Source organism: Lysinibacillus sp. UBA5994 (genome assembly GCF_002429725.1).
GTDB lineage: Bacteria > Bacillota > Bacilli > Bacillales_A > Planococcaceae > Lysinibacillus > Lysinibacillus capsici.
In genome coordinates this window covers 1-57671 of sequence record NZ_DJAU01000050.1, presented here as the reverse complement: position 1 = coordinate 57671, position 57671 = coordinate 1, and the positions used below count along the sequence as shown (strand labels likewise).

Annotated in this window: 47 protein-coding genes and 1 pseudogene (1 of these 48 running past the window's edge); 1 reads left to right on the top strand and 47 read right to left on the bottom strand. The window is 36.5% G+C overall.

The features are described 5' to 3' along the window. The 10 genes and pseudogenes from miaA to B3D98_RS15210 all read right to left on the bottom strand — a co-directional run. On the bottom strand, nucleotides 1-665 hold the 5' portion of the coding sequence (miaA, locus tag B3D98_RS15255) for a tRNA (adenosine(37)-N6)-dimethylallyltransferase MiaA (RefSeq protein ID WP_288584028.1). 238 nt of this gene lie to the left of the window's left edge; 665 of the gene's 903 nt are visible here — the first part of the coding sequence; it begins with the start codon at nucleotides 663-665; its stop codon lies beyond the left edge, outside the window. After that, a complete protein-coding gene (locus B3D98_RS15250) occupies nucleotides 652-1569 on the bottom strand; it encodes an alpha/beta fold hydrolase (protein WP_288584026.1) in 918 nt (305 codons plus the stop codon). The genes miaA and B3D98_RS15250 overlap by 14 nt, the downstream gene beginning before the upstream one ends. Nucleotides 1570-1572: 3 nt before the next feature. Further along, nucleotides 1573-3219, bottom strand: coding sequence for a glycerol-3-phosphate dehydrogenase/oxidase (locus B3D98_RS15245; RefSeq protein WP_288584024.1), 1647 nt, complete (start codon nucleotides 3217-3219; stop codon nucleotides 1573-1575). Nucleotides 3220-3237: 18 nt separating this feature from the next. After that, on the bottom strand, nucleotides 3238-4731 hold the full coding sequence (glpK, locus tag B3D98_RS15240) for a glycerol kinase GlpK (RefSeq protein ID WP_054550562.1): 1494 nt from the start codon (nucleotides 4729-4731) through the stop codon (nucleotides 3238-3240). Nucleotides 4732-4749: 18 nt separating this feature from the next. Next, on the bottom strand, nucleotides 4750-6612 hold the full coding sequence (mutL, locus tag B3D98_RS15235) for a DNA mismatch repair endonuclease MutL (RefSeq protein ID WP_288584022.1): 1863 nt from the start codon (nucleotides 6610-6612) through the stop codon (nucleotides 4750-4752). A gap of 15 nt (nucleotides 6613-6627) precedes the next feature. Further along, nucleotides 6628-9198 (bottom strand): DNA mismatch repair protein MutS, encoded by a 2571-nt coding sequence (mutS, locus tag B3D98_RS15230; protein ID WP_288584019.1) that lies wholly within the window; start codon nucleotides 9196-9198, stop codon nucleotides 6628-6630. 128 nt (nucleotides 9199-9326) lie between these two features. After that, nucleotides 9327-9980: an outer spore coat protein CotE gene (gene cotE, locus B3D98_RS15225; protein ID WP_175400709.1), complete on the bottom strand. Its 654-nt coding sequence runs from the start codon at nucleotides 9978-9980 to the stop codon at nucleotides 9327-9329. A 133-nt stretch (nucleotides 9981-10113) separates the two neighbouring features. After that, complete coding sequence (locus tag B3D98_RS15220; RefSeq protein WP_004225842.1) at nucleotides 10114-10551, bottom strand: RicAFT regulatory complex protein RicA family protein; 438 nt, start codon at nucleotides 10549-10551, stop codon at nucleotides 10114-10116. After that, nucleotides 10552-12105 carry a tRNA (N6-isopentenyl adenosine(37)-C2)-methylthiotransferase MiaB gene (gene miaB / locus B3D98_RS15215; protein ID WP_004225844.1) on the bottom strand — a complete coding sequence of 518 codons (1554 nt, stop codon included), beginning with the start codon at nucleotides 12103-12105 and terminating at the stop codon, nucleotides 10552-10554. A 782-nt stretch (nucleotides 12106-12887) separates the two neighbouring features. Continuing rightward, nucleotides 12888-14097 (bottom strand): annotated as a pseudogene (locus tag B3D98_RS15210) (IS3 family transposase); the annotation flags it as partial. Between the two features lie 349 nt (nucleotides 14098-14446). Here B3D98_RS15210 and B3D98_RS15205 point away from each other — a divergent pair. Then, nucleotides 14447-15175: a hypothetical protein gene (locus B3D98_RS15205; protein WP_233732487.1), complete on the top strand. Its 729-nt coding sequence runs from the start codon at nucleotides 14447-14449 to the stop codon at nucleotides 15173-15175. A gap of 1652 nt (nucleotides 15176-16827) precedes the next feature. On the opposite strand, the gene B3D98_RS15200 is transcribed toward B3D98_RS15205, so the two are convergent. The 37 genes from B3D98_RS15200 to B3D98_RS15020 all read right to left on the bottom strand — a co-directional run bounded on the left by B3D98_RS15200 (nucleotide 16828) and on the right by B3D98_RS15020 (nucleotide 57473). Beyond that, on the bottom strand, nucleotides 16828-18096 hold the full coding sequence (locus B3D98_RS15200) for an ATP-grasp domain-containing protein (RefSeq protein ID WP_288584014.1): 1269 nt from the start codon (nucleotides 18094-18096) through the stop codon (nucleotides 16828-16830). 115 nt (nucleotides 18097-18211) lie between these two features. Continuing rightward, entirely contained in the window at nucleotides 18212-19222 is a 1011-nt protein-coding gene (locus B3D98_RS15195) for a histidinol phosphate phosphatase domain-containing protein (protein ID WP_288584012.1), read from the bottom strand. Further along, nucleotides 19219-20004: a DeoR/GlpR family DNA-binding transcription regulator gene (locus B3D98_RS15190; RefSeq protein WP_288584009.1), complete on the bottom strand. Its 786-nt coding sequence runs from the start codon at nucleotides 20002-20004 to the stop codon at nucleotides 19219-19221. Before B3D98_RS15190 ends, B3D98_RS15195 begins: the two co-directional genes overlap by 4 nt. After that, nucleotides 20001-21002: an ABC transporter ATP-binding protein gene (locus tag B3D98_RS15185; protein ID WP_288584007.1), complete on the bottom strand. Its 1002-nt coding sequence runs from the start codon at nucleotides 21000-21002 to the stop codon at nucleotides 20001-20003. The genes B3D98_RS15190 and B3D98_RS15185 overlap by 4 nt, the downstream gene beginning before the upstream one ends. Next, nucleotides 20999-21784 (bottom strand): ABC transporter permease, encoded by a 786-nt coding sequence (locus B3D98_RS15180; protein ID WP_048391486.1) that lies wholly within the window; start codon nucleotides 21782-21784, stop codon nucleotides 20999-21001. Before B3D98_RS15180 ends, B3D98_RS15185 begins: the two co-directional genes overlap by 4 nt. Beyond that, nucleotides 21781-22626: an ABC transporter permease gene (locus B3D98_RS15175; protein WP_196333061.1), complete on the bottom strand. Its 846-nt coding sequence runs from the start codon at nucleotides 22624-22626 to the stop codon at nucleotides 21781-21783. Before B3D98_RS15175 ends, B3D98_RS15180 begins: the two co-directional genes overlap by 4 nt. 71 nt (nucleotides 22627-22697) lie before the next feature. Then, entirely contained in the window at nucleotides 22698-23534 is an 837-nt protein-coding gene (locus tag B3D98_RS15170) for an alkaline phosphatase family protein (protein WP_066036562.1), read from the bottom strand. Further along, on the bottom strand, nucleotides 23524-24612 hold the full coding sequence (locus B3D98_RS15165) for an ABC transporter substrate-binding protein (RefSeq protein ID WP_269898905.1): 1089 nt from the start codon (nucleotides 24610-24612) through the stop codon (nucleotides 23524-23526). The genes B3D98_RS15170 and B3D98_RS15165 overlap by 11 nt, the downstream gene beginning before the upstream one ends. A gap of 234 nt (nucleotides 24613-24846) precedes the next feature. Continuing rightward, nucleotides 24847-25224, bottom strand: coding sequence for a 2-oxoglutarate ferredoxin oxidoreductase subunit beta (locus B3D98_RS15160; protein WP_288584002.1), 378 nt, complete (start codon nucleotides 25222-25224; stop codon nucleotides 24847-24849). A gap of 72 nt (nucleotides 25225-25296) precedes the next feature. After that, a complete protein-coding gene (locus B3D98_RS15155) occupies nucleotides 25297-25815 on the bottom strand; it encodes a hypothetical protein (protein ID WP_288583999.1) in 519 nt (172 codons plus the stop codon). Between the two features lie 12 nt (nucleotides 25816-25827). Beyond that, nucleotides 25828-27045: an aminopeptidase gene (locus B3D98_RS15150; protein WP_054550552.1), complete on the bottom strand. Its 1218-nt coding sequence runs from the start codon at nucleotides 27043-27045 to the stop codon at nucleotides 25828-25830. 28 nt (nucleotides 27046-27073) lie between these two features. Then, nucleotides 27074-27826: an ABC transporter permease gene (locus B3D98_RS15145; RefSeq protein WP_288583995.1), complete on the bottom strand. Its 753-nt coding sequence runs from the start codon at nucleotides 27824-27826 to the stop codon at nucleotides 27074-27076. Between the two features lie 3 nt (nucleotides 27827-27829). Beyond that, nucleotides 27830-28768 carry an ABC transporter ATP-binding protein gene (locus B3D98_RS15140; protein ID WP_004225877.1) on the bottom strand — a complete coding sequence of 313 codons (939 nt, stop codon included), beginning with the start codon at nucleotides 28766-28768 and terminating at the stop codon, nucleotides 27830-27832. 506 nt (nucleotides 28769-29274) lie between these two features. Continuing rightward, on the bottom strand, nucleotides 29275-29772 hold the full coding sequence (locus tag B3D98_RS15135; RefSeq protein WP_279494258.1) for an S-layer homology domain-containing protein: 498 nt from the start codon (nucleotides 29770-29772) through the stop codon (nucleotides 29275-29277). Nucleotides 29773-29783: 11 nt separating this feature from the next. Next, nucleotides 29784-30020, bottom strand: coding sequence for an InlB B-repeat-containing protein (locus tag B3D98_RS15130; RefSeq protein ID WP_004225880.1), 237 nt, complete (start codon nucleotides 30018-30020; stop codon nucleotides 29784-29786). Between the two features lie 213 nt (nucleotides 30021-30233). After that, nucleotides 30234-33161 carry a cadherin-like beta sandwich domain-containing protein gene (locus B3D98_RS15125; protein ID WP_279494255.1) on the bottom strand — a complete coding sequence of 976 codons (2928 nt, stop codon included), beginning with the start codon at nucleotides 33159-33161 and terminating at the stop codon, nucleotides 30234-30236. Nucleotides 33162-33321: 160 nt separating this feature from the next. Beyond that, nucleotides 33322-37149 (bottom strand): InlB B-repeat-containing protein, encoded by a 3828-nt coding sequence (locus B3D98_RS15120; protein ID WP_279494254.1) that lies wholly within the window; start codon nucleotides 37147-37149, stop codon nucleotides 33322-33324. Nucleotides 37150-37757: 608 nt separating this feature from the next. Next, nucleotides 37758-37895, bottom strand: coding sequence for a hypothetical protein (locus B3D98_RS15115; protein ID WP_004224881.1), 138 nt, complete (start codon nucleotides 37893-37895; stop codon nucleotides 37758-37760). 287 nt (nucleotides 37896-38182) lie between these two features. Further along, nucleotides 38183-38788 (bottom strand): TetR/AcrR family transcriptional regulator, encoded by a 606-nt coding sequence (locus B3D98_RS15110; RefSeq protein WP_004224884.1) that lies wholly within the window; start codon nucleotides 38786-38788, stop codon nucleotides 38183-38185. A gap of 188 nt (nucleotides 38789-38976) precedes the next feature. Then, nucleotides 38977-40359 (bottom strand): sensor histidine kinase, encoded by a 1383-nt coding sequence (locus tag B3D98_RS15105; RefSeq protein WP_279494252.1) that lies wholly within the window; start codon nucleotides 40357-40359, stop codon nucleotides 38977-38979. Then, a complete protein-coding gene (locus tag B3D98_RS15100; protein ID WP_004224888.1) occupies nucleotides 40347-41009 on the bottom strand; it encodes a response regulator transcription factor in 663 nt (220 codons plus the stop codon). Before B3D98_RS15100 ends, B3D98_RS15105 begins: the two co-directional genes overlap by 13 nt. 26 nt (nucleotides 41010-41035) lie before the next feature. After that, complete coding sequence (locus tag B3D98_RS15095; RefSeq protein ID WP_202341638.1) at nucleotides 41036-41788, bottom strand: lantibiotic immunity ABC transporter MutG family permease subunit; 753 nt, start codon at nucleotides 41786-41788, stop codon at nucleotides 41036-41038. Between the two features lie 3 nt (nucleotides 41789-41791). After that, nucleotides 41792-42520 carry a lantibiotic immunity ABC transporter MutE/EpiE family permease subunit gene (locus B3D98_RS15090; protein ID WP_288583984.1) on the bottom strand — a complete coding sequence of 243 codons (729 nt, stop codon included), beginning with the start codon at nucleotides 42518-42520 and terminating at the stop codon, nucleotides 41792-41794. Between the two features lies 1 nt (nucleotide 42521). After that, entirely contained in the window at nucleotides 42522-43229 is a 708-nt protein-coding gene (locus B3D98_RS15085) for a lantibiotic protection ABC transporter ATP-binding protein (protein ID WP_279494250.1), read from the bottom strand. A gap of 154 nt (nucleotides 43230-43383) precedes the next feature. Continuing rightward, the gene (locus B3D98_RS15080; protein ID WP_004224896.1) at nucleotides 43384-44250 is read right to left on the bottom strand and encodes a 2-oxoacid:ferredoxin oxidoreductase subunit beta; all 867 of its coding nucleotides are present in this window, start codon (nucleotides 44248-44250) and stop codon (nucleotides 43384-43386) included. Continuing rightward, the gene (locus B3D98_RS15075) at nucleotides 44250-45989 is read right to left on the bottom strand and encodes a 2-oxoacid:acceptor oxidoreductase subunit alpha (protein ID WP_288583958.1); all 1740 of its coding nucleotides are present in this window, start codon (nucleotides 45987-45989) and stop codon (nucleotides 44250-44252) included. Before B3D98_RS15075 ends, B3D98_RS15080 begins: the two co-directional genes overlap by 1 nt. A 263-nt stretch (nucleotides 45990-46252) precedes the next feature. Next, complete coding sequence (locus B3D98_RS15070; RefSeq protein WP_004224903.1) at nucleotides 46253-46519, bottom strand: stage V sporulation protein S; 267 nt, start codon at nucleotides 46517-46519, stop codon at nucleotides 46253-46255. Between the two features lie 177 nt (nucleotides 46520-46696). After that, nucleotides 46697-47494, bottom strand: coding sequence for a TIGR00282 family metallophosphoesterase (locus B3D98_RS15065; protein WP_048391507.1), 798 nt, complete (start codon nucleotides 47492-47494; stop codon nucleotides 46697-46699). 114 nt (nucleotides 47495-47608) lie between these two features. Beyond that, nucleotides 47609-48718 (bottom strand): acyltransferase family protein, encoded by a 1110-nt coding sequence (locus B3D98_RS15060; RefSeq protein WP_066036556.1) that lies wholly within the window; start codon nucleotides 48716-48718, stop codon nucleotides 47609-47611. Between the two features lie 77 nt (nucleotides 48719-48795). Further along, nucleotides 48796-50307 (bottom strand): lipopolysaccharide biosynthesis protein, encoded by a 1512-nt coding sequence (locus B3D98_RS15055; RefSeq protein WP_269898911.1) that lies wholly within the window; start codon nucleotides 50305-50307, stop codon nucleotides 48796-48798. Further along, a complete protein-coding gene (locus tag B3D98_RS15050) occupies nucleotides 50297-51388 on the bottom strand; it encodes a glycosyltransferase (protein WP_054550542.1) in 1092 nt (363 codons plus the stop codon). Before B3D98_RS15050 ends, B3D98_RS15055 begins: the two co-directional genes overlap by 11 nt. Before the next feature lie 5 nt (nucleotides 51389-51393). Continuing rightward, a complete protein-coding gene (locus B3D98_RS15045) occupies nucleotides 51394-52737 on the bottom strand; it encodes a hypothetical protein (protein ID WP_269898912.1) in 1344 nt (447 codons plus the stop codon). Further along, on the bottom strand, nucleotides 52724-53914 hold the full coding sequence (locus B3D98_RS15040; RefSeq protein ID WP_279494240.1) for a glycosyltransferase: 1191 nt from the start codon (nucleotides 53912-53914) through the stop codon (nucleotides 52724-52726). Before B3D98_RS15040 ends, B3D98_RS15045 begins: the two co-directional genes overlap by 14 nt. 119 nt (nucleotides 53915-54033) lie before the next feature. Further along, a complete protein-coding gene (locus B3D98_RS15035) occupies nucleotides 54034-55152 on the bottom strand; it encodes a glycosyltransferase family 4 protein (RefSeq protein WP_054550539.1) in 1119 nt (372 codons plus the stop codon). Between the two features lie 95 nt (nucleotides 55153-55247). Further along, a complete protein-coding gene (locus tag B3D98_RS15030) occupies nucleotides 55248-56003 on the bottom strand; it encodes a tyrosine-protein phosphatase (protein ID WP_288584079.1) in 756 nt (251 codons plus the stop codon). Nucleotides 56004-56043: 40 nt separating this feature from the next. After that, nucleotides 56044-56745, bottom strand: a complete 702-nt coding sequence (locus B3D98_RS15025) for a CpsD/CapB family tyrosine-protein kinase (RefSeq protein WP_288583945.1) — start codon at nucleotides 56743-56745, stop codon at nucleotides 56044-56046. Further along, nucleotides 56745-57473 carry a YveK family protein gene (locus B3D98_RS15020; RefSeq protein WP_115673176.1) on the bottom strand — a complete coding sequence of 243 codons (729 nt, stop codon included), beginning with the start codon at nucleotides 57471-57473 and terminating at the stop codon, nucleotides 56745-56747. Before B3D98_RS15020 ends, B3D98_RS15025 begins: the two co-directional genes overlap by 1 nt. Nucleotides 57474-57671: the final 198 nt, after the last annotated feature.

Sequence of the window (57671 nt, the reverse complement as noted above, 5' to 3'; positions counted from 1 at the left end):
ATTAAATCAACACGACGATTAATACGGTCATATAGCACGTCACGGGACATGTTTTGACCTAGCCCTAAAATAACATGGTCGTAAAGGGGTACTTCCCCTCGATTTTGCGCTTCCGCTGCTTTTGATACACCGCTTAATTCCAGCATTTCTAATGCACGAATAACACGACGTGCATTGTTTGGATGGATTGTCTCCGCTGTTTGAGGGTCTAGTTGTTTTAGTTTGTCATGCATTGCCTCAGGGCCAAGCTTTGCTAATTCCTCATAGTAGGCTTTTCGTGCTTCTTCATCTACTTTTTCATCAGTAAATTGGAAATCATAGAGGACAGCTTGTACATATAAGCCAGAGCCTCCTACTATTATAGGTAATTTTTGACGAGTTTGTATTTCCGCGATCTTCGCACGTACTAATTTTTGATAATCTGCTACCGAAAAAGATTCTGTAGGCTCTAAAAAGCTAAGTAAATGATGAGGAACGCCCTCCATCTCTTCTTCGGTAATTTTAGCTGTCCCAATATCGAGCCCTTTATAAACTTGCATGGAATCACCATTAATGACTTCACCGTTATATTTTTTTGCCAGTTCAATGCTTAATGCCGTTTTACCTGAGGCAGTCGGTCCCACTATTGCTACGACCTCTGCCTGCTGCAATTTAGTTTCTATCATATTTTTCTAACCACCGTAATAAAACTTGAAAGACCGCTTCTTGATTGTCTTCATTTAAAATTTCATGTCGTTTATCCTCGAATAAATAAACCGTTACATCCTCTACACCCACCGCTGCTAACTGTTCAGCAACTTTGTAAACGCCTAGCCCCTGTTCACCAACCGGATCTTTACTGCCACTAATCAAGAGAATAGGGAGGTCTTTTCTTACTTTTGCTAATTCTCTTTTACGATTTAGTGTGGCAAAGCCAGTTGTCAAATCCACGAAAAATTGATTCGTTGGAATAAAGCCACAATAGGGATCATTCATATACTTTTCCACCTCTTGTTGTACTGAACATAACCAATCATAGGCAGTCTTCGGATTAGGAAATTGCTTATTAAAGCTACCAAAGCTCAATTGATTTAACAGCTTACTTTCAGTTTCTTTTCCTAGTCCCTTTGCTAAAGCCTTGGCTACTAGATTTCCTACAGCATGCAAGGCTGTCACATTTCCAGTGCCACAGAGAATAACATTATCTACTTGCTCTCCGTATAATTGAATATAGCGTCTAGTAATGAAAGAACCCATACTATGGCCAAAGAGAATTAATGGTACATTAGCGTATGGTACGTGAAGTTGTGTAATCACTTCATGAGCATCTTTTACAACACGCTCAAAGCCGTTTTCTTCAGCAAAAAAGCCCAATGTCCCATTATATGCTGCCGTTTCACCATGCCCACGGTGATCGTGCATCGTCACAACATAGCCTGCTGCGTTGAGTGTTTTCGCAAATGTTAAATAGCGACCGCTGTGCTCTGCCATGCCATGCAAAATGTGAATATGTCCAATACATGGCGTTGAAGGCTCCAATGTTCGCGTGAAGACAAATTGTTCATCCGACATTTGAATATAACGCTCCATCCCTTACTCCCCTTCTTTCACAAAATTTGTTGCATCGTTAATGGCTTGTTCTAATTCAGCAATATATCTATTTTTTTGCTCCTCTGTATAATTTAAGCGTTGTTGCATCACCTGAATCACTTGCTGTTTATAAAGTTTTACTGCTTCAATATCGAAGTATAATAAACCAGTCCGACGGATAAAGAAGTCGCTTGGTGTATAGACCATTTCGGCTTCAATGCCATACAGTAGCATCGCATGTAAGGCAAGAGGCATTGTACTACCATGTTCATGTAAAAATTTCACCCGATCAAATAAGGCATCTACATTCGTGCCATACTTTTGTACGAGATGCTTGGCTTCATCATAATTTAAGCCATATTGTACGCCTTCACGAGCTTTATAGGCAATATAGTCAGGGAAATTAATAGCGTTAATTCCCTTTGCACCAGAAAGTGCTAGCTCACGTGTTAAACAGGCACTTGCATGCTTGTAGCGACGGGACTTCACAATTTTATCCACAATCGTTTCAGCCATTTGGCGATAGCCCGTAAGCTTGCCACCCGCAATCGTCATTAAACCACTTGGCGCTGTCCAAATTTCATCTTTCCTTGAAATTTCTGATGGATCCTTACCTTTTTCATAAATCAGAGGTCGGACGCCTGCCCAAGAGGATTCAATTGTGTCTCTTGTGATAGTAGCAGTTGGAAAGACCTTTTTAGCAGCCTCAATTAGATAATCCACATCTTGCTGTGTTGCCACTGGATGTACAGGATTACCTTCATAGACAGTATCCGTAGTCCCTACATAGGTTTTGCCATCTCGTGGAATGGCAAAGGCCATACGACCATCAGCAATATCAAAATAAACAGCTTGCTTTAGCGGGAAATCCTTTTGTTTGAGGACAATATGAACGCCCTTTGTTAGACGTAATTGCTTGTTATCTGCTACTTTATCTTTTTGTCGTACGTCATCAACCCAAGGACCCGTTGCATTCACAATTTGGGCGGCATGGACATTGAGCATTTTCCCCGTCACATGATCCCTCACTTTAATGCCAACAAGCTTTTTCTTTTCATAAATAAATTCCGTCATTTCAGCATAGTTGAGGCAAAGCGCTCCATATTCTACAGCCTTTTTTAATACTTCAATTGTTAGACGGGCATCATCTGTACGGTATTCTACATAATAGCCACCGCCGACTAAGCCCTCTTGATTGAGTAAAGGCTCTAATGCCAGGGTTTCCTGAGCATTTAACATCGTTCTACGTTCATGTTTTTTGACGCCTGCCAAGCGGTCATAGACCTTTAATGCCATAGATGTTGTGAAGGGACCGAGTGAACCCTTTTTATATAAAGGTAATAGCATTTTTTCAGGCGTTGTGACATGTACAGCATTATCATAAACAATTTCACGCTCTCGCCCTACCTCGGCTACAACTCCTACATCAAATTGCTTTAAATAACGTAGACCACCGTGAATCAATTTGGTTGAACGGCTCGACGTACCAGCTGAAAAATCTTGCATATCAATTAATGCGACAGAAAGGCCTCTTGATGCGGCATCTAATGCAATTCCTGCACCTGTAATACCACCACCAATGACTAATACGTCAAAGCTATAGTGCTCTAGATAATATAAAATTTTTGGTCGCTGCTCAAATGAAAACATACCTTTCTCCCCCAATAGCTATGATTTAAAAATTCGTGTTGCCTCTACAGCCTTCTGCCATCCTGTATACAGAGCTGTGGCTTGTTCTTCATCCATGTGAGGTTGATAGGTTTCCCCACTCACCCATAATGCAGATAAAGCCTCTTGGTTTGGCCAGAAGCTTGTCGCCAGCCCCGCTAAATAGGCTGCACCGAGTGCTGTTGACTCATTCAGTTTTGCTAGCTCTACTTGTAGCTGTAAAACATCACTTTGGAACTGCATTAAAAATTGATTTTTGACAGCTCCACCATCTACACGGAGTACTTCAATCGGAGTACCTGCTGCTTCTTCCATTGCATCTAGTACATCTTTCGTTTGATAGGCTAATGATTCTAGTGTTGCTCGAATAAAATGTTCTTTGGATGTTCCACGTGTTAACCCAAAAATGGCGCCACGTGCATCTGTATCCCAGTAAGGTGTACCGAGTCCAACAAAGGCAGGGACAACATAAACCCCATCGGTATGATCTACTTTTCTAGCATAGGATTCAGAATCCTCTGCTGTACGAATCATCCTAAGTCCATCGCGTAGCCATTGAATAGCTGATCCTGCTACAAATACACTACCTTCCAATGCATAGGTCACTGTCCCATCAATTCCCCACGCAATGGTTGTCAATAAACCATTTTCCGATGTCACTGCCTGCTCTCCTGTATTTAATAGCATAAAGCAGCCAGTGCCATACGTGTTTTTAGCCATTCCTTTGGTAAAACAAGTTTGTCCAAAAAGTGCGGCTTGCTGATCACCCGCAATTCCAGCTATCGGAATTTTTTCTCCAAAAAATATACTTGGAGCCGTTTCTGTATATATTTCTGATGAATTTCTCACTTCTGGAAGCATGGACATTGGGATAGCTAAAAGCTCACAAAGTTCCTCATCCCACTTCAATTCATGAATATTGTAGAGCATTGTTCGAGCTGCATTTGAGTAATCGGTCACATGAGCCTTTCCCTTTGATAATCGCCAAACAAGCCATGTATCAATCGTCCCAAATAATAAATCCCCATTGTCTGCCTTTTCACGAGCGCCTTCAACATTATCTAAGATCCATTTAATTTTTGTCGCTGAAAAATAAGCATCTAAGCGAAGCCCTGTCTTTTGCTGAAAATGTTCTTCCTGTCCTTGTTCTTTTAAGGTATTCACAATGTCCTGTGTTTGGCGTGATTGCCAGACAATCGCATTGTAAATCGGCTGACCTGTGTGTTTATCCCACACCACTGTTGTTTCGCGCTGATTGGTAATGCCGATCGCATGAACCTCACTTGCTTCATGGCCACTTTCGGTTAATACCGCCGCAATAACGGACAAGATAGAACCCCATATTTCATTGGCATTATGCTCTACCCAGCCAGCCTTTGGAAAAATTTGTTGAAATTCTTTTTGTGCTACATGAACAATTTGACCTTTTTTATCAAATAAAATGGCTCTTGAACTTGTCGTTCCTTGATCAATCGCTAAAATAAATTCACCCATCCATTTTCCCCCTCTCCCTTACATAACCCGTTTAAACATTTTTTCCACTTCATATGATGTAAAGTGAATAAGCACTGGACGTCCGTGTGGGCATGTAAATGGATTATCTGCATTGCGTAAATCTCGTAGCAATGTTTCCATTTGCTCTTTTGTTAAATAATGATTGGCTTTGATTGACTTTTTACAGCTCATCATAATTGCAGCTGCCTCACGTAGTTTTTTGATATCAGCCTTTTTAGTTGTCAACACCTGTTCAATCAAATCCTCAATGATTTCCTGTTCCTCCCCTTGTGGAAACCAACTCGGATGCTCACGTACAACAAAAGATGACTGTCCAAATTCCTCTAAAAATACGCCTACAGCTTCTAATTCATGCCTGTGTTCTCGTAAGATCAGTGCTTCATCTGCTGCATAATGGAATGTTAGTGGTAACAATAATGCCTGACGTTCATGAGGATTAACTTGACCGACTTTTTCATGGAAGAATTCGTATTTAATACGTTCCTGAGCAGCATGCTGATCAATTAAATAAAAACCATCCTCCATTTGTGCAACAATGTATGTGCCATGGATTTGTCCCACTACTTCGAGTTCAGGAAAGGGTTCCTTCGTAGGCATCTCTTCTAATATTTCCGACTGTACGGCTATTGTTACTTCATCAATTGTTTCAGCCTCTATTTGTGATGTAGGCTGCCAACTTGTCTCTCGAACCGTAGAAATAGGCTTAGGCTCATCTATTGGTTCAGGATTGTTTTCTTGAATGGTTTGGACATCATATAATTTTTCCACGATGGCATTCATTTTCTCTACATCGATCTTCGGAGCAGGCTTCCAAATGTTTAATTGCTCAGTAGCTGGTTTAACTATTTTTTCTTTCTTTTCCATTTGTGGGACTCGAATAATGTTGCGTATTGTTTCACGAATGGTTTCCTCTATTAACTTTAAAAGCTCAGCCTCTTTACTTAAACGAATTTGATGTTTTGCAGGATGCACATTCACGTCTGTTAAGTAAGGATCACCCTCTATATATAGAACAACTATTGGGAAGCGCTCGATAGGTAAATACGTATGGTAAGCATCCACAATGGCCTTTTGTACTAAATAATGCTTGACCCAACGACCATTAACAAATAGAGACATATAATTTTTAGAAGCACGTGTTACCTCTGGTAAGGATACAAAGCCAGAAATTCGATAATCATGTGACTCGCCTTGGAATGACACCATTTTCTTCGCATTATGTATTCCATAAATAGCTGCTAGCACTTGTTGTACATCTCCTCGGCCATTTGTTTGCAGTAGTTGTTGACCATTATGCAATAATCTGAATGCTATTTGTGGATTACCAAGTGCGAGGCGATTCATCAGGTCTATTGTATGCCCTAGTTCGGTTTGAATGGTTTTCATATATTTTAAACGGGCAGGTGTATTAAAGAATAGCTGGGAGACTGTTAAATCAGTCCCTTTACGTAACGGACCAGGTTTATGAGTGAGGATATGTCCACCTTCAAGTTCTAAATGTGTTCCAGATTCACCATTTGATGTAATCAATGTCATTTTAGAAACAGAGGCTATGGATGCTAACGCCTCACCACGGAAGCCAAGTGTTCTAATACGAAATAAATCATGTTCCTGATGAATTTTACTAGTAGCATGACGAGAGAATGACATTAGTGCATCCTCTTCATCCATACCGCTACCATTATCTATTACTTGAATAGAAGTGAGACCTGCTTCTAGTAAAAAAACATCAATGGACGTACTCCCAGCATCAATAGCATTTTCCACTAGCTCTTTGACAACAGAAGCTGGCCTTTCTACTACCTCTCCTGCTGCGATTTTATTGGATAGCCATTCGTCCATAATTTGTATGTTTCCCACTAACGTATCACTCCTTTATTTTTTAGCGTTCACTAGCTCTTGCTGTAGCTCATATAAAATATTCATTGCCTGCATCGGTGAAGTACCTAGAATATTTACCTTTTCTAATTTCTTTAGCACCTTTGTCTCGGCTGGGGAAATCGGTTCGTCCTCTGTAAATAAAGACATCTGTATTGGTTGTTCAGCTATCACCTGTGTTTCGGCAACTACTTCTTTCCCTGCCTCAAAGTTCTCAAGTAATACACGTGCTCTAGCTAAAATTTCCTCAGGTAATTGAGCAAGCTGTGCCACATGTATACCATAGGATTTATCAGCCGCTCCTTTTTTCACCTTATGCAGGAAAACGACCGTACCATTTTTTTCAGTGGCTGAAACATGCACATTTTGTAAGCGTGGCAAATCCTTTTCAAGTGCTGTCAATTCATGATAGTGCGTAGAAAATAACGTATTGGCTCCTATTTTGTCATGAATATATTCCATCATCGATTGTGCCAAGCTCATACCATCATAGGTCGATGTTCCACGTCCAATTTCATCAAATAGCATTAAGCTATTTTTTGTTGCATGCATAATAGCATGTTGCGATTCAAGCATCTCCACCATAAATGTAGATTGTCCTGCCGCTAAATCATCAGCCGCCCCAATCCGAGTAAAAATTTGATCGGTAATTGGTAGCTTCGCTTTTTCAGCAGGTACATAGCAGCCCATTTGAGCCATAACAACAATTAATGCTACTTGACGCATATAAGTACTTTTACCAGACATATTCGGCCCTGTAATAAGCATCATATTGTTCTGCTCTTCTAGCACACAATCGTTTGGTACATACATTTGCTTGTTCAGCATTTTTTCAACGACAGGATGGCGTCCTTCTATAATTTTAAGGGCACGTCCACCATGAAATTCTGGTTTCGTAAATCGATATTTTTCTGAGACGCTTGCAAAGCTTAATAAGACATCCAATTCACTAATGTTTGCTGCTAGTGCTTGGACACGCGGAATATAAGTTTTTAATACATCACGAATTTCTACAAACAGGTTGTACTCTAATGTTAAGCTTTCTTCTTCAGCATTTAAAATCAATGCTTCTTTTTCTTTTAGTTCCTGTGTAATATAGCGTTCCGCATTCGCCAGTGTTTGTTTTCGCTCATAGCGTGTTAAATCTGCTAAATGAATATTTGATTTTGTAATTTCTATATAGTAACCAAAAATGCGATTATAGCCTATTTTTAAATTTTTAATACCCGTTTTCACACGCTCTTCTTGTTCAAGTTGGGCAATCCAATCCTTACCATTACGAGCGGCATAGCGAAGTTCGTCTAAGCGTTCATTATAGCCGTCACGGATAACATCCCCTTCTTTAATGGTAATAGGGGGATTATCTGTAATCGCTTTTGCTAATAATGCCTCGACATCTGAGCATGTATCAAGTTCCGCACCTAATTGCTGTAATGTTTCTTTATTTGACCCCACCAACTGCTGTTGAATAGTTGGCACTTGGCGTAAAGAATCACGCAATTGGGCTAAATCTCGTCCACCCACATTGCCAAAAGCAACACGACCAGCCAAACGCTCTAAATCATATACTTGTTTTAAGGATGCTTGAAGCTCTGTTCGTACAAAATATTCTTCCAATAAATCCGTAACAATCGCTAGTCTAGCCTCTATTGCTGAACGTGTGGCAAGCGGTTGGTGTAGCCATTGCTTTAATTTCCGTCCACCCATCGCTGTCACCGTGTCATCTAATAGCCATAAGAGTGTACCTTTTTGATCTCCACCACGAATCGATTGAATCAGCTCTAAATTGCGCTTTGAGCTAGAATCAATGCGTAAATAATTTTTAATTTCATTAAACGTGAATGCCTGAATATGTGATAAAGATCTCATTTGTGTTTGGTCAATATAAGCTAACAATCGAAGACACGCAATTTGTAACGGTTTTGGTACAGCTTCTAGATAACTTGCTGCTTTGTCCATTGGCATTTCATTCACTTCAATTGAAAGTACGATCCCAGCATTGACGGCATGCTCTGCTAATAATAGCTGCAAACTATCCGTTACAATCAGTTCTCGAATTCCGTAAGCCTGCATTTGCATTAATAAGGCTTTTCCATCGCCTTCAATAGAAGACGCTACGGCTTCACCTGTGGATAAATCTAAATAAGCATAGCCAAATGTTGTGTCATCTAATTGCTCTGCCGCTCCAATAAAATGATTAGATTTACCATCAAGAGCCTTTCCTTCCATAATTGTTCCTGGTGTGATAAGCTGAACAACTTCACGTTTGACCACACCTTTTGCTTGCTTTGGATCTTCTGTTTGTTCACAAATAGCCACTTTATAGCCTTTTTGCACAAGTGTTTCAATATAATTTTTAGCCGAATGATGCGGCACACCGCACATTGGTATTCGCTCTTTTGCGCCTGCATCTCGGCTTGTTAATGTAATTTCTAAAATTTGTGAGGCATTGATTGCGTCCTCAAAAAACATTTCATAAAAGTCACCTAATCTAAAAAATAAAAAGGCATCTTTGTAATCTTCCTTTACCTGTAGATACTGTTGCATCATTGGTGTATATGTTGTCATATCACTATTTACCTCGCTCTTGCCTTATAGATATATTTATTATAACAAAAGATACATGCGAAACGCTTTATTCACCTTTTTTAAGATGCTAGCATTTCGCATGTATCAAAAAATGATGTTTTTTAGACTTATCTTGGTCGTTCATCAGGAAACGATGAAGACTCTAACACATACCTGCCTTCTCCTTCAGGACTTGAAGAGGAGCTAGAACTAGAGCTTGATGAGGATGAAGATGAACTTTCATCATTAAGGCTCCAATCTTCTTCATAGTCTAGTGGATGGACACTAATACAAATTGTTGTTTCACCCATTACCTCAACAACTACTTCACGTTCCACTACAATTTCAAACTTTGTACCACATGGAGAGATAATCGCTTCAATACAATTTGGTTCTTGTATCACACGTACACGAACATCATCACCAACGCTAATTTCACCGTCTCGATAGTGAAGCTTCACTTTGTCTTTATAGTGAATCGTTTCAGAAAACACAGCTGTTTTCGAATGATTACTATAGGCATACCATACATTGACATCAAATTTCCCTGTTACTTCTACAAATTTCCCGACTCTTTTTGCAGAGCAAGTGTGATTGATTACCCAGCACCCTAAAATACTTGTCGGTTTATTTGTTGGTGATAATGTTACACGTTCTTCCGTTCTCTTCTTCCCTTTGGCAACTACTGCTTTCGTCACGATTTGTCGTAAACGTTTCAGCGCAATTCCTCCTTCGACTCTTTTCACTCCATCATATGCAGGTAGCGCCCATTGGGTGAACATATATTTTTAGAGAATGAAATGGATCATTTAAAACTTTTCGATGAGAGGTCTATTATAGCAGCTGAATGCTTCAATAGAAGAAGACGTAAAAAAGCTCGAATGACAGCATTCGAGCTTTGATTTCTATAATCTGTTAAGAGCAGCTACCTGGTTGAGTATTTTCTACGTATGAACCCGTTTCACCACGAAGAACATCGCCACCAGTTGAGCGAATAATTTCATTTGTAACATTATTTGCGATCGTATTTGAAACAAGTTGCAATAAATCATTCACATCGCCTTGTGATTCTTTAAATTGTTGCACAACTGGGATGGCATTAATTTCTTCCTCGATTTTAGCAATTTTATCTTCAATCATTTTTAATGCTTTTTCTTTCCCTAGGTGTTGGAAATTAACCGCTTGTTTTTGTAAGCTTTTTAAGCTTGCAATACGTTCACGTACTTGTTGATTTTCGTTAATTTGCGCTTCTGCCTTTTTGAAAAATTCAACCTCTGGCGTATTTGCAATCATATGTGCAATTTCATGTGATTTTTTAATTAAATCTTCTTTTGTATATAAGACTTGTGTCATTTATGCTTCCACCTTTTCATTTTTTACGACTTCCACAAATTCACCAGTAAGTGAATAGGATGTAGTCTCTGTTATTTTTACTTTCACTAATTGACCAATTACTTCTGCTGGTGCTTTGAAGTTAACTAAACGATTTTTCCTCGTATAGCCCGCTAACACATCGTCGCGTCGTTTACTTGTGCCTTCAACTAATACTTCGACAACCTGACCATTTAAACGCTCTAATGCTTTGCGAGAGTATTCACCCACCACTTCATTTAAACGTTGAAGACGCTCTTTTTTCACCTCTTCAGGTACATTGTCAATCATTTTTGCAGCTGGTGTACCTTCACGCGGCGAATAAATATACGTAAAGGCTGCGTCAAAGCCAACTTCACGGTATAAGGACAATGTTTCCTCAAACTGTTCCTCTGTTTCATTCGGATAGCCAACGATAATATCTGTTGTTAAGGTTACTTCAGGTATTGCCGCTTTAATTCTATCCACTAAACCAAGGAAATGCTCGCGTGTGTATTTACGCGCCATAATTTTTAGCACGTCATTCGAGCCCGATTGTACTGGTAAATGGATATGCTCCACTAAGTTGCCACGCTTTGCAAGAACTTCGATTAAATGGTCATCAAAGTCACGTGGATGACTCGTTGTAAATCGAATCCGCGGAATATCGATCTTTCTTAATTCATCCATTAAATCGCCAAGACGATAATCAATATCCTCAAAATCTTTACCGTAAGCGTTGACATTTTGCCCCAATAACATAATCTCTTTGTAGCCCGCTGCCGCTAGCTCACGAACTTCAGCAATGATTTCCTCTGGTCGGCGACTGCGCTCTTTACCACGTGTATATGGAACGATACAATACGTACAGAATTTATCGCAACCATACATAATATTAACCCAAGCCTTAATGGAGCCAAGACGTTTCTTCGGCAGATTTTCAATGACATCGCCTTCTTTAGACCAAACCTCTATGACCATTTCTTTCGACATATAGGCTTCTTTTAAAATGTTTGGCAGACGGTGAATATTGTGTGTACCAAATACCATATCGACATGTGGATAGCTTCTTAAAATTTTATTAACCACAGATTCCTCTTGCGACATACAGCCACAAACCCCGATTAGCATCTCAGGGTTTTTTCGTTTATATTTCAGCAGGAAACCAAGTTCTCCAAATACTTTGTTTTCTGCATTTTCACGAATAGCACATGTATTTAGCAAGACAACGTCAGCCTCTTCAATCACCTCTGTTGGTGTGTAGCCTAGCTGCATAAAAATCCCGGCCATTACTTCTGTGTCATGCTCATTCATTTGGCAGCCATAAGTCATGATATGATAACTTTTTCCCTCGCCTATTCCACGGAAACCGTTTTCTAAAGCATATTGAATATGTTCAGCTACTGTTTTACGTTTTTTTCCATCGATCATTGATGGCCCTTGAAAATATGTTGAATAATCTTTTTCTGATTCTTTATTTTTATTTTTCGGTAATGTTTTTAGTTGTTCTTGCTCTAATTCAAAAACACTCTTACCTGTTCTCATTTCTTCACTCACTAAACGGACGCTCCTTCCTCACAAATGAATTATACAATTATTTTTATGTTTTATCATTAATAAGCAAAAAGTAATTGTTACAAAACTAAAACGTCACATTTCCTGTCCATACAAATAATTTTTACTAATCCTTTATAATAGATGAAACTTCACCTTTCTCAATAGTTATAACAATAATTAGAATAGTTTATAAATAATTCCAAACCTTTGTTATTATTGATTTATATAAAACAAAGGAGTTTAGGCGTTATAGGCTTTACTGTTGTAGCTGACAAATCAGTGGAATTACAAACGATCTTGAAGGAAAACCCGACATAAGTAATTTTGAGTACAAACCAGGGTATTTTTGAGTAGATAATGATATTACTTCAATTTATGACTTACATTCAACTGCAAAAGATGAATTGTTAGTTGTAAATGGAGGCACAGCTTTGGACAGATTGCATTATTATCAAAGGTTACAAGTGAAGAATTTAAACCTCTTTTTGCTAAAGAAGGTGGCGGTTCAAAATATATAATGGCTTTAGCTCAAACTGTTATTGTTGATGGTAAAACTGTGTCGAACAATTTGTCTTCAGATTATTTGTTCTACAATCAAAACAGGCTATACTAATATTATTTTGGAAGCAACACCCTCAAAGTTATAAAACTAAAGCTAATGAATACGAAAATGTACGAACATTGAAAGATGGAGATATTATTGATCAATAATAAATAACAAAAGACACCAGAGTAATGAACTGCTCCCTGTCAAGTAGACAGTGGAAATAATAAAAAATGTATTAAGCGGCTTGAGTCCTGAATTCTAACGGACTCAAGCCGCTTAACGTTTCTGATAACGATAGTAATTATAAAAATGAATATAATCATCAATCGCTAGTTTTAACTCTTCATATGAATTGTACTTATGTAAATAATACTTCTCACACTTCAATGTGCCCCAAAATGATTCAATTGGTCCGTTATCAATACATCGACCAATACGGGACATACTCTGTGTCATATTGGCAGTTTCCACAATTCGCTTAAATTCCTTCGATGTATATTGAAAACCTCGATCACTATGTATTAATGGCTGTTCGCCTGATTGTAATGATTGAATAGCTGATTTTATTGTTTTGAAAACAAGGGAATTATTATTCGAATGACCGAACACATAACTCACAATTGAACCATCATATAAATCGATAATTGCACTTAAATAAGGTTTTTTCCCGTTTCTATACTTAAACTCTGTGACATCTGTACACCATTTTTCATTTGGCTTTTCCGAGGTAAATGCCCGATTAATACGTTCTCCGCCACATGATGCGCTGGAGATTTACGATAAGGCTTTCTCTTTCGCCTAATAACGGACTTCAATCCACTCACCTGCATTAAACGATAAATACGCTTCTCGTTAACCGTCGCTTGATTATTCTCTATTCGTTGACGATTAATTGTCAACGTCATACGTCATACGACAATAGCCGTAAATGCCATCTACTTGGTGGTAAAGGAGATCAATATCCTTTGAAATGGCTTCATTTTCAACTTCTCTGTTAGATGGCTTGCGACTTAGCAACTTATAGTAAGCAGCGCGCGAAACACCCACGATTTCACATAATAAAAGAATCTCAAGTTTCTCCTCTTGGTGTAATTCTTGAATTGCTAAATAGCGTTGTTGTAAGCGAATTTGGCTTAGCGACGCCTCATTTCGATTTCCTCTAACTTTTTTAAAAATAGATTTTCAGCACGTAAGCACTCATTTTCACGCTCGATTCGTTTGATTTCTAACCTTAATTTTTCTTCGGCTGTTAATTCAACTTCATTTTTTGTTCGACTGCGATGATCACGTAATCGCTCTTCACCAGTCGCTTCAAATTTCTTCACCCAATGGTATACCTGTTGATACGAAACATCATAGGCTTGTGCTGCTAATTGATAATTTTTCTGGCTCTTTAAACAGTAGTTGACAATTTGAATATGTTCCTCAAACGTTTTCTTTCTTCCTTATATAGAACTATTTACTTATGCAATATTTGCACAGTATATAATAAATTATTTAAATTTAAAATGTACAGATTTAATATTTCATAAATCGAATATTTAAATAAAGCACTACGTTAAATAAAGATTATGAAAAGCTATATAATTTTATCTTTGGTTAAAACCCTATTAATAATTTCACAATTGGATAATCATTATTAAAATTGTTAATATTTGTTTATTTTTGTAAATTATTATGTTGTTATATAAATAATCTACTAGAAGGAGGTTACTAAATGGAAATAATATAGTTACTTGATATTGGTTGTCACACAGTGTTGAGAATCATATTATTAAAAGGATGGGATAAAAAATGAAAAAAATTATTACAGGAATCGTTGCAATAATTTTTATGTTTTCAATAACAACGCAGTTTCCCGCAACCGCAGCACAAATAGAAAATGAAACAATAGATAATTTATCGACTATTCTTACAAGTGTATTAGAATTAGATAAAGAATTTGATAAAACAATAGGTTTCGATGGAGACTATATTGCTATAGATACTAATTTAGCAAAAAAACAAGGTGCAACAGATTCTGATATCAAGCTTGCAATATCAAAAGTAAATGAACATAATCAAATAATAAACGATACATTGGCTATACAGCCATTTGTAACATATGATGAAAATGGTTTTTATTTTGATGAAGAGTCAGCTAGAAAAGAAAATGTATCTGAAGACTTAATTGAGTCTACTACAAAAGACTTTGAATTAATGAATTCTGTCCAGCCGTTAGCTGCATGTAACGGTAAAAGTAAGTATGAAAAGACTTCAGTTGGATTCTATACTTACTTTGATAGTTGTCAAGCTTCCAAGATAATAACTTATATTCAAATTGGAGCAGGAATAGCTACACTTGGAGCTGCTATCGCTGCCTTTATTGCTCCTCCTCTTGGATTAGCTACTATTATTGCAATAGGATTAATTGATATTGGGGCAACTGCCTTAAACTTATCAAGCGTTAAGGACTGTGGATTATGGATTAAATGGACAGGTACAGTAAATCCAGATCCTTTCTGGATAGGTTCTCAATGTTAATTATTAAAAAAGGGGGATAGTTGTGTTATCTATAGTTCCTATTATTCTTTTTGGTATTTCACTCACCCTTTGTATTGTACTATTTCTTAGAATGAATCGAATCAAAGAACGTAAAGAGAAATTACCTCTAATAATTCTATTTAGTTTCACTCTACTTAGTTTTTTAGTGCTATTGTATTCTGCACTATTTCATTAAATAACATTGTTATTTTTTTGAAGTGAGGGAATGAGCAGAACCTCTGAATCAGACTACTATTCAGAACGATGAAAGCTGAAAAAACACTCATTTGTTTTAGAGTTAAAAACAAATGAGTGTTCTTTTTTATGCTATTCTAGGTCACGTGCGCACACGCCTTTTCTTATACTACACTATATTTACAATGTCATAAAATTACCATAAAATACACACTCATTTTCACTTTTATATTTTGTCATTTAAACATAAATTGATATGATAATAGTGGGGATTAAAGAATAACTTAAAATAACAAATATACCTTTTTAAGAGGTGATAAGAGATTGAGCTATAAGTATGATTTGTCGATTCGGCAAATATAAATCGGTAAAATTTAAATATTCTCATCAAAATATGTTTGAATATTCCGAAACCGTTATTGCAATAAATAACCAAAAGAAAAAGCACAGTCTGTAAAGATAAGATTCTATCATTTCATTTTTAAAAATTATTTCTTTAAAAGACCAATAATTCTACTAATTTTATAGGAAACTAAATAATTCTCACATTTCTCTCTATCTCCACTTCCTTCTAAAAGCGAATATATTTGAAGTAATTCAAAATAACCTTAGTGCCCCACTATTTTTATTTGATATCTAAGTGACTTTTTTTAAAAGCCGCAGCAACTATATAATGTATTGTATCAGATACATAATTGTTATATCTGTAATCTGAATAGCTACTTTCTCTTAGATAATCAATTAAGCGAATTAAGTCTCCATCAAGAACTAGTAATTTTTCAATAAGTACTTTAGTATTATTTGCATTAAAAATAAAGGGAGCTTTACCTTAGTTATCGAAAAAATCTTTGAGATGTTTTCGTTGATATCATTTCAATATTAATAAGATTATTGGTTAAATCTTTTCCTACTGTTGGTTTAGTTTTTCTTCTAAAGTCAACAAATCAATCTTTATATCTTTAAATTCATTAGATAAACTTTAAATAATTTGATTTCTGATTTATACAAATTATGAAAATACTCTATAGCTTTTAATTGTTCGATATTATCCACAGCGCTCTCAAAAGAGTCTTTCCTAACCCTATTGTCATACACATGTGAACTCGCTATTAAAAGATTTTATAAGCATAATCAATATTATATTCACTAATTATTTTTAACAAATTGAAATACCCATCATTTTCAATTTTATTTTTGCGCAATTCATCCGTTATTTCCAATAAAGTACTACAATATTTTTTTACTATATTTGAAGGTACCAATTTTTATTTATCAGCTATTCGAAGCTTTCTAAAACAATTTCATCTAAAAGATAATCCTTTCTTTGATTCATTCTTATTAAAGCATTTTCTATACCTAAATTTAATGTCTCATAACGCTTTTCAATATCTAAATCACTTAACAAAAATGAAATAATAAATACGAATCTTAAAGCCCTATCCTTCATTTCACATATGCTAACCATTGCTCTTATTAAAATACTTGCTGTATTTTACCCGTAAATATGAATGATACAATTTCAGCTTTATCCAACGCTTGATATTCATATCTTCTTTATATAGTAATGCATCCGTGTATTGCCCTTCCTTCATTAATTGCTTTGCTTCTATTTTTAATTTTTCATTCTTCATGTATTTAAATAGTGTTTTTGAAGGAAGTAATGACCATACATGCTTCGTCTGGACATATGTTCGTTCAAGATTAACCTGGTATAAATAATCATCCATCACATATTGCATTAAATTATACCCGCTTGCGGTCACATAGTAGCTTGAAGCCCCTGCTCGCAAATTCATTTCAAATAGCTTGTATTTCCCGTCCCTTGCATCATATTTCATATCAAAATTAGCAAAGCCCGTATAGCCGATGTCCTCTAAAAAATGCCGAATGGATTCCATTAGCTGTTCATCATAATCGGTCATAACAGCTAAAGAAATACCTTTGTTTTGTGGAGATGGATCTTCGAGTAGCTTGTTGCTAACACACATTAATTTTACTTTTCGATCTCTTCCTACATATACATCTAGAACACGGATATAGGAATCGTCGCCTGGAATAAATTCTTGAACGATTAAGGTGTCTTGATAGCTAGAACGATAAATACAGCCAATGATGTGCTGCATCTCATCTGCATCGTGCACTAGATATATTTTTTTCTTTTCAGGAAAGGAACAGTTCGTATAGGCCACGGTATTGGAGGGTTTAATAATAATGGGATACTGGATTGGAATTTCTCTATTTGGATGATGTTCCTTTGTTATAATGATGGTTTTGGGGTATTTTAACTGATATTTATCACAAAGCCTGTAGAACTTCTCCTTTGTTTGCACCCTATTTAGTAAAGCCTGATCAATGTAAGGTAAAATAAAGTACTTTTCAAGCTGCTCTTTATTTTCAATGATAAGCTCTGCATAGTAGCAGTCACAAACTAATAAAATCAATTTCTTTTGTTGGCACTGCATGGCCAATCCCACTAGCGCTTGTACAAAACGGGTAGGATCATCTAAATGTTCAACGTATTGAAAATCCAGAATACCGCTATTCTGCGTGGCAATTCCCTGTGAGCCTTTCAAAAGGAGTGAGCGCATCGTTCTCCCTTTTTTTGCTGGCTCAATGACAAGACTTTTCATGCGGTAGGCTGCATAAAATGAGCGTGCTACCCCGTATGCATGCTGACCCGATTGTATAATAATAGGTAAAAAGGGTTGTTCTTTAATAGATGTCAATCTGAATCGCCTCACATTATAAAAATGAATTTAATCATTTGTATGCGAGTAAAATTGTACTTATGTAATACGAATAAAAGGCACTACATTGAAGCTTTAGTGCCCTTTACTCAACCTATAACGTCATCATTTTTTTCACTCTCTGTTCAAAGGAGGCAATAGCTTGAACGCCATAACCCTTTAGCAGCTCTGTATTGGCAAATGTATATTTACCTAAATCATCTGGAAAATGTGCATCAGAGGATACAGTAAAAGCAACTCCATGCTCAAGTAAGGTTTGTAAAAAACGAGGACCCGGGCACATTTCCTGTACAGGGTAACGATAATACAGCCCGGCATTGATTTCAGTGGCGGTTTCAGTAGACGTTAGTGCCTTTGCAATACGTTTATACCAAACTTCAAGAAACGCACGATCCTCCACCTGATAATTAAATACTTTAAAATTATCTAAATGGGCAACAAAATCAAACATATTGGAAAGAATCATTTTCTCTACTACTTTAAAAAAACGCTCATAATTTTGTTGTAAAGAGGGTTGATCCATTTGCTCAAAAAGATACTGTGTTTGTGGATTATCAAAGCCCCACCCATCAACAAAATGAACAGAACCAATTACATAATCCCAAGGATAACCTGCTAGTAAAGCCGTTAATTCCTCCTCACCACCAACAAAATAATCTGCCTCTATACCAAGTCTCAGTGTAATGCCATGTTGACGCCATTTTTCCTTTGCCTGCTGAATGGTCGTCACAAAAGCGTCCATATTTTCTGTCATCACACGATCCAGCCAATAGCGCTGAATTTGTCCAATTTCACTATCATCCAGCCTCATAAAACGCTCAAAATAGGCACGCGTTTCTTGAAAACGATATAAGTGATCGACAATCCCCACCTCACGTAAGCCGAGCTGCTTTGCCTGTTCAAGATATAAATCCAACCATTCCTCACTATAACAGCCATTTTTCACACGCCTTGCTAGACGCTGTAAATGACAAGTTATTTGTTGTTTGGAGCCTTTTTCCGTTTCATCATCCGGATAAAAAAACTCTAGTGCCTGCGATGTACGCTCTAGCCAGCGAAATGAATAAGGTCCCTCTTCTAAATGTACGTGATAATCAATTGTCATCCACTCTTCCCTCCATTACATATCGTCCATTTTTCCTCATAAGCCTGCCATTCTAATGGACAAGTGCTTTCGCAAAGAATTTCTGTACATTCATCAAGATGACAGATTTGAAAAAATGATTTGCCATTAATTTTAGATGCATCGGCTAATAAATAACTCACTTTGCTATGCTTGAGCATTTTCTTTGAAATAAGAGATTCATCCAAATCGTAATCATAAACAATGCCCTCACTCATGCCACCACACGATAAAAAGGCCTTATCAAAATTCATATTATCTAGCATTTCTAACGTCATAGCACCTGCAACAGAAGATTGTTTTGGATTCGCCGTGCCTCCTAGTAATATGACCTTGCCTGTCATGCGTCGTTCTTCTATGGCTAAATTAAATTGAATAGCTGCTGCAATTGAATTCGTTACAACCGTTATATCTTCCACAGCTAGTAAAAAATCGGCTATATGTACTGTTGTAGTACCTGTATCTACTGCAATAGTATCGCCGTCGCAAATGCGTTTTGCAGCAATACGAGCAATTTGTCTCTTTGCGTCCTTGTGCATTTGTAGCTTGCGTAAAAATACCGGTTCATTACGTACATTCGTATATTTAATAGCCCCGCCATGAACTCTTGATAATAAATGCTGTTGTTCTAATTCATCAAAGTCTCGGCGAATTGTTTCTGGTGCTACCTGAAGGGCATCGGCAATATTGGCAACAATAATTTTCCCTTCAGAATCTAATTGTTTTAAAATAAATTTAAATCTTTCCAGTTTAGCGTAAGTCATGATAGCGCAATCACATCTTCTTGTGCGACATAACACTTATAGGATTTTCCCATTTCAATCGAATACCCTTGTTGATGCAGTTGTTCCATTGTAAACGCCATTTCTCCTTCAAACGTAGTACGAATAATATTGCCGCTCATTAATGATTGTTTGGCAACCCCAAAGAGACATAAGTCCCCATCTCGTTGATCGAGATGTAACGCCTCAGGTCGTATAGCAAATTTCGTGGCTTGCTCTATTAAAGATGCTCCAAGCATTTTTTCTAAAGTTTGGCGAGGAAAAACATTATAATGACCGATAAAATTAGCAATAAATTCATTATTTGGTTTCGTATAGATTTCCGTTGGCGTACCATTTTGGGCAATGCTGCCATTATTCATGACAAATATTCTATCCGAAACAGCCATTGCCTCTTCCTGATCATGTGTAACTAGAATCATTGTCATATTTAATTTTCGCTGAATTGCTCGTAAATCTGCTTGAAGTTTTTTGCGAATTTGAGCATCGAGCGCACTAAGCGGCTCATCTAATAACAGTACTTTAGGTCGGACAATTAATGCACGGGCTAGAGCAACACGCTGCTGTTGACCTCCAGATAATTCTTTCGGATACGCATTAGCTTTCTCACTTAGATGAACAAGCGCTAGCATTTCATGAACACGCTGCTCTATATCTGCCTTATTAACTTTTTGCATACGCAAACCAAAAGCAACATTTTCGAGCACAGTCATATTAGGAAAAAGTGCATAGGATTGAAAGACCATACCCACTTGACGATCCTTCGGTTGTACCCCACTCATATTTTTTCCTTCAATCAAAATCTTACCTGCCGATGCATCTGTTAAGCCTGCAACAATACGCAAAATCGTACTCTTTCTACAGCCACTAGGACCTAATAGTGTGATAAATTCTCCTTTTTGAATTTCCATATGAATATTGGTTAAGACAGATACTTGTCCATATTTTTTATGCAGCCCTTCAATAACAAGATAACTCATAGATTTGTAGCACCTTTCGATCGTTTCGTTACGATAGCAATGACGAATGTTAAAAGACCCATTAGCACGAGATAGATGAAAACAACAGCACTAGCAATATGTCCACTTGTGCTAAGCTTTTTCATTAAATAAATTTGAACGGTTTCAAAGCGAGAACCTACAACAAGATTAATTAAGACAAACTCACCAAATAAGACAGAGAAGGATAACAATGCCCCTGCAAATAAGCCTGGATAAACGGTAGGCAGTAAAATTTTTGTGAATGCCTGCCTTTTGGATGCGCCTAGTAATTGAGCGGCATCAAGTAGCTGCCTCGCATCTATATTTCTTAAACTATTTCGTGTACCTTGATAGATATAAGGAAGAATTCCCACAACATAGGCACCTAAAACAACAAATATCATCGGTATACCTATTTGGCTATAAACGCGTATAAGCCCTACAGCTAAAATGATTCCTGGAAAAGAATACACCATCACCACTGCCATCTGTATCCATTTTTCATATCTTGGAAAGTATAGGACGATGACGAAAATGGCTGGCACAATGACAAGGAGTGCAATGCTAACTGCCCCCCCTGCTAAAAATACTGAACGACCAAATGCCTGAATAAAATCGGTATCCTGAAACAATGTGGAAAGCCATTTTAGTGTGAGTCCTTCTGGCAATATCGTTTTATTCCATTTTGTTGCAAACGCATAGAGCATTGTTGCTAACACAGGTAATAGTAAATATCCCACGAGCAGAAGGAAAAAGAAATCAGCCAAACCACGCTTTTTCATTTTACTTTCCTCCTTGTTTTAGAGATGCTCCACTCACTGATCAGCATGGCCGTCACCATTGTCACTGCTAATATAACTGCAATGGCACTGGCTAGCTCTGGCTGAGCAAAAATATCACCTTTTATTAAGGAGCCGATACGAATCGCCACTAAATTATAATTACTACTTGTTAATGCATAAGCAGAAGCATACGCACCCATAGCATTGGCGAACAATACACTAAAGGTTCCCACAATTCCTGGGAGCATAACAGGGAGACCAATTTTCATCCAAAACTGCCAGCTAGATGCACCAAGAAGAGCTGCCGCCTCCTTCCACTGTTGCTGAATTCCATCATAAATGGGATATAGCAGCATTAGTGATAATGGCAGCTGAAAGTAAATGTAAATAAGTAACAAACCGCTCCAACTGTATAATGAAAAGGATGTCAACGCCTCAATATCCCATTTGTCAAATAACAATGTAAATAAACCACTATTGCCAAGTAAAACGATAAAAGCAAATGCTAGCGGAATACCTGAAAAATTGGAGGTTAAGTTCGTAAGTATTAAAATCTTCTCCCGTACTGGCTCTGAAAACTGCATCATGGCATAAACTGCAAACAAGGTGATAAGTAACGCAATCATAGCTGAGATAACAGATAAAGTAATACTATTTTTAAAACCTTGAAGAATGTAGTCGTTCGTAAAAATTGATTCATACTGCTTCAGAGTAAAGCCCTCACTATTTTGAAAGCTTGTAATGAGCATATATAGGAGCGGTACTAAGAAAAACAGTAATAGTAATACAAGAAAAGGCGAAAGCCAAGCAATGGATTGCCGCTTCGATATCAACACACTCACTTCTTTCTATAAATGACTTGCGGCTCATGGGGATAATAGCCGCTCCTTATAATAAGAGCGACTACTATTATTTAAACCTCTTTTGCTGTAAACACACCTTCTAACAGGAGTGGTACCATATCTTCAGCAGGCTTGATATTTAATAAATGACAGCACAGTGGTGCAACTTGTAATTGAGAAATAATGCCTTCTTTTATGCCAGCCTTTACAGCATCTGAAATGACAAATAGCGGGACATGACGATCCTCATGTGTGGTACCGCCATGATTACCATCTCTTGTCATGCCATGATCAGCCGTAACGATAACCTCATAGCCCAGCGCCATACACTTTGGAATAAACAAGGATAGTAAAGCATCCATCGCTAAAACTCGATTGCGATATTGAGCAGAATCTGCCGTAAATTTGTGACCATCATCATCAACATTCATGGGATGAATATACAGGAAATCAGGCTGCTTTTGAGCCATTAACCATGCTGCATCGGCAAATACATGACTATCTGGATAATGATCCTCAAAATAGAACATACCATTGTCAATTGGTAAATGTGTATCGAGTTGTAGCCTGTCCTCCATATGATTAAATGGCGCTCTATTATAAAGCTCACTCACCCAATAATAGGCGGAGGCTGCTGTAGTTAAACCATGCTCCTTTGCGATATGAAAGATACTTTGCCCTTTCGATAAACGCACTGTCATATTGCTGGTAACGCCATGTACAATAGGGGGTGTACCTGTTAAAATCGTCTCATACAATGGTCTTGATAAAGAAGGCACCTCTGAGCAAACCTTATAGCGAGCAGCTACCTGACGCTCGACTAAATGGTGCAAGAACCCCATATGTGTGCAGGCTGTGTCAAAGCGCAAGGCATCGATAACAATGAGAACCACTTTGTTATTTTGCATGGATTAACACCTGCTCTTGATAGAGTTGAGGGATTTGCTTTGTTGTATCTTCCCATTTCTTTTGGTCTTTAACAGGTTGTGCATTCGTATACATATCAGCAGGTAATAGTAAATCTTTTACATCCTGTGGTAATTTCACTCCGTCCCGAATTGGACGCGCATAGCCTTTTGCTAAATTTTCTTGACCTGCATCAGATAAAATATATTCACGTGCTAGCATGGCAGCATGTGGGTTTTTGGCATATTTATTAATTACCGTTGCATAACCAGAAGTGACAGATCCCTCCCTAGGTATCACTACATCAAAGCGGTCCTCATCAATTTGATGACGATAACCTAATGCATTAAAGTCCCATAAGATCGCAACATCTATTTCACCTTTTTCTAGGTTTGCTACTGATGGATCTCCCTGTAGACGTCCTTGCTTCGCTAATTCAGCAAAGAAATCTATACCTGGCTGGATGTTGGACTCATCTCCACCAAATGCCATAGCCGCTGCTAAGATGGCAAACTGTGCTTGGTTAGCTGTTAATGCATCCCCAATACTTACTGTGTAATCTCCATTTTTCAGGTCTTCCCATGATGTTGGAGCATTCTTCACATTATTTTTATCTGTCAAAAAAGAAATGGTTCCTGTATAGCCAACAATCCAATGTCCTTCATCATCTTTAGCCCAATCAGGTATTTCATCCCAATAAGACGTTTTGTATGGTAATGTTAAGCCCTTGTCCTTAGCGATTGGTCCAAAAGCAATCCCGACATCTCCAATATCTGCCGTAGCATCATCCTTCTCTGCTTCAAACTTCGCTAACTCCTCTGCACTCGACATGTCCGTATCCTTGTGTTTGATGCTATATTCGGTCCCGAGTTCCTCCCAGGTTTCTACCCAGTTCGCCCATGTATCTGGCATACCGACAGAATTAACAGTGCCCTCTTCCTTTGCTTTTTCTGTAATGTCCTCAAGCGATAAATCCTTGTTTACCTCATTTGCACTAGATGAACTGTCAGAACAAGCTGCCAACATGGAAATAGCTAATGCACCAATTAGACCTTTTTTCCACAGTTTTTGAATTGCCATGTGTTGGACCCTCCATTTGTTTTGCTTTATTTTTATTTGCTTACAAACGTTATGTTATAAAACAAACATTAAGCAAGTATGGAGGTGTTAAGAATATTTAGTAAAAATTATTGAGGAATTATAAATATCTATGAATTTAATGAATAAATGAAGTAGGCTTCTAAAGCTAGCGGGGGAAGATAAGAAAAATCTAAGTATGTGTACGTTTGCTTTACAGACGTACACATACTTAGATTATTTGGAGAGACCTAAAAAATCAGCATATGTATGAGGCTCATTTTCCTTGAGAATTGTTAAAAATGTAAATGCCAATTGCACAACTGACCACCATCTCATATTGTAGGACATTTCAAAACGATAGGGCTCTAATGAAAAGACATCTTGAAAAATATCTAACGGTTCTATTTGCTCATCCTTTAAAATGGATAGAAAGCCAAGAAATAACGTATGATCTTTAACCTCAATCAATTTGTCCTCTACAAGAGCGTCAATATTTTCAGGGTGTTGAAAATTACATTGTGTGGCTACATAACGTTCTAAATCCTGAGCACGCTTTCGGTCTTCACGTTCCTTTTTTTTTGCAATAAAATCAATGACGTTATTCACGTACATCGCCTCTTTTTTTCTTTTATTGTAGCATTTTTTATAGAAACATTGCCTGAAATAGCCCTTTATCCATTCCGTTTAAATGGTTTGTTTTTTATTAAATTCCTCTAAAAAAGTAGTCAATTTGTGAAATTCCACAGAGAAGACATCTTGCATTCCAAAATATCCTTCTTTTTCATCTATAATAGTGGCAAACTTTTTATAAAGACGGTGAATATAGCCATGATGGCGATAAGCATAAAATTGGACTTCCTTCACTTCTGGGTGTTCTTCTAAAATATGTTTTAGCATTTGTAGAAAACCCTTAACAAAGGATCGACTATTTTGATATTCTTTCTTTAAAAGTGCGCAATCAATAAAAACGATATGTTTATTTTTAAATTGATCTTCTCTTACACCCAATGTATAGCTTGCTGCAGCAAATACTTCCTGCTGTGTATTTTGAAAGAGAAGCAGATTTGTTTCCTCTATCATGACATATAAACTACCAAGTGTATCTAAAATCGGATACATATCGTCAAATATATTTCTATTTTGCAAAAAGAAAAGAGCGAATTTTTCATAATCATTATCAGTCTTACACTGCACTATTTCCATTCATCTTCCCCCTTATTTAATTACCCACTCACCATTCACTAAAATCTCTTCGGCAGTACCGTCCTCTCGTATTCCATTCACCTGTAAGTTTTGTGAGCCTATCATAAAATCAATATGGATCATACTATTATTTATGTTTTCTAGGTTTGCACCATCTTCTTTCAAGCCTGAAGTATAGGCTTGCCCAATGGCTAAATGACTGGATGCATTTTCATCAAATAAATTATGATAAAATAGTAGATTGCTCGCAAAGATTGCAGAATCATGAGGAACCAATGCAACCTCACCTATATATCTAGCACCCTCGTCTTTTTGAAGAATACTTTGGAATGCATCCATCCCTTTTTCTGCAAAGAAATCAATAATTTCACCATCTTTAAATGTAAGTGTAAATTGATCAATGATCTGCCCTTCATAAACTAACGGCTTTGTATTTTTGACTATTCCATTTACTCCTTTTTTGAGTGGTGTCGTATAAATTTCTTCAGTCGGCATATTACAAATAAATGAGCTTCCCTTGTCATTCGTTTCCAAGCCATTAACCCAACGATGATTTTGTGGTAGCTCTATTTTTAGATTTGTGTCTTCGCTAATGAAATGTAAATAACGGAAATGCTTTTCATTCAATAACGTGGCCCTTTTATTTAATGTTTCAACATGCTTTTCCCAAGCTTGTAGTGGGCTCTCTTCATTTAATCTTAGTATTTCAAAAAACTTTTCCCATAATTCCTCAAGAGCATTTTTGGGCTCTAAGTCAGGGAAAATAGATGCTGCCCATTGCTCCGTCGGATAAACAATAACAGTCCAACTAACTTGCATTTTAATCAATTTTTCGGTAAAAGAACGAAAAGCAAGTGCAGAAGCATACTCTGCTTTTTCTACCTTAACAGGGTCTATTCCCTCCATATTTTGCAGGTGGGGTGAAATAATATAAAGAAAAGCGGCACCACTACTCGCCATTTCTTCATACCCCTTCACAAGCCAATCTGGTGTATAGGCTAAGCCTTGCTCTGTCATATATTCAAATTCAATTCGAGCAAGCTCTTCATCAATCCACTTTATATAAACATAATGTGCACCATTGAGATAGGCATGTCGGCAAACCCTCCGAACAAAATCAGCAGCAGCTATCGAGGCAGAAATCACTAAAGTCTGTCCTTGTTGAATATTAATACCTATTTTTATGACCAATTCAGCATACTGATCTATCTTAGTTTCAAAAGTTTTCATTATAAATTTAACTCCCTATTCAAATAATTTATTGAACACGCCAATGTATTTTTTTACTGATCAATAGATAAGAAAAACAGGAAAAAATAAGTAAGATAAGAACATCTATGAATGTAGAATTGGTCCATCCAACAGTTAACATACCGTGTAATACATTCGCTACATATGTTGTAGGTAACACGTAGGAAATCCACTGCAGAACGATGGGAAGGTCTTTCAGTTCAATCATAACTGGTGTTAAGAAAGTAACAAACATCAACAAAAATTGCGCTACAATATTTGTAAATTGAGGATTTGGAGATAAAAAACCCATTAATACACCAATGCCTACTACACTAAAAATCGCCAATAAAGCAACTGGTAGTATAAGCCACTCAAAATGAAGATTCACCCCATAAATTTGCTGACCAAACGTAAATACAATAATAAACGAAGGTAAGGAAGTTAAAATACCATAAAACAACAAAGATAAAATAAAATTAACCTTTCGAATGGGAAGGGATGAGTAATATGTAAAATAGCCCCCAAATTTTTGATACGAGATATCCTGCCCTAGAATATTCATCCCCATTAATAGAATACTAAAAATCATATTACCGATAATTAATCGTGCCAATTGTTCAGAGCTAGATTCACCCAGTAAAAATTCTAGAAAAACTAAAGTAACTATTGGGAAAATGGAAGACATTGCAATAATCCATAATAATTGATGCCTTACAATAGCTATTTGTATACGAAATAAAATAAGTAATTCAACAAAGAATTGACTAAAGGCATTCATTAACTATTCACTCCTTTGCTGTTCTTGAAGTAGTGAATAGACATCTTCTAGACTTGGTGGAAACAGAGAGTATTGGTTAATGTTCAATGTCTCATCCTGTATTATTTCAACAATAGTACGAACCATATTTTTCTCGATTAACATCGTGAGTTTTGTATCCTCTACTAATTCTGCTTGTCCAAAATCTTTCAGTCTGTCTTTGATATTGTGAATAGAGGCCTCCTGCGCATAAATTTCTAAACGCATTCTTTGGTCTACTCTTCTCTTTAGCTTTTCGACATGGTCAATGGCTAAAAGCTTTCCGTTATCTATAACAGCTACACGATGAACAACTTTTTCAGCTTCCAAAATATTGTGAGTGACTAAAATAATTGTTGTACCCTTTTGGTTAAGCTCACGAATGATGTCCCATACTAATTTCCGTTTTAATGGATCCAGCTCATTTGTAGGCTCATCCAAAATCATAACAGATGCCTGACCAATCAAAGTTGCTCCTAAACTAATGAGTCTTCTTTGACCACCCGAAAGCTTTGACAGTAGCTTATCTCGATAAGCTTCCATGTCTAACCTCAGCAAAATATTATCTGTCTGTTGCTTCGACTCTTTTTTGGAAAGCCCCTTTAATCTACCCGTAAAATAAATGGCTTCCCATGTTTTTAAAAATGATAAAGCAAAAGTCTCCTGTGAATAATAAGCAGTCTGTTTCAATACATACTTCGGATTCTTAGATACTTCTTGTTGATGAAATTTCACGGATCCCTCTGTTGGTGCTAGCTGTCCTATCATTTGCTTTATCAATGTCGTTTTTCCTGCACCATTCGGGCCTAATAATCCAATTATTTCACCTTTATATATAGTCAATGAAATGCCATTATTTGCTTTAAATTTACCTTTTTTATAGTAGAAAGTTACATTTTCTAATTCATATATTGGTTCAAGCATGGTAAACAGCCTTCCCTGATTAAATTTCAAAAGATGAGGTCTGACTAAAAAGTCAGACCTTGAGGTAATAATTATTTACCGAATGGCTTTGTATCGCCTTTTGGGAAACCCATTGGAGGAAACATCATTACTTTTCACCTCACTTTCTTTTCTCTATTGAGTGAACAACCATCAGATAAGCTAATGATAATCACTGCTTATTTTTGATTCTATATTACTTTAAAGTAATATACAACTAGAAAAATAGAAAAATCAGTTTTTTCTACTTCTAATAATAGACTAATTTAACTTATAATTTCTTCTATCTATTGGACTATTTACAAATAGAAAATATTTTTACCCTTTGTTGCTATACGTAATATCCATTACTTTTCTTCTTTAAATTAATGAGCTTTCAAATGTGATTATAAAAATATCTATTCATCGCTAATCTATATTACTTAAAGTAATATTCGACTTTACAGTGTTCATAACGATGTGAAGCTGTTAGATTACACAAAAGATAGTTAAAATTGGAGTGCCCTGAATAAAAAGGTCGCTAGCTCGGCACGTGTTACTGGCGTTTTGGGATAAAATTCACCATTACTCCCCAATGCAATCTCAACCTGTTCTAGTGCTGCAATATAATCCATGCTCCAATGATTACTAGAAACATCACTAAATGAACTTGTACCCTCAGAAGTTAGTTGTAATGTTTTTGCTAAAATTTTTGCTACTTGTGCACATGTAATAGCTTCTAATGGTCGGAATGTGTCACCCCACCCATCAATAATTCCCCCTTGCTGTAGCGTGTTGATCTCTTCATAGTAGATAGGTTTTGGTGCTATATCAGAAAAGACTTTTGCTGAGCGAATTGATTCAAACTCGAAGGTGCAAGCAAATAATACTGCTACATGCATTCGACTAATTGGTTCATTCGGACGGAAAGTCCCATGTTCATAACCTTGGATAATCTCTAGTGTCGCTAGTTCCTCGACTATCTCTTTTGCCCAATGGCTATCCATATCATCGAACCTTACCAGTGCTGCGGTGTGTCTGATTCGTACACTGGCAAAGGTATCCACTTTGCATATATTACTAAATTCTCTCGAATAACTGTATCTTCATCCCACTTAATTTTAAATGCTGCATCCTCATACCAGCCTCCAAAGCGAAAACCATCTTTGGTAGGCAAAGGTAAATCACTTATTTTTGTATTATAAGCAACCTCTAATGGCGGAAGTATTGTACCACCATTTGTATTTATTGTCACCTGATGATGGATTCTGTTGTAATTGTAAAATGAAGTGTCTCATTTATATTTGCAAATACGGTCACATTACCACACACAGGTTGTATAAGTAACAACCTGATGACAAATAACGAAACCACTTGTTGCCATGTTCTTCTCATAACATCACCTTTATCCCATAATCACACATGTTGATTAACAAAATTATACAAATATGAACCATGTTGGATTTTATTATTGTTGTAAGGCTCTGTATAAAAATGCTACAAATTGGGCACGTGTTACTGAAGATTCTGGTTTAAAGTAACCGTTATCCCCTAACGCAATATCATTTGCCGCCAGAGCGATAATATAGTCATGTGCCCAATGTGTTGATGGAATATCTTTAAATGTATGTGTGCTCGTTGGTGATAAGTTTAATGCTATAGCTAATACTTTCGCTATTTGAGCACGTGTCATATTTTCATTTGGCTTAAAGTATCCGTTAATACCTTGATACAGACCAGCTTGTTGCACCAACTTGATGGTTTCATAATACCGATGATTTAGTGGAATATCCTTAAATGTTTGTGCTTCCTGTATGGGATTTAGTTTAAAAATACGGGAAAATATTAACGCAACATGCTGACGAGAAATCGGATCATTTGGTTTAAAAGTACCATCCACATACCCTGTAATATATCCACGTTTAGCAAAATCACCAATCATTGTGTAAGTCCAATGATGCACGGGCACGTCTGAAAAGATAATATCTGTAATGGGCTCTTGCGGTTGCTTAGGATCAGTCGGTACCAGCTGAGGAAGCTCTATTGGTGCTGGTGCTGCTGGCTCTACAGGCGCTGAGTTTCCTGGAATTTGTGGTGAATCTACGGGTGCTGGTAGCTGTTCACGATATATTTCAACTTTGTATTTCTTTTTCGTAACCCCGTCTGGTGCTGTTATTTCTAGTAAAATAGTATTTGCCCCGAAGTTTAGTGACACTGTCATTTTCTTTCCACTGCTGCTTGGTATTCCATTAATCATCAGCGTTGCATCATGGTCATCCAGTATTGGTGTTAAATCTATACTATTCACATTTACATCAACATTAACTGAATATTTTTCAATTTGAGAATCAAATGACGGCTTCAAATTTCCATAATTCAACGTTAGACTTTTTAAATTTGCGTTACTCGATGGGAATCTCGTTACCGTTACTGTATAGGTCTGCGTTGTGTTATCTTCTGCTGTTACTTCGATTGTTACCGTATTCTGTCCTACATTCAGCGGAATCGGATCTGATGCTGTGCCACTACTCACCGCATGCCCGTCCACCTTTATTTTAGCTGTGGCATCTGCTGCTGTTGGTGTTACTGTTAAACTAGTAATAGCATTCTCTACGCTTGCTGTATAGGTGAAATCTCCCCCATTAAATACAGGAAGGAATGACCCCGTGCTTAGAGTGAGATCACTCAGGTTAGCATTATTCGATGGGAATCTCGTTATCGTAATTGTATAGGTCCTCTGCGTTGTGTTATCTTCTGCTGTTACTTCGATTGTTACCGTATTCTGTCCTACATTCAGCGGAATCGGATTTGATGCTATGCCACTACTCACCGCATGCCCGTCCACCTTTATTTTAGCTGTAGCATCTGCTGTTGTTGGTGTTATTGTTAAACTAGTAATGGCATTCTCTACGCTTGCTGTATAATTGCTATCTCCTGAGCTAATTTCAGGAGATAGTATTCCTGAGCTTAAAGTAAGACTAATTAGATTAGCATTACTTGATAGCGCCCGCGTTACTTTCACTTGGTATGTCTTTTTTGTGCTATTTAAAGCTGTTACTTCTATTAATATTGTATTACTTCCAACATTAAGGGGAATTGTAGCTGATGTTGCACCACTACTGACTAGATTCCCATTAACCTTAACTGTTGCAGTTGAATCTATAGCATTTGGTATCACTGTAACGGTTGAAACTGTGTTCATTACATTGACATCATAAGAAAGTATTTTTTTAGAAAATTGTGGAGAAAGCGTTCCTTCATTTAAATGTAAGCCCTCTAAATCCGCTGAATATAAATGCACGGTGGAGATTGACTTATTTCCTGCATGATCTTCCGCAAACAATGTATATGTCCCAAAATTATCCACAACAATTTTATTCTCAGTGAACGGATTTCCTCCCGTCAAAAAATAAGATTCATTTTGATTTCCAAATGCCCATTTCTTCGTTTTCACTCCACTTTTACTATCAGTAATGGTAATTGGAACTTCTAATTTCTGATTGGTAATTATGGTCATATTGCCACTTGTAATGATTGGTGCATCTTTATCGATATTATCAATAGTAATCGTTTGAACAGTTGAATTTAATAAAATATCCCTTGCATACCACGTAATCGTTCGATTTTGATCTATACTAACAAAAGAATCTACTAATGAGTTTCCAGCTGTATTAAAATATGATTCATTTTGAATGCCATAATCCCACTTTTGAATCTTCAAATCACTTTCACTACTAATATTTGCCGTAACTGTAACATCACCATTTGTCCATCCTGTAGGGGACTTTGTTAAATTGATCACTGGTGGTGTTGGATTTAATTTTAATGTGTAATTCACTTTTTCATACCTTAAACGTTTATGTGTTCCATTAGAAATGGTTTCATAGTAGCTTAAATTAGCCCATAAAGCATTAGCAGGAACGGTAGCACTTTCCACAATATTTACACCATCTACACTATAGCGGTATTTTTGATTCGTTATTGGGTTTTTCCCACTCCCAATATCACCATCAAAATTACTTACTGTTATCCACTTAACATCAGAAGGAATATCAGTCCAATTGTGAACATACTGCTTTTCTACAGATTTTCCATCACGACTAAACATGTATTCTATACCATTATCTAATGGCAGAGTAATTGGAAAAAATGTTATCCATTTCGCATCTGTCGGTAAACTATCTCTATCGGTAAAATTTTTTGTTAAATAATCTCCACTATATATATGGAGAATCCCTGCAGAATCTCCTTCTAGGTATTGGATATAGGATAGAACCTCTCCATTAACTGTAATTTCTGCTGCCTTTGTTGCATTTGGTAACAAGCCCAAACTACATAAAATAATAACAACACTAGTGACTAACAATAGCTTCCACTTTTTTAACGGTTGTTGCATCGAATCCCTCCTTCTTCTTTATTTAGTGATTCATCAGAATTACCCTCACTATCTATTCACTACTTTATATTACTCAAAAGTAATATTCAACAAAAATATTACTCTTTCATAGTATAATGGCGCGAAGCTGTTAGATAGCCTCACGCCTAAAAAATCATTTTTATTGCTGCATTGCTCGGTATATAAAAACCGCCAATTGGGCTCTTGTCACAGAAGCTTCAGGGTGGAACTTGCCATTATCCCCTAATGTAATCTCTGCTCGCTCTAATGCCGCAATATAGCCAACACTCCAATGATTGCTATCTACATCCTTAAAAGAACTCTTACCTTCTGATTTCAGTTGTAGTGTATTTGCTAAAATTTTAGCTAATTGTGCCCGTGTAATATTGTCTGTTGGACGAAATGCTCCATCCGCTCCATCAATAATGCCTGCCTGCTGTAAGGTCATAATCGCATCATAGTACATATGGTTTGGTGCTACATCCGAAAAGGCTGCTGTTGGGCGAATCACCTCGAATTCAAAAGCACGTGTGAATAATGAGGCAACATGCTGGCGGCTAATTGATTCATTCGGTCGGAAAGTACCATCTTCATATCCTTTAATAATGCCCTGCGTTGCTAATGCCTCAATCATATCCTGTGCCCAATGGTTTTCGATATCTTCGAAAGTCACCACGGAAGGCTTTGACTGTGGGGATTGCTGTGGTTCTTTCGGTTCTTTTGTTGGCAATATTATCCATTTTGCATAGAGCGTTAAATTCTCCCTCATAAGCGTATCTTCAGCCCATTGTATCGTTAGCGCTTTATCTATATACCAACCGTCAAAACGAAAACCTTCCTTTGTTGGTACAGGTAAATCACTGACTCTTGTATTATAGGTAATCTCCATGTCCTCTAAAGATAGGCCACCATTTGTCTCGAAGGATATTTGAATAGACGTTGATGGATGAGAAGCACTACCTCCATGCGGCATTGAAGGACCATTGGCATTACCTCCACCAGGTGTTGAAGAATTCGCTATCCATTGAGCATACAAAATTATATCTGCCTCACCTATTATTAAAGGCGTATTTGCTATATAGGCTATACCCTTACCATCCTGTGCTGTATTCCAGCCCGCAAAAGTATAGCCTGTTCTTACTAGATTTCCACTATTTCCTTGTACCATTACTGTTTCATTTTCTTCATATAATGTACTATCCTTTGGCACTGTCCCACTTGTTGCACCATTTGCATTATATATGACTGTATAAGTTGGGTTCGCTGTCCACTGGGCATACAAGATGACATCGGCTTTTCCCATTTGAAAGGTTGCATTTTCGGCATAGGATATTCCCTTACCATCTGCTTGTGTATTCCAGCCTTTGAATGTGTAGCCTGTTCTTACTAGATTTCCACTATTTCCTTGTACCATCACTTTTTCATTTTCCTCATATAATGGACTATCCTGTGGCACTATACCACTTGTTGCGCCATTTGCATCATATTTGACTGTATATGTTTGGTTAGCTACCCACTCCGCATACAATATAATATTATCTGTACCCATTGGGAAGGTATCATCCACTGCATATGCTGTGCCTTTACCATCTGCTTGTGTATTCCAGCCTTTAAAGGTATAGCCTGTTTTCACAAGATTATCGCTATTAACCTTCACTGTCACAAGGGCATTTTCTTCATATTTCTGATCATCTTGTGGCACACTGCCTCCCGTTGCTCCATTTGCATCGTAGATAATGTTATAATAATTTGGCACTTCATACGCGCCTAAATCAATCGCCGCTCCTTGCACACGTTTTTTCCCAGCAAGGTCTGTTGTTATATCTGCTAATTCAGGATAACTAGCATTCCCTTGATCTATTACTGGAGAATCTGCTTTTAAGCGATAATCTTTCTTGCTTGAATCCATAAACACATCTGTTGGCAGATAAGTGGGCGTATCAACAGCCGTCCCAGTCGTATCAAATAGTTTCCCTCTTATGTTCTTTCCTACTTCCACATCGAGCAAGCTATTTTCAACTTTACCTTTATAATTATAAAAGGCAATTTTCTTGTTATTTCCGATAATAATACTATTTTGAATTTTACTAGCTGAGCCACCTCCAGAAATAGCACCCACTCCATATTTCGGAACATCGCCACTGATGGTCACATTCGTTAAGATGATATTACTAGTTGGAGAGTCAGTACTTATAGTAGCACCATCAAAATCTGCCTTGTTGCCAGTAAATAACGTATTTCTTAAATTGGGGCTGCTACTGCCATCATTGAACATACCGCCCCCAATATACGCTTCATTTCCAATGAATAGCATATTCGTTAAAATTGGATTACTGACACCATCATTAGACATAGCCCCTCCACCATAACCGGCCTTATTTTCACGAAATGTTACAGTTGTCATCATCGGGCTACTATTGGTATTGTGCATGCCGCCCCCATTGATTGCATTGTTTTGATCAAACGTTACATCAGTTAAGCTTGGGATACTATAGTTCGTATTAAACATCCCTCCTCCTAACTGACTTGCCTGATTTTTATTGAATAGCACATTTTTCAATAGTGGACTACTATTGCTACCAGTATTAAACATCCCTCCTCCATACTCCGCCTTATTCTCGCTAAATGTTACCTCCATTAAGTTGGGACTGCTAGCATCATTGTATAGAGCACCTCCATAAAAAGTAGCTTCATTTTCATTAAAGGTTACGTTTGTTAAAGTTGGATTATTGGCATAATTGTACATGCCACCACCATGTTGAGTTGCCTTATTTCTATTAAATTCAACTTCCGTTAAGATGGGATTACTCACGTTACCGTTGTATATACCACCTCCGTATACTGCTTCATTGCTAGTAAATGTTATATTTGTTAAAGTCGGACTACTGCTACCACCATTATAGATAGCGCCTCCATAGCCAGTCGCTTTATTTCCATCAAATTTGACACCACTTAATCTTGGACTACTACTAGCATTGTAGATAGCGCCACCTAGGTACGCTTCATTTCCATTAAATAGAACATTTGTTAAAATCGGGTTACTTCCTCTAGTATTATACATAGCACCTCCATAGCCTCCACCATCTCCCTGTGCCTTATTCCCGGTAAATAGGACATTTCTTAAGAGTGGGTTATTGCCATCGCTATTGTACATCCCACCACCATACATATGCGTCCCCTTATTAGCAAAACCTCCCGTAATGGTGACACCATCGAGAATGGCTGTTTCATTTAATACACTTACATCAGGGTCATATCGATGATAAAATACATGATAGGCATTTTCTCCACTAGGAAGTGCTCCACTTAGTATAGTTTTGTATGTGTTAAAATCTCGCTGCGCTAATGTCTCTTCATCACCTTTAAAACCGCCATAAATTTCCACACCATTTCTCATTCGGAATGCTACGCTGCGTGAATCATTTACATCCATTTTTCTAGTTGGTGTGTATGTTCCTTGGGCAATCCAGATTTGCTGTCCACTTAGTGCGCTATGTAAAGCGGATTGTAAATCTTGAAATGCATTGTCCCAACTTGTACCATCATTATTCCCAACAGTAGCAGTTGCGTCCACATAAATAATAGAGTTACCTGCTGACAATAACGATGGCTTTTGTTCTGCGATGCGAATTACATGCTTACTAATGGCGGATTGCCCAATGATTCTAAACCAAATATGATAGTCCCCTGCATCTGTTAAAACAAGTGGCGTTAAAGTATTGAATACTGTCCATGTATTTCCTTTGTCGTTAGAAGTCTCTATCTGTAGACTAGCACTATCAACTGTAGTTGTTGTCGCTTGAATAGTAACAGGACTTGAAGCAATGTCACCATCTATATAAGGCTCTCCATCTGTTGTGAGTGTGACAGTTAGTATGGGCTGTTCATGATCATTCGTTTCAGCATACACTGGGAAACTACCAACTACAATCTGTGCCATTAACAAATAGATGACAAATACCGATACTGCCTGCTGCCATTTTCTCATAGCATTCTCCTCTTTCTATACATTTTACTTCTACCAATATGTGATTGAAAAAGAATAGGAGCACTCTCTTACATCAATCATGTTCTAATGCATATACGAATAACAAACATATACGATAATTATATTATTTAAAAATTTTAAATTGCTATAAAAGCAAAATGCGACTCTATTTTGGATTAATTTTACATATTAAACATTAAACATCACTCCCATGTACAATCTTCCTTCTTCTTAATGGTGTCACTCATTCACTAAGTCTATTTAAAGCCCCATCGATTTTTACAGTAGTTTAGAAGGTTTGATTTGATCCTAAAAAATCTGGATGAACGTTAACAGAGATGTTATTTTGGTACTCATAGATCCTTCTTTCTACATCTTGATATAAAATAACAATAAGCAATTTTATATTACTCAAAAGTAATATTCAACTATATAAAAGAAAAATCATTTTCTTTTATATAGTTATTTCCTCTATTTTCTCTAGTAAATATCCTTTCTATTACTAAAGTTACAATTATCTATCTCTTGGCTTTTTACTTTGGCAACAATTGAATGAATGCTAATCATTCAATCAATTCACTAAAACACTCTGAAACCCATATGTGTAACTAAATCTTTCCAAAAACACCCCTTGTCCCCTGAAATTTCACTAATCCATCTACAGTTGCTAATTGACCAATCAATTGCTTTATACCTTCTTTTCTGTAGTAGAAAGTTACATTTTCTAACTTACTCTGTTCAAGCATATTAAACAGTCTCTTCATTTAAAAGATAAAGGTCTGACTAAATAAGCCAGACCCTTAAGTAATAATTACTTAACAGTAATACGGCCACCTTTATCTCCTACATATGGCATTGGTGGATACATCATTCCATTCACCTCCTCTTTTCTTCTTTAATTGAGTGAACCATTTGAAATACTAATGGTAATCACTACATATTCCTAATATTATATTACTCAAAAGTAATATTCAACTTTAAAAAAAGAAAAAATCAGTATTTTCTTTTTTTAAAATTATGAAGTGGTTGATTATTAGTCATGACTTCCCCTATCCAACATACCATCTATTAATAAATTCACAATATCAGTGGCTATCTCTTCTGGCTTTTTTTGCTTTGGCAGTAATTGAACAAATGTTAATCGCTCAATAATACCTATTAAGCTCTCTGCAACTATATGTGTATCTAAATCTTTCCGAAAATAGCCAGCATCTACTTCATAATCCAGATTCTCTTTAATTTGCTTGACGATTTGTGCCTTTATTTCATCAGCCTTTGTCGATAAATATAATCCAATTCTTGTTAAATTTGGGTTTTTAGCAAAAAACGCTAATAATTCCTTAACATTATGGATAATACGTGATTTTACTGTTGCTTGCTCTAATGCAGGCTGTAAGCGGCTTTTTTTGGCTAAATCCATCATTCGTAAACGAAAAAGATTCTCTAATTCTTCAAAAATGGACTCTTTATTTTTAAAATACAGGTAAAAAGTAGGCTGACTTAATGATGCACTTTTTACTATCGTACTCACCTTCGTTTCATGATATCCATGCTGCGCAAACTCTTTCGCTGCAATTTCAAGTAATAATGCGCGACTTTCTTCTCCACTTGCGCCTTTTGGTCTACCTCTTTCTGCCATAAAAAAAACTCCTCCATTTAAGTACCCTTAAAACTTTTTTCTATAAAAAAAGCCCTTTATAAGGATAGTTAGTTGTAAAACCTTACTTCCAATAAAAAGGACTAAATTTATTACTAGGGTAACATGAAGGACTTCATTAGAGCAATGACTTTGATTTCTACCCGCAGTAAATTGGAAAAAATAAACTGTTACTCCATCCTCATAACAGGAATAGTGACTGTCACTTTTCCTCCACCCGTTATCGAATCATTAGCGAGTGTTATTACCCCATCATGCTTTTTAATAACTGACTCTGCAATATAAAGGCCCATACCATGATGATCTGTTGTATTTCTACTTGGGTCTCCACGATAAAATTGTTTGGTAGCCTCTTTTAAATCTTTTGCTGAAAAACCAGTACCACTATCTTTCACAGTAAAATGAATAACATCCCCCTTTCCTTCAACAGATAAAGTGACTTTGCCGTTATTTGGTGTGTGCTCAACTGCATTGACAATCACATTTAATAGAGCCCGATAAAAAAGCTCTTCCTCTATCATAATGGAAGTAGGTAGCCTGACCATTTCTACACTAACTTCAAGATTTTTTTCTAAAGCAAGAGCTTTCATTTGTTGTTCGACCTGTTGAATAAAAGAATGCATGGCGACATTTGATTTTGAGGTGACAATACCTTGCTCCACATTCGAAAGATCCATTAATTGCTTTGTGAACTTTTCAATTTCAACCGTATTTTTTAATATATAATGGTTAAATTCTTTTTGCATTTCATCTTGGGCGGTGTCCAATAAAAGTTCGGCATTTCCCCGAATAATCGTCAATGGTGTTTTCAGGTCATGTGCCAGTGCTGATATTTGTTCTCTGCGCAATCTTTCTGCCCGCCATTGCTGTGTCAAAGAAGTATTTAATGCTTCCTTCATTTGTTCAAAAGAAAGAGCAATATCATCAATTTCTTGGATTCCAGACGGTTGTAAATGAAATGCCAAATTTTGATGTTGTATTTTTTCAATAGCTTCTTGTAAGCCCATCATTTTTTGTTTTAGTCTTCTGCCAAAATGAACAGCAAGTACCGCTGCTTGTACAACAACTCCAATAATAAAAACTAATAAAACTGTTAATTGCGGATTAGGTAAATAATTTCTTATGATAGCAGAGCGATACTCAGGTACTAAACTATAGCGTAAAATACATACTTCCTGTTCGCGCTCAATAAATGCATAAAATCGAGAACTTCCCTGCTTTTCTCCTTTTTGTTTTAACTGCCATGCATAGGAAGCCTCTTCTTTAGTTAAATTGCCTGAAATAAACTCTCCCTGGTTTGAAACCACTGCATATTCTACAAGGTCAGGGATCATCGCATCCGTTACCGAGCTGCTTGTAGCAATTCGATCTTTTGCTAACGTGATTTGTGCCTCTGCATAATTTGCAGGTAAAATAATATTAGCTGAAAAGGCAAACATAAATAGACCTATTAATAGTGCCACTAAAAGAATGATGCCAATGCACAGAAAAAATAAATATCTCAGAAAAAATGTATGCAGACGTGTTCCTTTCCTCGGTTTTACGGTTTCCACTTATAGCCAATCCCCCAAACCGTATCAATGACTTCTATATCAAATGCATGCAGCTTTGAACGAATATTTTTAATATGCTCTGTTATCGCTGTACTGTCACTTTTGCCATCAAATCCAAAAATCGTTTCGTATATTTGTTCTTTAGAAAAAACTTGCCCGCGATGACGCGCTAAAAATTCACATATTTCATACTCACTTTTGGTTAACGGAATCCTCTCATTTTGAACAAATAGTTCTTTACCAGAAAGATTAAAATGAACTTTACCATGATAAAGAACATTCCGTTTCTCTCTATTTTCACGTCGAATATGAGCATTTACCCTTGCCCGTAGTTCGCCAATACTAAAAGGTTTGATTAAATAGTCATCTGCACCTAAGCCAAGACCAAACATAATATCTTCCTCTAAGGTTTTAGCGGTAAGAAAAAGAATCGGACAATCTACCGCATGGCGAATTTGCCTACATAGCGTAAAGCCATCAATAGCAGGCATCATCACATCAAGTAAGATTAGATCAAAGAAGCCTAGATCCATCTTCTCTACCTCTGTCGAATTAAACACAATATTTACTAAATGATTATCTTTATGTAGTGCATTTTTAACCAGCATTAAAATATCAATTTCATCATCAACTACTAATATATTTGCCATAATTTATCCTCAACCATCCATTCCTACTATTCAGCTGCTCTACCTTCCCATCTCCAAAACCATAGGCAAGATAATGCAAAAGCCAGTATGCTTCCAGCTAAGCACCATATTATACTAGTTTGGATACTTCCTTCGAGCAATGTTAAATTTGTGCCCGCCGAAGTTAAAATCCATAAAGAAACAAAGTGACCGCTCCATCCATACGGTAAAAAGGGCCAAATAGCATCACCTAAACCAGTAAGCAACAAAGCGACCAGCAGGGCTTCTACAATGCCTAAACCAATCGAAGCACCTTTTCCAAATTGGAAGCTTACAAATAAATGTAAAATATAAAAAATAATATGACTGCTGAATAAAATACAGGCAGCAACACTATAAAATAAATAGTCAAAATCTACTTCATGTAATAATTCTCTAAAGCCCATACTAAAAATAGCTACAGACATAAAGATGGCTCCAAAGCTATACATCAATAATAATATAAGCTTACTCAAGTATGCCTTTATTTTTATTTTTGTTGAGACTAGCATGCTTTGATAATGACCTGCCTTCGCCTCCTGATCGGATGCCATTGCACATACTAATCCTATAATCATAGGTAGTCCACACGCTAGGCCTTGAAAATAGGCAGTTACTTTTCCGTGAAAATCCCATGGTGAATAGGAATAGTAAGCTAAAAACAATCCAGAAATAGCAATGGGGACAAGTAGATGTGTAAGTAGTAATGGAGTTCGTCTTGTTTTAAGACTTTCTGCTCTCAATAATCGTAACATGTCCATTTGCTATTTGGCCTCCCTTTTTTGAAACCACTTTGTCGTGAGTGAAGTGATTATGATAAACCAAGTGATCGTTATCAATAATCCAGGAAATATAACATCGTTATTGAGTAAAGAACTACCCTCAGGTACTGGTAGACCATTTGGTAATATACCGAGAGTTGAGCATAATAGACGTGCACCTATTGCAAAAGGATAGCAATACCATAGCTCTCCATCAGCAAATACTACAATCCCTACGATATTGGCAACTACATTGAGCAAAATAGCCAAATAGGTTCCTAATTTAGCTGCCAGAAAAAGACATAAGGGAATTTGCCACAAAAACGTTACGAAAATAATTAGAGAACTTAATAAGCTGCTTGTTATTGGTAAGCTATGATCAAATAGCCATCCCCCTACTGTAATTCCTCCAAAGAACATAATAGTGATAATGAAAAGCCATACACCTGATGAAAGTATTTTTCCCAACCAAACCTTTTTGAGGCCAAGTGGTAGTGCAAGTATACTATGGTATTTCAACTTCTTATCTTTTTCGATCACTAAGGCACAGCAAATCGTCAGTGCACCTGGCAGAAGCATCGTATACCACCAGTTATAAGCTCCTGTTTGAAAATATTCACCTCCCATCAGTACAGCGCCTATAAGTAAGGTTATAAGTGGCGTAAGCCACAGTAGTTTGGGAATAAAAGTTCGCTTCCATTTTAATTGTTCTGCTTTCATGATGGCTAACATACTAATGACCTACCTTTCTGTTGGCAGTAACAACCTGCATGAAGAGTGACTCTAATTCATGACCTTGTGGAGCTGGTCCCTGATAGCCAAGCTTGCCACCAGCAATAATGCCAATATCATCCACAACTTGTTCTACCTCATGCAAAATATGACTAGACAATATAACAGTGATACCTTGTTCTGGCAAGGAGCGAATGAGCTTACGAAGCTCTTGTATACCGATTGGATCCAAACCATTTGTCGGCTCATCTAAAATTAACAGTTTCGGTTTGTTTAACAGCGCAATTGCTATACCTAATCGTTGCTTCATCCCTAAAGAAAACTGACCTGCTCGTTTTTTCCCCGTATTCGTTAAATCTACAATCTCCAATACTTCGTCAATCCGACTTTGTGGTATGCCTAACGCTATCGTTCGAACTTTTAGATTCTCTTTAGCTGTTAAATTATCATACAAGGGTGGTGTTTCAATTAAGACCCCGATATCCTGCAAATCTTTTCTTGACCATAGATGTCCATTAAAAATGATATCTCCAGCATTAGGTCGTAGCATGCCCGTTATCATCTTTAAGGTTGTAGATTTTCCCGCTCCGTTAGGTCCAAGTAAGCCATAAACTGAATTACGTTTAATTTCTAACGATAAATTATCTACAATGTTTTGTCCTTTAAACGCTTTATTCAGATTGTTTGTTTTCAATATCAAATCTTTCATAATTAGGCATCATCCTTTCGATGACCTTAGTGTAAAAAATAAATATAAGGATTTTATAAGGATTCCATAACAATTACTTACTTGCGATCGATTACTAAAGCATAAAAAAAGCATTTGGAATGACTTCATTCCAAATGCTTCGATCCTATCAATTTTACATAAATTCTTTTACTAAATCATTAAAATCATTTTCGCTCATTTTGATATCGATATCTGTTAATGGTAATTCAGAGTAGCCAGGTACTTTTTCTTGATACGACGTTGTTTCCGTATCATGATAAATAATGCCTGTTACTAACCCCTCGTGTTCCATCACTGTACGCATTGCCATACCACGATCTGAGTGATCATAACCTTCAACATCTGCTAATTTTGTTAAATTTTCTTTAAACCAATCATATGTGTTCACTTTGTTATACGTTACACAAGGTGAAAAGACATTGATAAATGAGAAACCTTTATGGTTAATACCAGCTTCAATTAGTGCTGTTAATTCTTTAATATCTGTAGAGAAGCCCTGCGCCACAAATGTTGCACCACTTGTTAACGCTACCTCTAATGGTTTCAATGATGGCTCAATCGCTCCACCTGGTGTAGATTTTGTAATAAATCCAGCAGCTGAACGTGGAGATGTTTGACCTTTTGTTAAACCATAAATTTGGTTATCCATTACAATATAAGTTATATCAATATTACGGCGGATGGCATGAATTGTATGCCCCATACCAATAGCAAATCCATCACCATCACCACCAGAAGCGATAACATGTAAATCACGATTAGCCATTTTCAAACCCTGTGCAATCGGAAGTGCACGACCATGAATACCATGGAATCCATAAGAATTGATATACCCTGAAATTCGACCTGAACATCCAATTCCTGAAATGACAGCAAGTTCATTTGGTTCTATGCCGACATTTGCAGCAGCACGTTGAATAGCTGCTTGTACTGAGAAGTCTCCACAGCCTGGGCACCAGTTTGGTTTCACTGTATTACGAAAATCCTTAAATGTTGCCATTAGCGAGTCAACTCCTTCACACGATTTTCTAATTCACCAGGCAAGAATGGTGTACCATTATATTTAGTGATTGTCGCGATTTTATCGTGACCACCAACATTCATCTTCATAATATTAGCTAATTGACCTGTATAGTTATTTTCTACAACGATCACCTTTTTCGCTTGTGCAACAAGAGGTGCTATTTCTGCAGATGGGAATGGGTGAATTAAACGAATATGGGCATGATTCACTTTCATTCCTTGTGCATTCAGTCGTTCTTGCACTTCTTCAATAGCTCCTCTTGTTGAGTTAAAGCCTACTAATAAAATCTCGGCTTCCTCATGTGGTGCATTGACAAAGACTGGGTTATCAAATTTCAAGCTCTCTAATTTGCGGAAGCGTTTATTCATCTGAGTTTGGCGATTACCCGTTGCCTCAGATGGCTTCCCTGTTTCATCATGTTCAACACCTGTAACGTGATGAATACCATGCAATGTACCTGGTAAGACACGAGGTGAAATGCCATCTTCTGTATCTTCGTAACGCTTGAAGTAGGCTTTATCTGCCGCTTCCTCAAGATCATCCATCACAATTTTACCGCGACGAATTTCAATTTTATTATAATCAAATGGCTCAACAGATTGTTTACCTAGAGATAATTGTAGATCTGTCATTAAGATTACTGGTAATTGTAATTCCTCTGCAATGTTAAATGCTTGGATCGTATCAAAGAAAGCTTCCTCCATTGTAGAAGGTGCAATGACTACTTTAGGAATTTCTCCATGAGTACCGTAAAGCATAGCCATCAAATCAGATTGTTCTTGCTTAGTTGGTAACCCAGTTGAAGGGCCTCCACGTTGTGTATCAACTACTACTAAAGGTTGCTCTGTCATACCTGAAAGACCAATTGCTTCCATCATTAATGAAAGACCAGGACCAGCAGAAGCGGTAAAGGAACGTACACCGCCAAAGTTAGCGCCAATAGCCATTGTTGCTGCTGCAATCTCATCTTCCGTTTGGATGACCGTTCCACCGAATTTCGGTAATTTTTTAATCAAGTATTCCATAATTTCAGACGCTGGTGTAATTGGGTATGCTGCCATAAAGCGTGTCCCAGCAGCTAATGCACCAAGTGCTATCGCATCGTTCCCAATCATAAACATGCGACGTTTACCATCTGCAGGTGCAAGCTCCCATTCGCCTATACGATCAACTAACAGCTCATTCATAATTTGACGACCACGTGTAATGGCTTCCATATTTTTTTGTACGACTTCTTCGCCCTTTTTACCAAAAATATCATCGACAACATTTTGGAATACTGCGTCTTCTAGGTTTAGCAATGATGCAGTTGCGCCGATAGCCACCATGTTTTTCATTAAGGAAGTACCAAGCTCTGCTGCTACTTCTGTAAACGGTACTGCAAATAATGGTGCTTTTGAATCCTCTGGTTTAACAGGATCAAATTTTGCATCGGCTAAAATAATACCCTTTTCTGTAAGCTCTTTATAATTGACATCAATTGTTTCTTGATCGAATGCCACTAAAATATCTAAATCATCCGCAATTGAACGTACTTCTGTTGGACGAACTGTAATTTTATTATTCGTATGGCCACCTTTAATTCGAGAAGAGAAGTGACGATAACCGTATAGGAAATAACCTAGACGATTCATTGCCATTGAGAAAATCTCACCTGTACTCTCAATCCCTTCACCCTGTTGCCCACCGACTTTCCATGAAAGCTGATGTAACATGTCAACAACTCCTTAAATCCAATGTGTACTATTATTTTTCCTTCATAAGTTTAACACGAAGAAACCGTCTGGACTATTGTTTCTCCACGATTTAGGCGAAAATCAGACCTTTGACTGAAAATCCTGTTCATAAAGTTGTAATTTTCAAATCTAAGCAAAATCACGCCCCTATTTCAAGTGACATCTATCATATGTAAAACAGGAAAACGAAAAAATGCTCCGCCACCATATTATGTGACAGAGCATTTTACTTCATTACTTTTTTATCGAATACGTTTTTCCACTAGCAGCTTTAATGCTGTTCGTTCTTCTCCAGCAATCAAAATATCGGCAAACGCCGGCGCGCAAATTAAATCTGTGCCACTTGGCGCTACAAATCCGCGTGCAATGGCCACTGCTTTCACGGCTTGGTTAAGTGCACCTGCCCCAACTGCTTGCATTTCTGCCTGCCCTTTTTCTCTGATTACCGCGACTAATGCACCTGCAACTGAATTTGGATTAGAGCGTGATGATACTTTTAATGAATCCACAATTATTCCTCCCCGTTTCGCGAATAGTGTTTACGCTCAACAACTCATGTCCCCCTTTTTGGACCTTAAGTTATTGTCCGTAGCACATTTTATGCTCCGCAAAACGGAAATAGACTAGTTTGACAAAGAAACCTATATCCCCGTAAAAGAAACGTAAAAAAACATTCTTCGACTTATCTACCCTTGAAATGGATAGTCTTCATTTATATAAATGCGTTCACAGGCAATAGCTTTTCCTGTTCGATCATCCATCTCTACAAAGAAACCACTCAAAACCTCTCGCCCTTTTTTCGGAACTTCAAAACGAGATGGCATGTTTGTTTGGAATTTATAGATGACACTTTCCTTCGTCATACCTAAAATTTCATCGTACGGCCCTGTCATACCAACATCCGTGATATACGCCGTACCTTGTGGGTAGATTCTTGCATCTGCTGTTTGCACATGTGTATGTGTCCCAACAACCGCTGAAGCCTTTCCATCTAAATGCCAACCAAGAGCGATTTTTTCACTAGTCGCTTCAGCATGAAAATCCACGAAGACAAGTGGAGATATTTGTCGAGCCTCTGCAATCAATTGATCTGCCATTGCAAACGGATCCTCATGTGGCGGTAAAAATACGCGACCATGTAAATTAATGACAGATAATGTCACGCCATTTTTAGAAATCTGAACCATACCTTTACCAGGTGCTTCACTTGAAAAGTTTGCCGGACGGATTAAGTAATCCGCGTCATCAATAAAATCAAAAATATCTTTATTGTCCCATGTATGATTCCCCATCGTAATAACATCTACACCCATTTGTAGCAAGCTATTATAAATATTACGAGTAATCCCTCGTCCTGCCGCAGCATTTTCCCCATTTGCAATCACAACATCTGGATTATACTTCTTTTTTAAGCGAGGTAAATATTTTTCCACCGCATCTCGACCAATTGAACCAACAATATCACCAATAAATAGAACTTTCATTATGCAAGACCACACTTTCTCTAAATAACATCTTTTAGTTTACCATCTTTGCTTTGGCAATCGCAAAGTAAAACGCAAGCCTTACCACATTTACACGTTTAAATACCCGTTTATTTAGGATTTCTGGATGGGAAATTGTGCATCTTTTTTATTAGAGGAGTCCCCATTGGTATTGAGTTGCCCTATAAAAAAAGCACCTAATTTCCATTTACTCATTATATATGTTATACAAATGGAGCAACTGAGACTGACAATAAATGAAATGGCAATGACAGAAAATACACTTAATGTTTCGATAAAATTCGTTAAAAAAATTTTAAGTAGGCTATTAACTAGGGGATGTAATAAATATATACCGAAGGAATAACGACTAATAAAAATGATAAATTCCGGCATTTTTCTTCTGTTACTCGCGATGAAAAATAACAGAAAAGCTACACTGAATGTATAAAGGATAACGTCTATTCTCTTTGAATGAACTTCCGTAATAATACCTGATAATTGAGTGGTTAGCAAAAGACTTACTGTGATTAGTAATACTGCTAGTAACAGAAAACGAAAACGCTGTAACCACGATAGAAATTTATCATAATTTTTTCCACAGTAATAAGCTACTGCAAAATAAGCAATCCACGCAGGAAATGGCATCTTATTAAAAAAATCCCATTGTAAACTAGTATACGCTAAATCAGGAAAATACTTAAATGGATCCAAAAAATTAAAAAAGGCTAAGTAACCAAAATTAATGATAAAAGCAGTCATTATTACTTTATAGGCAGGGTATCTTGAGGCAATAAATTTCACAAAAAATGGATGAATGATATAAAACTGAAAAATGATCACGATAAAATAACCATGGAAATCACCTTCCAAATAATTTAGTAGTAGTTTTTTAGCAAATTCAATAGAAGGCGATTCAATTGATTTAAGAACGGCATCAAGTAGTCCAATAAAAAGAAATGGCGTTAACATATATTTATAACGTTTTACATAAAACTTTTTCGGCAAACGATCTGAATAGGAATAGGCAATGACAAACTCTGAGATAAATATAAAAAGAGGTGTCCCGAACATAAAGATCAGCTGAATAGATGTCAGGATTACGAATAGTGGACCTTCTTCTATGTCATACATGTTCAATGCCAACGTAACACTATGCATTAACACAATCCCTAAGCAAGCAACGTATCGTAGTAAATATATTTCTTTGACTTCTCGCTTCATCACCCTCACCTGCCATTTCAAAGGAATCAATTTGCCTTTCAATTATGCTACTTACCTTACTCAATGCAGGGATAAAATTATTTACTATTGGTAGTTGTTCTCTTTAATTGCACCAAAATATCTCGCATTGTTTGAGGCTCAATAATAAAATTACCTACTAATAAAATAAACATCGTCCACAAGGAAATACATATAGCGGCTACAAGCCATGAACCTGCAGATGTAATATGGAGCTCGATAAAAAATATAAATGGTATTGCTGCAGTAAGTGCAAAAATACTATTTTGCACAATTTTTTTGACAGTATCTTTAGGTGAATTTTGTAAAATCTTTTTAGAAGAATAAATGATTAAATCATAAGTACGATAGCCGTATGAACAAATTCCTCCCAGTAATATTCCTTCTGCGCCAAAAAACTGTACAAAAACAAGAGAAACTACAAGGTTGATTAATGCTTCCATAATGGCACGATTTTTCGTCTCTCTAAAATGGCCTGCAGCATTCACTAACGTATTGGCAGGAATCCGAATTGTATTCGCTACTCCTACAATGACAAACAATATTGCTAACCAGGGCCTTATGTAATTGGCATCTTCAATCCCTGCTGTATAAATCTTTATAAATGGCAATATTAAAATAGCTGTACATGTGTAGCTAAAAGCAATGATGCCATAAAAAATATATTCAAAGTGATTAAAATATTTCCGAAGAACGTCCTTATCCTCTTTGACAAGAATGTCTCCAAAAGCTGCTAATATCGCCCCTGAAAAAGTGGATATAAACAAAGTGACTGCATTAAACACCATACTATAAACTGTAAACACACTGACTTCTGTTAAGCCCAGAAAAATCGTTATTAAAATAAACGGCGTGTTAAACACCACTAACGAGGCAATTTGATGAATTAAAGCATCCCATTTATCTTTAATTGCTAACGTATTCGCTTGTTTTTTACTATTGAAATATGGATATTTCTTTTTAACATACAATCTTAAAAAAAGAACATCCAGTAGCAATATGGCACTTGAACTAGCAACAACAATGACGATGGAAAAACCAAATGCTATCAAAGTAACTGACAATAGTGCACTCGCAAAAAGCAACATTGTTTGAATGCGAAAAATAACATAGCTTTTTTGATCTGCCGACAGTAGAACTAAATATTTCCCTATAAAAAAATACTCCCACATGCCACTAATCCCCAAAATAAGTACCATGTAAAGAGCCGTTCGCGGATTCACTTCATCTCCTACTAATAACGGATAACAAATAGCCAAAATGGCGACTAATCCAACAAAGACATAACCCGAACGTCTATAAAAACGATTAGTCGCTGAAAGAATTCCATTTATTTGGTCTTTATCACCCTTGGCTAGTGGCTTATAAAGTGCCACTATAGATGCATTACCAACCCCAGCCTCTACTATTTTTAAATAACTTAAAAATTGCTTAATCGACGAAACAAGCCCGTTTGTAGCAGAGCCGTATGTTGTCATAAATAGTCGAGGTAAAATGAAATTAATAACCGCTGCAACAACTTGTAGTAATACATTAGACATTAAATTTAAAACTAGTCTCTTAGTTCTCATGCTGGTAAGCACCTTTTCTTTTAGTAAAAGTAGGAATTAAACCTTTGCAATCACTGATCCGCCGTTTAAACCTATTCAACATGAAAAGTAAAAGAATTTGTTTTTTCTTTAATAACCAAGTATAGATCTTTGATTTGAGCGGCATATTTGTCATCCGAATCGCATGCAACGATCCATGAAACGCTTCATGAATCAACATTTTCTTAATAAAGGTACGCTTTTCATGTAAACGCTTATGGTTGAATCTATTCAATTCATTATTCACCGCTGCCATCACTAAATAAGTAAAATAATACTGAAGTTGTTCAGCAAAATTAGGAACCTGGTCTGCTTTCCTGTACTTTAAAACTTTCAATTGTTCATACAACACAAGTATTTTTTTAAAAAACATCTGATCATATCTAGCCGTCATGGAAGAAGAATGCTGACGGTAATGGTAGAGATACTGATTTTCTAATATATAAATACTTTCTGCATCAAGTAAGCTAGGATATGTACAAGCAACATCGTCCCCCATGCAAATTTGATCATCCACATCAAAGAGATTTTTCTCTAATAGGTCTCTTTTAAATATTTTGTTAGATAAAGATGGATATAAGCCAAAACGGTAATACTCGCCCGAATATAGCATAATTGGATATACTTCTTTTTCCATTCTATCCTTCCTGTACAAACCAGGCGAGACAAGCTGTGGTCTCTTCACTTCTTGGAGTGGATAATTTTCTACAATGTCACAAATAACAATATCTACATCAAAAACACGGGCAGTATTACATAATGATTTATACATATCAACTTCAATCCAATCATCACTATCTACATAACCAATATACTGTCCTTTGGCGACCCTTAGCCCTGCTTTACGGGCACTGACAGCACCACTATTTGCTTGATGAATGACGGTAATTCTTGTATCAGATTCGGCATATTCATCGCAGATTACCGAGCAGCTATCAGTCGAGCCATCATTTACTAATATCAACTCAAAATCTACGAATTCCTGTCTCAGAATACTATCAAGACACATTTTTAAGTAAGGTTCCGTATTATAGACGGGGACAATAATGCTTAAATATGGCACTCACCTCACCTCTCATTCATAGTAGTTCCCTTACTTTTACTCATAGTCAGTGCAAACATAATTAATAAAATATGATATGGAAAATAATCCATGACAAATGAATCAAGTCCTATATTCGCTATTAACATGATATAGAGAGGAATAGCGTTGATTGAAAGGATTTGAAAGCCTGGTCTATTCATAATTCCGACATTCTCTCTAAGTACTTTATAGAGGCTTGAAATGTATAGTACTGACAAGACTATTCCGATTAAACCTATATAATAGGGAGTTGATAAGTACATTGTATGTGCCATCTTTACCTTCGCAAAGCTTGTGCCAAAGCCTGCACCCAAAACAAATACTTTCGTGTTTTGAAGGATTTCATTTACAAATAGGCTCCAACTACTCACTCGACCAGTGGTAATGGCATCTGTCGATATTCCTGACCCAAAAAACCGAATCCAATAAATTTCGAATAACTTCTCGTAAAAAAAATAGAGGGCACCCCCACAAATAATCACGATAAAAGACGAAAATTTAATAGCAGTCTTCACATTATTTCTAATGAATACAACAAATGTCATCATAATGAAAACGATTAATGTAATAATAAACATTTTGGAATATGTCAGTATGCCAAAAAATGCTAATATCACGAGTAATACAATTGACTTTTTCTCCTTTTTTCCATCCAGATTAAAAAGCACTAATAAACAAGCCATAGCTATTAATACTTGCAAACTAAAGTAATTTGGATCTAAATCTAAACCCGTAAATCTTGTACTAATCGAGTTCATTGTCTTCACTGTATTCACAATGGTCATTGACTCTATGAAATGATCAATTTCTGGGATAGAATAACTAATCAATCGAACGATTGAAGCAGCTAGTAAACCCGATGCATAGATATACGTATACCTTCTGAAATATGCCTTATCATCGAGGGTCAATATTGCACAAAAGAGCACACTATAATTCAACACAAAGCCTAAAACTGCAATAAGATTACCACCACTAACTATCGTTACGGCCACCGTATAAAGTGCAAATAAAAAATAGGTTAATAGGAGTCGTTTTGAAATACCTTGCTTTTGTAAAAAGAGCGTCAAAATACTTAACAAAATATAGAAAGAACTAAGTACAACAAGCAGTGAGTATCCTGATATATCGAATTTAATGACATACACCCACGAAATAAAAAACAATAAATAGTCAATTCGATGCTGCTGCTTATCTAGCAGCATCGCCAAACTAGTTAAAAGGAAGAAGAGCCAGAGAAATAGATTACTACCTGTATATATTTTGAATACGACAAAGATACTTGAAATTATACAAATGAGCACACTAAAATTCTTAGATTCTATCATGTACATCAAACTCCAATACAAGTTGCTCTTGAGCTTTTTTGTTTGTGTAGTGATTTTCCTCTATGTAATTTTTCATATTGTGTAGTAATTCTGTATTTTTCATAACACTAGAAATGACTTGAAAGATGTCTTGAATGTTAAAGCCTGTTATCAATCCGTTATGACCATTACAAATTTGTTCACCTGCTGCGGCAAAGTCCGTTGTAATAACAGGCGTTTGTACAATTAATGCCTCCCCAATGACCATTGGATAGCCTTCGTAGGCAGATGTTAAAACGAATACATCACTACATTTTATAAATGGATAGGGATTTTTCATTTCTCCTACAAATTCAACTACATCCTCTACACCTAGTTGCAAAGCTAATTGCTGATTTGAAAGTAGGTCTGGTCCATCCCCTAAAATGCGCCAGCGAAAATTATTTATAGAAGCTTCCTTTAACAACTTACACAGATGTGGAATAAGGTCGAACCTTTTTGTACTATTTTCAATTCGCCCGACAGATATTAAATCCAACTCGCTTTTATGAAACGGTGTATATTGACATGCCAGTTCTTTAATCTCTTCGATTGGAAAAAAATTATAAACCACTTGAATTTTATGTTGATATTGTGGAAGAAAATTTATTAAATTTTCCTTACATGCTACCGAAACACATAACAATCGATCAAAATTTTTATAGGTTTTGACACAAGCCTCATAATTAAAATTCGCTTTAATGGGATCTGTATGAATCCATGCTAACTTACGATCTGCTATCACAAACTGATCTACAAATAAATTGGTCCCCTTATTGAAGTATTGATTGGGTACATCATTAAAATAAGATATGGCGATATCATAATGACAATTATTGCGATGTTTTTTTAAAAGCATCGAATAGAAGTTATGGGAACCTATTAATCGAACAACTATCATACACACAATGCGTAAAATAATATGCCATACGTTATTTCTTTTTTTCACTTCAGCAAAAGGTGTAGCAATTAGTTGTAACAGTAAGTTCCCTGTAGTTACCTTCACATTGGAGGGAATATCGTTCATTAATTCCCCTCCACTAAATGTGAAAACATCTATCTCATATTTCTCGTAGAGGCTGATTTCTTTTAGCATATTAATTAACGCCTTTTGGATGCCACCCATTTGAAAATTTTGTGCAACAAATAATATTTTCATATTAGCCCCCCCTAAAAATACTACTGTAAATTTTTATATTGCTCTTACGTTTGTGGATAAAAATTGGATCGATAGCGGCTACGAGCTACTCCCTTTGCTACTCACACTCCGCATAGCTTTTATAAATTACTGTATAAATCTGTTATCCGTTTCTCCATTTTCGCCCAGCTGTAACCTTCTTCGTACAGTGCCTTCATTTCACGAGAAATTTCTGGCCATTCTTTTCTACGCTTTACCAAATTCTCAATTCCGTTTTGTAAACTCTCTCTATTGTAATCAATAAGTTCTCCAAAATTATTTGTTGCAACTACTTCTGACATTCCCGTATTTTTCACCATAATCAAAGGCTTACCAAGCATTAATGCTTCATAGAATTTATTAGGTGCAGCATAATAATGGTTAGAGATGGTAGGATCATAAATAGCCGTCATAATGTCACAACTATTTTCTAACTCTATTGTTTTTTCATAGGGTAACTTACCATAAAAGTGTATATTGTCATGCATTTTCGAAGCTTGCAGCAATGTATCAGCTAACTTACCAAATCCACCAATATGCAGCTCATAACTTGGCGTATTTTTTACTACTTCAACCAATTCACTAATCAATCGATTTTCAGTAAGTATACCTACATAGACTATTTTTACTTTTTTCGGATTCAACTCTAAGCAATCATTGGAATCTATATAACGTGGAGTATTATATATGACCTCTATTTTTTTAGGTGAAGCTTTAGCAATCTGTTCTTTGCGCTTTTCTGTACATATAATGACTGCATCCACACTATTCATAAGGCGTATATCTAGACTAGCAATGACCTTTCCAATAATCTCCGGTCCATAAAATGGTGAAGTATACGAATCAAATACGTCGTAGATTACTTTTTTACGAAGTAATTTCCCACATATTGTACCTATTAACGCTGTATCAAAATCACAAGCGTGAATCATATCATACGTATTTTTATGGCGAAGTAACCATTGAAAAAGTTTAAGTTGAAAATTTATAAATGGGACTAAGTTCTTTTTCAAACCTCCTCCAAATGTTGCCGGAATACCAAACCTTGTAATACGAATTGCCTGTTCACCTTCTAACAGCTGGTTCTTTATTTTATATTTTTTATCTCTATCCCAAGCTAAAATGTGAACCTTCCAATTATTTTTCGCAAGGCAATGTGCTTCCTTTTCAACCCTTGGATCTGGAGAAACAGGGTTACTCCTCATAAAAACAACTCGCATCTCATATGCCCCCCCTTAAACACTTAATGTCTCTAGTGCTTCAGCTACTTTTCGCTTCCTTTTATGTCCTTACAACTTAAAGGTGCTTTCCCATTTTAAAAAAACTTCCACCATTTTTTTGTGAAAGTATCATCTGGTTCATATACAATTAATGGAAGATTATTAATGATTCGTTCGTTATTTTCAAGCAAAAATTCTACCATATCCAAACCTTTTTGTTTTTCTAAAAATCTAAGTCCCTTTTCAAATAAGAAAGGACGTGTATTTAAGTTATGCACATCTGAACCGTATGTATGGACAAGATTCGAGCGCACTAAATTTAGCGAAAGTTTTTGGACGGTTTTGCCAAACAATCCTGCTAAACTCCCTGATGTAATTTGTGCAAGTGCTCCCTCGCGTATAATTTGTTCCAAATGACTTGGATTTTCTGAAATGACTCTATTTCGCTCTGGGTGTGCAATAATTGGTGTTATGCCTGCTGTTAATAACGAGTAAATGATATCCTTTGTATATTTGGGAATATGATTAGAGGGAAGTTCCAACAGCAAATAATTGGAATTTGCTAATGTATGTAATTGTTTTTTTTCATACAATTCTAGAATGTTACCTGCCAAGCGTACCTCTTGTCCCGTGTAAAGTTTTAACGGCATATTACTTTGGTCAATTGCCATTTGTAACTGTACAATTTGCTCATTCACGACATCAAAGGGGACATTATACAATGGATGTAAAGCATGCGAAGTGGAAACAATCGTTGAAATCCCCTCCAAAACTGCCTGCTCAAATAAACAAAGTGTCTCTTCAATCGTTTTCGGACCATCATCGACATCAAATAATATATGACTGTGCATATCAATCACTGTACTTCACTTCCCTGTCTAGATACTTGAATTAACGATAATATTGCTCATAATATTGATGGAGTGGCATTTTATAGTTATTTAATACTACGCCTAAAATATTTGCTTTTGAGGCTTCAAGGCTTGACTTTGCTTTTAACACACTTTCATTTTCTGCAACTCCACTGTTCACAATTAATAATGTACCATCACATTTATTAGACAAAATTTGAGCATCTGTTACAGATAATAGGGGTGGCGCATCAAAAATAATGATGTCAAACTCTTTCTTTAGTTCCTCAATTACACTCCCCATTAAGGTAGAAGCTAGTAACTCTGCAGGATTGGGGGGAATAGGCCCACTTGTCAAGACATATAGATTAGCAATATCTGTATTATTGACGACTTCGGAAATTGTAAAATGTCTTGTTAGTAAATTTGATAGACCTCTAGCATTTTGCAATAGAAACGTATAATGCATTGTTGGTTTTCGTAAATCTGCATCTACGATGACGACCCGTTTTCCTTCTTGTGCGAAAACAACACCTATATTGGCTGCATTGGTTGACTTTCCTTCACCTGGTGTTGCAGATGTCACTAATATTGTTTTAATCTCTCTATCTGGCATTGAAAAAGTAATATTTGTTCGGATTGTTCGAAATTGTTCAGAAATAAAAGAATGGTCATTTGCAATCGTCACAAGTTTTCGTCCCATTTTCACTAACTTCTTCTTTTTCTTTTTTTTCCAAAACATTATGATCCTCTCCTCGTTTTACGAGATTTTATCCTAGTGCTTTTATTGTGAGCATCACTAATTTGACTAATCAAGCCAATAATCGGTAGTCCTATTAGCTCTTCAATATCTTGCTCCGTCTTGATTGTAGTATCTAAGCTCTCTATTATGATTATGAGAGCAGCACTTAAAACAAAACCAATAAACGAGGCTGCTACTATATAAAGGGTTTTATTTGGCGCAATCGGTACAGGTTCCTTATCTAATTGTGCAACTGACAAAATATTAACATTATCAACCGTCATTAAAACTTGGATCTCCTCTTGAAACACATCTGCTATTGTATTGGCAATTTCGACAGCCAACCCTGCTTGCTTGTCTACAACATTAATATTGACAACTTGTGAGTTATTGGCACTAGATACAGTAATTTGATCCATTAAAACTTCAGGTGTGACATCCAAATCTAGCTTATTTATAACTTTAGATAAAATAGCAGAACTTGTTATGATAATGTTATACGTATTAATAAGTCGGAGATCTGTTTCAACCTGTTGTACACCTAAATGTGGTTGCTCTATATTTTTTTGATTAACTAAAATTTGCGTTTCTGCCTCATAGGTAGGTTTTAACACAAAGATGCTAATAAAGGCTGTAACCAACGCTGCAAAAAGTGTAAAACTTATGATAAAAAGAAAGTTTTCTCGGACTATTTTCAATATATCTTGTAATGTGATTGTTTCTTTCAATGCTCTTCACTCCTTGTCAAAACATAAACCAGTTGTAAAAATGGAGTATAACTAGGCTGGTTAATTTTTAAAAGGTATTCATGTTGAGGCTAGTTCACTATGCTTTATTCCATACTATATTGTTGGAATCATCCATTTATTCTTACTGGGTAGATCACATCGAATTTATTCACATACAATCAGAACCACCAGTCTAAC

Coding starts and splice junctions, on each gene's coding strand:
- B3D98_RS15250 (WP_288584026.1), bottom strand. CDS start 1,569: ATGGAGCGTTATATTCAAATGTCGGATGAACAATTTGTCTTCACGCGA.
- B3D98_RS15245 (WP_288584024.1), bottom strand. CDS start 3,219: ATGTTTTCATTTGAGCAGCGACCAAAAATTTTATATTATCTAGAGCAC.
- glpK (WP_054550562.1), bottom strand. CDS start 4,731: ATGGGTGAATTTATTTTAGCGATTGATCAAGGAACGACAAGTTCAAGA.
- mutS (WP_288584019.1), bottom strand. CDS start 9,198: ATGACAACATATACACCAATGATGCAACAGTATCTACAGGTAAAGGAA.
- cotE (WP_175400709.1), bottom strand. CDS start 9,980: ATGTTCACCCAATGGGCGCTACCTGCATATGATGGAGTGAAAAGAGTC.
- B3D98_RS15220 (WP_004225842.1), bottom strand. CDS start 10,551: ATGACACAAGTCTTATATACAAAAGAAGATTTAATTAAAAAATCACAT.
- B3D98_RS15205 (WP_233732487.1), top strand. CDS start 14,447: ATGAAAAAAATTATTACAGGAATCGTTGCAATAATTTTTATGTTTTCA.
- B3D98_RS15195 (WP_288584012.1), bottom strand. CDS start 19,222: ATGACAATTGATTATCACGTACATTTAGAAGAGGGACCTTATTCATTT.
- B3D98_RS15190 (WP_288584009.1), bottom strand. CDS start 20,004: ATGACTTACGCTAAACTGGAAAGATTTAAATTTATTTTAAAACAATTA.
- B3D98_RS15185 (WP_288584007.1), bottom strand. CDS start 21,002: ATGAGTTATCTTGTTATTGAAGGGCTGCATAAAAAATATGGACAAGTA.
- B3D98_RS15180 (WP_048391486.1), bottom strand. CDS start 21,784: ATGAAAAAGCGTGGTTTGGCTGATTTCTTTTTCCTTCTGCTCGTGGGA.
- B3D98_RS15170 (WP_066036562.1), bottom strand. CDS start 23,534: ATGCAAAATAACAAAGTGGTTCTCATTGTTATCGATGCCTTGCGCTTT.
- B3D98_RS15165 (WP_269898905.1), bottom strand. CDS start 24,612: ATGGCAATTCAAAAACTGTGGAAAAAAGGTCTAATTGGTGCATTAGCT.
- B3D98_RS15160 (WP_288584002.1), bottom strand. CDS start 25,224: ATGTACGTGAATAACGTCATTGATTTTATTGCAAAAAAAAAGGAACGT.
- B3D98_RS15155 (WP_288583999.1), bottom strand. CDS start 25,815: ATGGAAATAGTGCAGTGTAAGACTGATAATGATTATGAAAAATTCGCT.
- B3D98_RS15150 (WP_054550552.1), bottom strand. CDS start 27,045: ATGAAAACTTTTGAAACTAAGATAGATCAGTATGCTGAATTGGTCATA.
- B3D98_RS15145 (WP_288583995.1), bottom strand. CDS start 27,826: ATGAATGCCTTTAGTCAATTCTTTGTTGAATTACTTATTTTATTTCGT.
- B3D98_RS15140 (WP_004225877.1), bottom strand. CDS start 28,768: ATGCTTGAACCAATATATGAATTAGAAAATGTAACTTTCTACTATAAA.
- B3D98_RS15135 (WP_279494258.1), bottom strand. CDS start 29,772: ATGGATAGCCATTGGGCAAAAGAGATAGTCGAGGAACTAGCGACACTA.
- B3D98_RS15125 (WP_279494255.1), bottom strand. CDS start 33,161: ATGCAACAACCGTTAAAAAAGTGGAAGCTATTGTTAGTCACTAGTGTT.
- B3D98_RS15120 (WP_279494254.1), bottom strand. CDS start 37,149: ATGAGAAAATGGCAGCAGGCAGTATCGGTATTTGTCATCTATTTGTTA.
- B3D98_RS15115 (WP_004224881.1), bottom strand. CDS start 37,895: ATGCTTGAACAGAGTAAGTTAGAAAATGTAACTTTCTACTACAGAAAA.
- B3D98_RS15110 (WP_004224884.1), bottom strand. CDS start 38,788: ATGGCAGAAAGAGGTAGACCAAAAGGCGCAAGTGGAGAAGAAAGTCGC.
- B3D98_RS15100 (WP_004224888.1), bottom strand. CDS start 41,009: ATGGCAAATATATTAGTAGTTGATGATGAAATTGATATTTTAATGCTG.
- B3D98_RS15095 (WP_202341638.1), bottom strand. CDS start 41,788: ATGGACATGTTACGATTATTGAGAGCAGAAAGTCTTAAAACAAGACGA.
- B3D98_RS15090 (WP_288583984.1), bottom strand. CDS start 42,520: ATGTTAGCCATCATGAAAGCAGAACAATTAAAATGGAAGCGAACTTTT.
- B3D98_RS15085 (WP_279494250.1), bottom strand. CDS start 43,229: ATGAAAGATTTGATATTGAAAACAAACAATCTGAATAAAGCGTTTAAA.
- B3D98_RS15080 (WP_004224896.1), bottom strand. CDS start 44,250: ATGGCAACATTTAAGGATTTTCGTAATACAGTGAAACCAAACTGGTGC.
- B3D98_RS15075 (WP_288583958.1), bottom strand. CDS start 45,989: ATGTTACATCAGCTTTCATGGAAAGTCGGTGGGCAACAGGGTGAAGGG.
- B3D98_RS15065 (WP_048391507.1), bottom strand. CDS start 47,494: ATGAAAGTTCTATTTATTGGTGATATTGTTGGTTCAATTGGTCGAGAT.
- B3D98_RS15060 (WP_066036556.1), bottom strand. CDS start 48,718: ATGAAGCGAGAAGTCAAAGAAATATATTTACTACGATACGTTGCTTGC.
- B3D98_RS15055 (WP_269898911.1), bottom strand. CDS start 50,307: ATGAGAACTAAGAGACTAGTTTTAAATTTAATGTCTAATGTATTACTA.
- B3D98_RS15045 (WP_269898912.1), bottom strand. CDS start 52,737: ATGATAGAATCTAAGAATTTTAGTGTGCTCATTTGTATAATTTCAAGT.
- B3D98_RS15040 (WP_279494240.1), bottom strand. CDS start 53,914: ATGAAAATATTATTTGTTGCACAAAATTTTCAAATGGGTGGCATCCAA.
- B3D98_RS15035 (WP_054550539.1), bottom strand. CDS start 55,152: ATGCGAGTTGTTTTTATGAGGAGTAACCCTGTTTCTCCAGATCCAAGG.
- B3D98_RS15030 (WP_288584079.1), bottom strand. CDS start 56,003: ATGCACAGTCATATATTATTTGATGTCGATGATGGTCCGAAAACGATT.
- B3D98_RS15025 (WP_288583945.1), bottom strand. CDS start 56,745: ATGTTTTGGAAAAAAAAGAAAAAGAAGAAGTTAGTGAAAATGGGACGA.